Origin of the sequence: Solibacillus sp. NPDC093137 (assembly GCF_050280445.1) — a bacterium.
GTDB classification, from domain to species: domain Bacteria; phylum Bacillota; class Bacilli; order Bacillales_A; family Planococcaceae; genus Solibacillus; species Solibacillus isronensis_B.
Genome location: NZ_JBNNVH010000007.1, coordinates 1 through 57,671, shown reverse-complemented (window position 1 = coordinate 57,671; position 57,671 = coordinate 1). Strand labels below are relative to the sequence as shown.

Genomic DNA, 57,671 nt, shown 5'->3' with positions numbered 1-57,671 from the left:
AATATAATTAACATTGAAACTATAAATTGAGTATCCATAAATTACCCCCTTCCATTAGTGATTTATCATATTGTTTGCGCCAATTTCTTCATTTCGCGCTTCACTGATCCCATACTTTTTATCGATTTTGTCTCCAACGATCGCATTTACAAACAGTAAAACAATGAAAGTAAATAAAGCTCCAATTGCCCCCATAAAATAGTGGAACGGGAATCCCAAAAATTGAACATCAGTTAACGAGTCTGCAAGCGCTACCATAACAAAAGACACTAAAAACCAAATTGCAAAATAAATAGCCATGTACGTATTTTTCTCACGGAAATAGGCATCAGCAACTTTTTTGTCGATTTTTTTCATCTAGACCTTCTTTCTTCAAATTTTTATCGTAAATCAAAAATAAAAAGAATTGTTTCCTTTAAAGGAAGCGGTACTAAAATCACCTTAACAACCATTAAAATAATAAGTCCTATTATAGGAAAGGTGAGAGCGATGAAACGTTTTTTGATTAGTCCATAAGCAAGACAGCAAATGGAGATAAGAATAATGAATAGAAGCAACTAATTCCCCCTATGTCTCCAAGTTTTTTTTTTAATGTATGTTAAAAAGGTCCAGGATAAAACGACTATAGAATAAAAAATTATTTGAGTAGGGATAACTAAAACAGACAAGCATCAAAAATTAAACACAGAATACATAATTATTAAAGATTCCACGGTTTACTATGTTATATTGGAATAGTAGTAAACGACCAACATATTTTTGACATCGACAATGTTAATTTAAGATTGTTAAATAAGCATTATTGGGTGCCAAACCCATTAGAGTTCTTCAGGAACAAAGAATTCTACCGCAGCATCTCCAAGTGAGATGCTGCCTTTTTTTGTTGCAAAACAATTTACATTCGATCAACATACTAAAAAGCTTAGAGGATAGTAACTAATCCTCTAAGCTTTTTCATGTCATTTTTTTCACACCAATAAACAACGGCTTTTTATTAATCCCCGCTATTTTCCAAACATGAAACAGTACCGTTCGTTGGTGTCAGCCTTTTTTGTTCCCGCTGTTCTTCCAGGAGATTCATCATTAATGATTGAATCAATTTTGTTACAATATTTGCGTGGATAGGATTTGCAAGATTTTTTCTTTCAAGAGGATCCTTCGTAAGATTATACAGTTCATATTGTTCAGGAACAGAAACTGTTTTCGTTACGATTTTTGACATAGAAACAGTGATCTCTTCATTAACAGGAGTTTGACTTTGAATTTCTGTTACTTGATCTTCTACTCCTGGGTTACTCCAAAATTGCGGATTATCGAAGTATCTTGAAAACTTCCAAAGCTCCCTTTCCCTATTTTGACCTGTTGGAAGATACGCAATGACAGATTCAATATGGTTTGGCTGGACAACAGAATTATAAGGCTGGCCGGAAATACTAGTCTGAGATAATCCTCTCGTTACATCATCATCTGTCATAAAATAAATCGGCTCATTTGCCCGTAGGAAAGCTTCATCCCCATAGAGAAGCGGCATTAAATTTCTTCCTACAGGTGGATGTACTTCAGTATGATTTTTCCTTAACTCCTGTTGAATTTTGTTTACGTCAATTTTGGCTAATCCTAAAAGAGTTGGCAGAATATCTACATGACTAGTCAACATATCCGCAGTTTGCCTATTTGGAAACAATTTTGGATTATGAACGATAAATGGTACATGAGTCGCTTCTTCGTATGCGTTATACCACTTTTGAAATAATCCGCCGTGAGCACCTAATAAATCTCCATGATCAGAAGTAAAAATGATAATTGTATTATCATAAAATTTGCTGGATTTTAGTTTATTGTATACCTTCCCCATTTCTTGATCGACTTTTTTATGAAGGGAGAAATAAAGCTGACGATAAAAAAGACTATCTCTTGTTGGCTGGAAGGCTTTGTGGTAAGTCTCTTTGTAGCTTTGTTGTGCAGCTGGCTTTGTGTGCAATAATTCATCCGCTGTAGGAGCAGGTGGAATAATAGGAACAGAAGGGTCTACTTCAAAATTGAATAACGGATGGTATTCAGTTGTTTCTCCGAACAACGTAATATCATGTGGATTTAAAAATGAAGATACAATTAACCAAGGTTGACTTTGATTAACACTATCCGCTTCGAGTGAATGAAGTAACTCAACTACTTCCCTTGAGTACACTTCATCACGACCACTTGTTCCAATGCCAGCAGATGAAGCAGAGTTACGAGGATTGGATCCATGAGGTTCTGGACCAACCCAGCCTGAAAAGCCAAATTCATTTAGACGCTCAGATTCCAAGTAAAACTTTTCAAGATTTCGGTCAGGAATACCTGTATTTGAATCGTAACTAGGCAATGCATTTTGAGTTCCAGGAATCAAAATATCCTGAGGACTCACATGCCATTTCCCCTTCCAAAATGTACGGTAGCCTGCCGCACGAAAATAGTCCCCAAAAGTAGGAACTGTATTAGGATCTAGCCAGAATACGTCCGGTTCAAATGAAGACGCAGCAGCCCCAGTTGTTTTAGTTAGCCCATGTAATGATGGGTATTGTCCCGTATACAGTGTTGCTCTACTCGGTGAGCATGCAGTGCTTCCAACGTAATGGTTTAAAAATTCCATTCCATTTTCCCGTAATAATTCCTGTGTCTTTAAATTTTCTTTACGCCATTTCTTTAGTTCCTTATTTTCGTAAACTGTCGGAAATCGTTGTTCATCCACTATAAAGATAAGGAAATTAGGTTTTGTTCCTTCTATGTTCTCCTCTTTCTGCAATCCCAAATATTTTCCCCCTTGCGAACATGAATAATTAAAACATCTTATGTTTACAGGCTCGAAAATACCATACACTTTGAAGGGTATTATTTAGAAAGATCCGTACCGAATCAAAGTTACAAAAACTGCATCTATTTAAGATTGTGGCAACCGAATTGTAAAGGTTGTCCCTTTTCTTTCTATTAAGACATCTTTGATGCGAATTATATATATATGTATTTCTAGTTTCATGTTCATTTAGGAATATGTGACTATAAATATATAATAATAGAAATGCTATTGACTTTAATTTCAGTATGTCCGTTTGTAATAATAATGACCGTTTCGGAAAAACTAGTTCAAAAAGCGATGATAGGAGTGCCTGAAAGTGACAGAACGCCCAAACATAAATCTCAAGACCTTTTGCATGAGTGAGTACGATGTTTTAAAAAAAGTACTTCTTTGTCAACCTCAATATATGACGATTCGTGAGATAATTAATGAAACACAGGAGCATTTTAAGAAGGAAGGCATCCATATTGAACGCGCACTCGAGCAGCATGCTGAATTTGTTAGAATTCTACAGGAAAATAACGTCGATGTTATTTTATTACCTTATCATAAAAAATATCCTGAACAGGTCTTTACAAGGGATGTTGGTTTTACACTAGGACAAACAATTTTTGTTGCTAAAATGGCGACAGAAGTTCGCTCAGGAGAGGAAAACATTTTAAAGCAGTGGCTGGAGGACGAAGAAATCTCTTATTATAATTTAATCGAGGAACGAATTGAAGGCGGGGATGTTGTAATCGATCAGAATACCATCTACGTGGGACTCAGTAATCGGACGGACGAAAAAGCTGTTGAACAATTACAGCGTCTATTAAATAATTTTAAGGTCATTCCTATTCCATTTAAAGAAAAATACTTGCATTTAGATTGTATATTTAATATCGTTTCCCCTGAAGTAGCCCTTATTTATAAAAATGCTTTAACACAAAAAGAAATTAACTTTTTTGCAGCACGTTATGATTTAATTGAGGTTTCTGAAGAAGAGCAATTTCAATTAGGTACAAATGTATTGAGTATTGGCAACAAGCGGATATTAAGTCTGCCAGTTAATATTAATGTCAACAAACAGCTTCGAAATCGGGGCTTTCAGGTAATTGAAGTGGATATTACAGAAATTATTAAATCCGGCGGCTCGTTCCGCTGCTGCACCCTTCCTATCTTACGAGAAGCATAAATAAAAATTACATTGGATCTGCAGTTGCATCTTTAGTGAAACTGCCTCCAACTAAAGAAAACCTTCTTTCACAAAATTTATAAACCGCACTTACTTATGATGCGGAACTACGTAATATGGTTAAGTGCGGTTTAAATTTCAATCAGATCTTCTAAAACAAAAAGTAGATGCGCTGTAGTAAATAAAAATAAATCCCTTGCATGCACCTACAAGGGATTTGCTATTATTTATTTTATTACAACACCCATTTATCTTTCGCAAATAAAATACGTCCTACTGCTAGAATTACTAAAGCTAACACTATGTTAACTCCAAGTGTAATAAACACGTGCTCGATATCAATGATTCCAACAAATAATTCTTTAAAAATAGCAAACACATTTAAGATTGGTACTAAAAAATATCCAGTAGTTAATTCATTTAGCCCGACACTTGTGATGAATAATGCCGGTAAAATTCCAACCATAATTATGGGTGTTCCGTAGCTTTGTGCTTCTTTTACCGTCTTACCAAAAATACTTGTCAGCAATAATGCTGAAGCCATTAATGCAGCGAAACTGATGATAATTAAAAGAGCGACCGTACCAATTAACCAAATATCCCCTTCCATTGTTAAGCCGGCTTTTAACTGTTCTGTAAAGAAGTAGATTTCAATAAATACAATTCCTAACGTTAAAATACCTGTAACAGTAGCAAGAATTACAAGCGTTAACCATTTGCCTAATAAAAATGAACTGCGATTTACAGGAGTCATTAATAAAGCTTCCATCGTACGGCGTTCTTTTTCCCCTGCAATAAAATCTGCTGATGAAGATGTAATGCCTATACCTACTGCAATAACCAGCATCATTGGGATAAGAAAGCTCATCATTTTTACAGATTGATCACCTTCGATTACTTGTACTTTATTAACTGTAAAAGGTGTTAAAATTGACGTTTCTACATTTTGTTGTCCTAATCGTTCAGAAACAATTGCCTGACTGTATTGTGTTAATGCCATTTCGATTGCTGACATGGCAATATAGCTGTTTTCACTATATGCATCGCCTAAAATTTGAATTGTTGGCACAATTCCGGCAGAGATTTGCTGTTCAAAGTCTCCAGCAAGAACAAGCCCGGCTACTGCTTCACCTTCTTTAATAGTAACTTCCACATCATCAACAGCACGAAGCTCTAAATTTCCTTTTCCATCTAGTAAACCTTTTACAAACTCTAACTGATCTTTTTCTGTCACGACATGAAGCTGAATATCCTCGTCAGGCGCCATCATTTTTTCATAGAAGAATACTAATGCTGACATTAAAACTAATGGTAAAAATACAGTTAAAATTAATGTGCGTTGATCTCGAAATGTATCCTTTAACTCTTTTTTGAATATATTAAGCATCTTCATTTCCTCCACGTACTAATTTACTCATGAAAATATAGTTTAAATCGCTTGAGCCTTCTTCAGCATAAAGCTGTTCAAGAGTGCCATCATAGACAAGCTCACCTTTATGAATCATTGCTACTCGGTCACATAGCATCGTTACTTCCTCTACAATATGACTGGAGAAAATAATGGTTTTCCCTTCACGTTTCAGTTGGTGCACAAGCTGACGGAAAGTATTGGATGATGTAATATCTAGCCCTGTCGTTGGTTCATCAAAGAGTACAATATCCGGATCATGTAATAATGTTCTTGCAATGGCCACTTTTTGACGCATCCCTTTTGAAAACCCACCGATTTTTCGATCTAAATAGTCTCTCATGCCAAACATTTTGGCTAATTTTTCAATACGTACTTTTGTTTCATGCTTACCTAAGCCATAAAGTGAACCAAAATATTCTAAATTTTCGCGTGTTGTCAGTCGCTCATAAAGTCCTGTTTCACTCCCAAACAATACGCCGATTCGTTTTTTCACTTCATCAGATTGCTTTACGGTATGAAAACCTGCTACTTCAACGCTGCCTGAAGACGGTTCAATTAGAGTAGCGATTGTTCGTAGTAAGGTTGTTTTCCCGGCACCGTTTTCACCTAGGAGCCCAAGTACCTCACCCTCATGAACTTCTAGGGAAACTTGCTTTAAGGCAGTTATATATTGTTTCTTATTTTGAAATTGTTTTGTTACTCCTTTAATTTCAATCATTTCCGTCACCTCGTTTATTTGATGTTTTTATCGTACAAATAAATACAAGAGGTGTCTGCGATGTTGTCGCAAAAATGCCCTATTATGTCGTGAAAAGGGAGAATGAATTGTAGAACTGTCAAAATTTTACGTATAGTGTATATTTATTACGAGGTGTATAACATGAGAGTAGGATTAGTAGATGACCGAGCAATTGATTTAGATAAACTAAAGGCAATTATAGAGCCAATCGAAGAAATAAATATTGTATTTGCTACTACAAGTGCACAGCAAGCCTATGAGGAAATAAAAAAGCAATCGATTGATTTACTGATTGCGGATATTGAAATGCCAGAATTATCGGGTTACGAATTAGCTGATATTATTTATACACACGCCTTACAAATTATGGTTATCTTTGTAACAGGCAATAGCGGGTACGCTGTTCATGCTTTTGAATTGAACGTACATGATTACATAATGAAGCCCTATACAAAAGAAAGACTTGTATCTTCTGTTGAAAGATTGTTAGCAAAGCAACAAAAAGCCGAGTTATCGGGCCGGATTTTTATTAAGCAAAAATCTGATATTCATATCGTACAAAAAAAGGACATTATATTTATTGAACGTTCAGGTCGTGCTACAACGATCTATACAAAAAATGGTCCTGTAAAAACCTATCAAACCTTAAATGAATTAGAGGGAGAGTTAAGGGACCGTTTGTTTATAAGAGCTCACCGCTCATTTATTATTAATATTCGATACATATTAAATTTTTCGTTATACGCAAAGAATTCCTATTTAGTGTCCTTTGAAGGAATTGAAGAAAAAGCAGTTATTACAAAGGAAAACCTAGATATTATACAAAAAAACTACTTTTGAGGTGGCTATATGAAGCATAAACTATATTTTTTCATCATTTGTTGTACCCATTTTGCCCTCGCAACAGTAGGCTATCTTTCCTTATACATAAGCATTCCAATAAGCATCATTTTAACATTAGTAGCTATGAAAAGAATTACGTTAAAGATTGATTGGAGTGTAATAATTCATTTATGTATGTATGGTGTCTATGTATTAAATGGGAAGAGTGTACAAAATCTACTCTTACTTTTTGGCGCATTGCTTGTGGTTATTTATAGTTCACAAAAGCAGAAAGCGCTATTTAAGACTTCAACAGTACAGTTAGAAGTAAATGAAAAGCTAGTAGAATTTAATCGTACATTTCAAGAGGTACGTAAAGAACGTCACGATTACTTAAAGCATGTATCAGCAATTGCTTATTTACTGGAAAAAGATAAGGTTAATGAAGCTAAAATCTATATGCAAAGGTTAGTAAAGCGATATGAACAGACGAACTTGTCGTTAAAGGGAGAGCAGGGGGCAGTAGCAGCCGTATTATATACGAATTACGAAAAGGCACGAAGCCACAATATTGCAATTAATTATTTGTTTGAAACACCTGTATCAAATTTATCCCTTCCATCTGATGAAATCGTTCAGCTAATAGGGAATATATTAGAAAATGCGATTGATGCAAGCATTGAATGGCAAACGAAGTATAACAAACAAGCTTTTATTGAATTAAGCCTTCGTAAAAAAAGCGGTCTATATCTATTAACTTGTTCAAACAATACAATTCCCTTGCCGAAGGAAATTGCTGACCAACTGTTTGCCAAGACTGGTGTTACAACAAAACCAAATCATAATGGTTTAGGTACTTCAATTATTCGGCAAATTATAGAGCAGCATAACGGATATTTAGAATTTATAGCAGAGAAGCAAACATTTACAATTACGTGTAAAATTCCTAATGTCATCTCATAAAAAAAGCTTTAATAAGCTACACCTACTGATTGTCTTACGGGATGTAGATTATTGAAGCTTTGATTTATTTAATGCTTCATATACTCCTTCAAACTTCAGGTGATGGTTATTTTTTACGGTATTTCTTATATCAATTATAATAAATAGATAAAAATGCTCTAATGGAGCATAGATATCGGTTTTCGTTTTTGTTTCTTTTCTTCATACATCTTTTTATCTGCTTCAATGTAGAGACTTTCTGTTTTACCAGCCGATTGCTCACTAAAAGCCATACCAATCGACATTTGAAGGTTGATATCATTATTTAATACAGGATGATGATTGGTTTTTTCACGGAGCAGATTACAAAGCATTTCAATCTGATTCATCGTTGTATTTGGTATAATTACAGCAAATTCATCTCCTCCTACACGTGAAACAATTACGTTACCGGAAAATGTGCTTTTTAGTAATTTCGCTGCGGCTTCTATATATTGATCACCTTTTTTATGTCCATATGTATCATTTACATATTTTAATTGATCGAGATCGCATAAAATTATACCCAACGCTACATTCTTTTCTTTATTATAATAATTAATCATTTGTTCAAAATAACCACGATTATAAATATCCGTTAATGCATCATGGGTACTTCGATATTGTAATTCTTGCTCTAACTTTATTTTTTCATCAATATTTCGCATAATACCTTGAATCGCAACGATTTCTCTGTTCTCGTAAATCGGCGTTGTATATTCCTCAAACCATCTATAAATTCCATCCGTACCTTTTAAACGCTGGATAATACCCTCGTTATAATTAATTTGACCTGAAATCTTGTTCTCCATAATTGTTTTGTCCTCTGGGTGAATCATTTCAAAAGGGGTATTCGAATCTCTATAGAGAGCCTCTAACGTACCTTCCCCTAAAAATAAATCTACAGAAGGACTTGTATACCTATGTCTATAGACAGGTTTTACTTCATAGTAATAAATGATATCTTGCGACCTTTCCACTAACTTTAAGGGAATGTTTTCATTTTGAAATTTTGATTGATAATATTTTGTATAAATCCAATACATTATTAATCCCGTTACTAAACCGAATATAAATAAAACCATTTCATAAATCCCCTGATAACTTTATTAAGTAGATTGTAATTTTCATCATGTAGTCCTTCTTTTTATATAATTTCCTTATTATTCAATTATACTTTTTTACTATAATGCAATCTACTCTTACTAGCACATATAACTCAGGCTAAATTGTGATTTTTTCATCTACCAACTACACTCACTGAATATATGTTTCTATAAATTCATTTATCAATGTTAAATATCCTGAATTACATTTCGAGTTGAACAAAGAATAAAGTATAGGAAAAAATCCGTAAACAATTTGTAAAGGCCGATCTTCTATAAAAGAAAATCGGTCTTAGCTTTTGTATATTTTAAATCTACATAAAAAGAGTTTATATTAAGTCATGCTACTCCCTATTCATCTGCAAATTATTACTCTTAGACAAACAAAAACAAACCATCAACTACAGTAAAACTACTGTAATCGATGGTTTATTAAAAACCGCACTTACTTATGATACGGTTCACCCTTAATAATTCTAAAACTGCGGTAAATCTGCTCTACTAGCACTAGTTTCATCAACTGGTGAGGCAGCGTCATTTTTCCGAAGCACAGTTTTTCATCCGCGCGATTAAGTACATCCGCATGCAATCCTAATGATCCGCCTATAACAAACGCGACTTTGCTTTTCCCGTAAGTCATTAGCGCCTCTAAATCTGCGGCCATTTCTTCACTCGTTTTCATTTTACCGTCAAGTGCCAATGCGATGACATATGTACCTTCATTGATTTTCGCAAGGATACGGTCACCTTCTTTACGTTTGACGATTTCCATATCAGCTTCACTTAACTGCTCAGGTGCTTTCTCATCCGGTACTTCTACTAAATCGATTTTCGCATAGCCGCCTAATCGCTTTACATATTCCTCAATACCCATTTTTAAATACTTTTCTTTCAACTTACCAACCGAGATGATAGTAATATTCACAACTTATCCACCTTTACGTTCCATTTACAAACAAGTTATCCACAAAAGTTATGCACATATCCACAAATAAAAACTATATATTGTGTAAAGTTATTTACTTGATACAACATATGTTGCGGACTGTTCACAGTAAGAACAAGTTGTTGATAACTTTTCCTCTTCCGATAACAAATCCATCATCGGGAAATTTTCTGTTTCTGCCACGTGCATATCTAACGCATGATCTATATGGGTTTCACAGCTGTACGTCTTCATTTTTAAACCTTCTTTCTTTTCTGAAATTTCCACAAACTTATTCACAATTTTTGAAATGTTATCCACAACCCATTGTAACAGACAAAAAACGAGTAGAAAAGACAAGCCTTTTTCTTCTCTACCCGTTGTGTACAATTTCATTCTTTAATTAAGTTATCCACATTTACAATTGTGCATTTTCCACTAACTCTAAATTTGCCTCTACTATTTTACCGTTGCGATATACTTTAATTTTTAATGTATCGCCAATAGATTTTTGATTATATAAATGTTTACGAAGCTCAATTGCATTTTCGATTTTTTCGCCATCCATTTCTACAATGACATCGTACTGCTGTAAACCTGCTTTATCTGCAGCTGAACCTCTTACAACTTGAGAAATGACAACACCATTCGTTACTTCTTCAGGTAATTTTAATGTTTGCTGTTGATAATAAGCCGGTACTTCCGTTAAATCGACTAAGGAAATTCCCATAGTTGGGCGTTGTACTTCCCCATGCTTTTCGAGTTGTTCAATAATTGGAATTGCTGAATTGATCGGAATCGCAAATCCTAAGCCCTCAACTGAAGACTGGGCAATTTTCATGGAATTTATACCGATTAACTCACCTGCAATATTCACTAAAGCTCCGCCTGAGTTTCCTGAGTTGATTGCTGCATCAGTCTGTAATACTTCTGTTGACCAGTCTTCTGCACCATCTTCATTTAAGTCGACAGGTACAGAGCGGTCTTTCCCCGAAATTACACCTGTTGTTACCGAACCATAAAAATCTAATCCTAATGGATTTCCGATGGCAATTACCGTTTCACCTTGTTTTAATACATCCGAATTTCCAAAGTTAGCTACTGTATCGATTCCTTCACTTGGTATTGAAAGTATTGCCAAGTCTGTCCAAATATCAGAACCGATAAGCTCTGCTTTTACTTTCTCGCCATCATCTAAAGTTACTTCAATTTGTTCTGCACCATCCACAACATGGTGGTTCGTTACGATAAAGGCAAAGTTCCCTTCTTTTTTATATACAACGCCTGAACCGCTACCTACCGCTTGAGCTTCTCCCGTACTTTGATTCCAAAAGTTTGGTGCTACATTTTGGATATTTGTAATCCCAACAACGGCACTCGATACTTTTTCAACCGCATTTGTTACATCAGTTGTCACCTCTGTTGCAGTTTGGCTAATCGTTGAGTTTGGGGAATCATTTGTAACCGAGTTAACTTCATTACCACCTGGTAGCTGATTTGCCAACGAGGGGAGCAGGAGCCATAATAATAAAGCACCAACGACAACACCACTCAAGCCAGATAAAAAGTACCCGCCTTTACTGCCGCCTTTTTTTTCTTTTCTATTTTGCCGCTGTTTTTTTTCTTCTTCTTCTCTTTTTAAACGAGCCTCAAGCTCAGCAATACGATCATTTTGAGTTTCTTTTTTATCGTCTTCAGGATAGTATCCCATATCGCTCATCCTTTCTTTATTCCTCTTACTGTTAGCATACACACTTAACATTAAAATTAGATGAAAATCACATAAAACCTAATTAAAAAATTGTTCATAAAATAAAAAAGGTATGCTAAAAGTAGAAACTTTTAACACACCTATCTTTTACCCATATTTACTTCAATTATGCCTTGCTAAATTAAACTGTCACAAGCTTTGTCGGCTCATTGGCATCGGTATCATGCAGATGCAAATATTCCCCTGCAATAATACCGCATGACTGTAATGTCTGTTCTACGCTCATCCGCGCCAGATCTTTCATATTGTTGTCTTTACTTAAATGCGCCAAATAAATTTGCGTCGGTTTTTCTGCTACAACATCAGCCATTGCTACTGCAGCATCCTCATTTGAAACATGTCCTACATCCGATAATATACGGCGTTTAATACTCCAAGGATATTTGCCCATTTGAAGCATACTCACATCGTGGTTACTTTCAAATACGTAGGCATCTGCTGCTGAGATATATCCTTTCATCCGGTCACTGACATAGCCTGTATCTGTAATGACAACTAGCTTTCGCCCGTTCTCATAGAATGTATAGAACATCGGTTCAGCAGCATCGTGAGACACGGCAAATGATTGAATATCCAGCCCGCCGAATGTTTTTACTGTTTCCATATCAAAATCAAAACATAAATCGGTTGGGATTGTTCCTACTAGCCCGTCCATCGCTGTCCATGTTTTTGCATTTGCAAATACAGGAATATTATATTTACGTGCAATGACACCGAGCCCTTTTATATGGTCACTATGCTCATGTGTTACTAAAATACCTGATAAACTTTTCATATCACGATCTATATTAGCAAACAGTTGCTCCATTTTCTTTCCGCTTAAGCCTGCATCAATCAAAAATGAGTGTTCATCATTTTCTACGTAGACTGCGTTTCCTGTACTGCCACTTGCTAAAACGCTAAATCGCATTGTTAAAACTCCCTACTCTTCCAAATCCTCTGTCTGCTCAACAATTTCGGATAAGTCATTTTGGATCTCCACAATTCGTCCTTGTACCGCATTCACAAAATGTATTTCTTCTGTGTCATCAGCCAGTTTTACCCGCACTTCCCATGTCGGTGCAAATACTTGTGTTTGCGTTAATTGAACAATTGTAGAGTAGCCTAGATTCATTTCCGTAATCTGAGAATTTGGTTTTAATAAATTCTTTCCATATAGAATCTGCAATACTTGTCTTGCAGTTAATAGATTTTGCTGTTTATCTAACTTTTCATGCTTTTCCAGCATTGTTTGCTCATAGGAAACAATGCGGTTGTCATTATCCCAATAAAGTTTTACATAACCACGCACATTATAATACAGTGTTACATCATTCACCTTCTGGAAAAATGTCGCTTCTCTTTTCTCTTCATCGATATTCCAAAGCACATAGGAATTACCTTCATATACATTGTTGTGGACAAATTCAGTATATGAATCTCGAGTATCGCTTTTCTGTAGCTTTACAGGCTTGTCCATCGTCACAATCAGCTTATTGTTATTTTCGATCTTTGCACTTTGATTCGGAAAGTATGGCACTTCAGATGGAGAGAAATTTTTAATTTGTCCGGAATAATATGCCGCACTTTCCTTATTGTTCGGAAGGGCAATATACGTTATATTATCTTCCTTCAAACGGGCTTCGATTTCCACCGTTTCCCCTAAAACTTCTATTTTCTCTCCTTCTTTATAGCTCTCTAAATACTGCGTATATAAAAAGATATTCAATACTAGAAAAACCCATATAAAAATAGTTTTCGTTTTACTCCAATCCAAATTCATCACCCCCTGTTTCCTCGGGTGAAAGGCGTGTCCATTCATTGTTTGTTACGGCAAACCATTTTGGCTCCAATACGAGGACTAAATCCGTATCCTGATCCGATTCTTCAAGCGTTAATTCGTACCCAACAACGATTTCCTCTGTTTCATTAAATAATTTTTTATTATTTGTACGGAGTGACTCAGCTATTTGTTCCCCTGATTCCAGATCTCTCTGTACCCCATCAATATGAGTATCCATTAAATAATAAGGGCGGCGGTAACGGAAAATACGGTCTTCACCCCAAGTAGTTACGAGACGAGTCATCGTATCATTACTGTATACAGGAAGACCCTGTACAAATAGCTGATACTCTGTACTATGCCTTCCAATGTCCATATAGGACAAGCGGTAATCCATTGTAAATCCACCATGGTCATTTATAAAATTATAACTGTCCTTCAATAATCTTGTCGAAGGAAGCGGTGTATTACTTTCTGCAGTCGGGTATACATAATTTATTATCCGATTTTGGCTATCAACTGTCATTAACGATGTTCCATCAGTAAAGCGTTCGGATTGAGAACTTTCAATATTCCTTTGTACGATTTTTAAATCGGTGAACAGAATCTTTTTAAATAGATCAGGTTTAATATCTACAGCTAAATATCTGTCCCTCGCTAACTGTATAGGATCTTTGGCCACATATAAAGAGCGTAAAGCATCCCGTTCAACTTCAACGTATTGGCTATAATCATTGGCTGGTTCAATTACCTTCTCCATGAAATAATCCTTATCCGGTACGCTTGCATACGCTCTATAATATAAACGTTTTTCTGTGTTTAGGAAGAGCAACTGTATCTGATCACTATTTTCAACATTTGACCAGTCTATAATAAGACGTGTAAAGCTTGCATCCGGTATTTCATTTTCATTATATGACAATAGATTAGAGAAAACGCGCAAAGGAATTTCTTCATTATAAAACATTGTTATACGATTATTCGTACGCACCATTTCATTCATTTTACTGTCTGAAAGGTCACTTTTAATTAATTCCATCTCGTAAACTTGCCATAAACGTAAGTGTTTATATAAACCTTTTAAAGGTGTTGAAGAGACTGTACCGTAAAATTGGTCATTTTGGCGATACAACAATCTGTACGGTTTTATTACTTCCTGTAAATCCTTAGGTTTGCCGACAAGTACTTCCTCAATCTGGGTCTCCTTTATCGTTTCATATTCCGGTTTGTAATTCCAAATAAGAAGTGTGAACACAATGCTGAGTAAAACGAGGAATGCTAATAAAAGAGATTTTATCTGTTCAACATATTTCATTCCCAATCACCCGCTTCATCCAATTCATATGGCAATGTGAAGAATATCGTAGTACCCTGGCCTTCCTCACTTTCTGCCCAAATTTTCCCGCCGTGTGCTTCAATCATTTCACGAGCGATTGCAAGACCTAAACCTGTTCCACCCATCGACCTTGCTCTTGCTCGGTCTACACGATAGAAACGATCAAAAATTCGCGTCACATTTTCTTTCGGAATTCCCATGCCATCATCTGAAATCATAACGCGAATCATATTATCATGAACGGTAAAACCAAAACGAATATTGCCGCCATCCGGAGAATACTTCAATGCATTTGAAATAATATTATCGATTACCTGTGTCAGCTTATCGGTATCAATATCAACAAAATAACTTTTTTCCGGAAGCAATCGGATAAACTCTACATTTTGTGACTTCGACATTTCAAATCGGTCGATAATTTGCGTGAAAAACTTATTAAATTCAACAAACTCCAAGTTCAGTTCATACTCCTGGCTGTCCATTTTTGATAACTGCAGCAAATCATTAACAAGGCGGATCATACGCTCTGTTTCAGTTTGTGTGACGTTTAAAAATGTTGGCGCTATATTTTCATCTTTCCACGCACCTTCTGCAAGGGCTTCTAAATAGCTGCGCATCGTCGTTAACGGCGTACGCAATTCATGGGAAACATTCGCAACAAATTCACGACGTTCCATATCGATTTTTTCCTGTTCGGTAATATCATGCAATACTGTAATCAGACCATTAACAAAACCTGTTTCCTTTTGAATTACAGAAAAGTTTGCTCGTAACACATATGGCGCATCATTCATACTAAAATCAAGATTCACAGGATCTTTCATATGAATCAAGTCTTCAAAACTATATTCCTGGTCTAAACGCAATACCGATGCAATTGGGCGGTTTAAAGTTGTTTCACGTGAATCATGAAGCAATTCCAATGCCGGATCATTAATCAAAATAATTTTCCCTTTACGGTCTGTTGCAATTACACCATCTGTCATATTACTAAGTACGCTTGCCAGTTTCCGGCGTTCGGCCTCTGTCGTGGATTGTGCTTCCTGAAGGCGATTGGTCAAATGATTGAAGGCAATGGCTAACTGTCCAATTTCATCTGTTCCGTATACACGCACTTTCCTTGCATAATTCCCTTTTGACATTGCCTGCGCCTGTTTTCGCATATCGGAAATAGGGCGAGTGATGGTTCTCGCAACTAAAATTCCTAATATAATCGTAATAGCAAGCGAAACTGCAATACCTGCTGCAAAAATACGATTAATTTCATTTAATTGCTCATATACCTTTTCAATATTCGATTGAACGTAAATGACACCCTTCAATTCCCCCTTGGGCCCTACATTATCCATAATAGGGACAGCCAGTATCCACATGCGATCTCCTGTATCCCGATCCATTGAAACCTTATCCAACAGTGTTTCGGAAGACGCGGCCTGTTGGATAATTTCTTCATTTATCCGTTGACCAACAATTGCCTGGTCATTATCGGAAGTAGCCAATATACGGTATTGACGGTCCACTACATTGATTTTGTTAATATCTTCTGTAGAAAAACCCTGCAAAATGGACTTTAAACTATCCTCTATCGTAGGAGGCGTATTTTCATCGCGCACTTTTAACATTTCTTCACGAACACTATAATGCACAAGCTCTATTCTTTGGCGAATCGAATCCTGGAAATTCGTTTTTAAACTCGTCTCCAGCTGCTTTGAGAAATAAATGCCTATAATTTGAAGAGCAATAATAATTAATAGGACATAAATCAGTACAAGCTTTACATGGATGGACTTAAAAAAGTTCACTTTTTGCATGTATTTTACTCCTGTTCAGGGTTTCGTAAGTAATAGCCGACTCCTCGTCTCGTAACAATCCATAAAGGATGACTTGGATTATCTTCAATTTTTTCACGTAAACGGCGGATTGTTACGTCCACTGTTCGTACATCACCGAAATAATCATACCCCCATACTGTTTGCAGCAAATGCTCACGTGTCATAACTTGACCAATATGTTTTGCTAAATAATGCAGTAATTCAAATTCACGGTGTGTTAATTCAATTGACTCGTCACGCTTTAATACTAAATAGGCATCTGGCTGAATCGTTAAAGAGCCCACTACAATATCATTCGTTTCCGCTTGTGCTTCTTCTATTTGAGCAGGCACATTTAATCGGCGCATATTCGCTTTTACACGGGCAATTAATTCACGTGTACTGAACGGCTTTGTTACATAGTCGTCAGCACCCATTTCCAGCCCCAGCACTTTATCGATTTCCGAACCTTTTGCCGTAAGCATAATAATTGGGAAATCATATTTTTTACGCACTTCACGACATACTTCCATGCCGTCACGTTTAGGTAGCATAATATCCAGCAACATTAAATCAGGCTGTTCTTCTTCTACTCTTTGAAGCGCTTCGTCCCCATCATATGCACAAATGACGCGATAACCTTCTTTTATTAAATTAAACTGCAGAATGTCTGCAATTGGTTTCTCATCGTCTACAACTAATATCGTTTTATCCATCATCTAATTCCTCTTTTCTCATAAATTCTCTATATAATTATGAAAGGTTATCTTTATTTTTACTATAACTACTCTATCATGCTTTGCCGTTTGGTGCATTATACAGCTATACTGCTATGATTATTTTCCGGGAAATATTCCACCCATTTAAGAATAGTTTTTGAATTTTGTCCACTCTAATAACTTGAAGACCATATTATAGAAAAAGCAGTCCAATTCTGCCTTGGACTGCTAAAAGTTAATCTAAATATGATAACGGATTTACTTCTTTACCGTTTTTATGAACTTCGAAATGTAAGTGTGTGCCTGTTGAACGCCCCGTTGAACCCATTTGTCCTAAAGCGGAACCTTGTTCGACTACTTGTCCCACTTTTACATCAATGCGAGATAAATGGGCATACAATGTTTCAAAACCGTTTTTATGGTTAATCACTACATAATTTCCGTATGTTGAATGCTTGCCTGCCGTTTTGACAACACCATTATCTGAGGCTTTTATTGTATAGTTTGATGGGCGGGCAATATCAATACCGTAGTGATAACGTCCCCAACGCTCTCCCATATTACTTGAGATATATCCACCAACTGCCGGCCAAGCAAAAGTACCTGTTCCAACAGAAGGAATCACTTTCGTTCCGACAACGACAATACGGTCTTCAGGCTCTGCTACTACATTTGCCTCTGATTGTATTCTTTCTGTTCGGACACCATTCTCTTCAGTGATTAAGTAGGAAACTTCTTTTTTGCCCTTTTCGCCTTCCTGCTTAACTACTTTTTTACCTTTAAGCATCGTTGCATCTTCTTTGACGATTTTCGCAAAGTCGATTTCCTCTACTTTTTTCTTTTCATAAACTGCCTTTACTGTAACAAATGGCTTTTGTACAGTTACATTGACTTGTTCGCCAATTTGAAGGACAGTGTCTGCTTTAAGTGTAGGGTTGATTTTTAATAACTCAGCAGTTGTTAAATCATGTGCTTTTGCAATTGAACCTAACACATCTCCTGCTTTTACAGTATATACTTCTTGCTCCAATGCACCTGTTTGTAAAAGTTGTACCGCTTGTTTGGAAGAAACAATATTTGCCGGCTCTGCTAACACTTCATCACCTGTAATCGGAGTAGATAATGCAAGATCGACCAGGCGTGTTTCATCCTTTTGTAATTTGGGTATAGAATCTTTATTAGCATTGTTTTGCAATTCTTTTAAATCGTTTTGTGTCACAAATTGAAGCTTTAATCCGTCAATTACAGCTTCAAACTCTTCTTTATCCTTCACTGATGCAACGACTGTTTCCCCCACTTTTAGGGAATGGGCTTTTGCCTGAACAGTTATTGCCTCTTGAAGGTTTTTTAATGTCTGCTCTTCATTAGCTTCGACTGTAAATACTTGCTCTGGTATAAGTGAGATATCAGCGCCTGCGTCAATAGTTAAGTCTTCATATTGTTCGCTTGCCTCTTGCTCTTTTTGCTCGACAATCTCATTTACTGTTGCTTCATCTGCAACAGAACCTACGTATGTATCAGCTACATAAACGTGGAAAACTTTAGCGAATTTTTCTTTATCTGTTTCATTCGCGAAACCTATATTGAATGTCACTGTAGAAACAAGTAAGGCAAATAAGGTAGCCACTTTAAATTTTCTATTATGACGATTCATTAGACTTAGATTAGATTTTTTTAAGTCTAACTTGTTTCCTTTTGAACTCATGATAAAGCTCCTTTCGACTAGATCTGTACTATAAAAAGATGTATTTTCTTTAACTAGCGATTGTAAAAACACACTTTGCTAATGTATCATATTTCTCATTTCAAATGAACCGCTCCAGTCTTTTTGTAATGTAATTGTATTATTTTCTAAAAGGATGTTACATTTTTAGTAGGTAAAATAGTCCACTAACCCTCCTTATATCCATTTATAGTTTTTCTTAGTAACAAAAAAAGCGTATTAAAAGCCGGCTAGACTTTTAATACACTTCTATACTTTAATGAATTATTTCCAAATTTCATTTACGATATTTGTTTGCTCACGTGAAGGGCCAACTGAGAAAGTCATCAATGAAATACCTGTAAGCTCGACAATGCGCTGTACATAATTTTTCGCATTCTCAGGAAGCTCATCAAATGTCCGAACGTTCGTCACATCTTCTGACCAACCTGGTAGTTCTTCATAGACAGGTTTACACTGTTCAATGATTTCCAAGTTTGCTGGATATTCTGTAATCTGTTCCCCGTTATATTCATACGCTGTACAAATTTTAACTGTTTCAAGACCTGATAATACATCAATTGAATTTAATGCTAAGTCCGTTATTCCCGAAACTCGGCGTGAATGACGAACTACAACCGAGTCAAACCATCCAACACGACGCGGACGGCCTGTTGTTGTCCCATATTCACGGCCAACTTCCCGAATTTGCTGGCCAATTTCATCATGAAGTTCAGATGGAAATGGACCATCTCCAACACGGGACGTATATGCCTTACAAACACCAACAACGCGTTCTACTGCTGTTGGACCAACACCTGATCCAATTGCGATACCGCCTGCCACTGGATTTGAAGAAGTTACATATGGATAAGTCCCTTGATCGACATCAAGCATAATCCCCTGTGCCCCTTCAAACAGCACTTTACCGCCTTCATCAATAACATCGTTCAGCACTTTCGATGTATCTGTTACATATTGGGCAATTTCTTGACCGTAAGCGTAGTATTCCTCGAATATATCATCAAATTGTAAGCCTTCTACTTCATAAAACTTAGTAAATAAGCGGTTTTTTAATGTTAAATTTGCGCGTAATTTTTTTTCAAATGTTTCTTTATCTAATAGATCTGCTACACGAATCCCAATTCGTGCAACTTTATCTTGGTAGCATGGACCAATTCCCTTTGCTGTCGTTCCTATTTTTTCATCACCACGTGCCTGTTCCTCTACAATATCCTGATAAATGTGATATGGCAAAATAACATGTGCACGATTGGAAATTCTTAAATTCGATGTATCAATTCCTCTAGCTTGCAGTCCTTTTAATTCCGTTACAATTGACTTTGGATTAAGAACAACACCATTTCCAATAATAGAAAGTTTATCCGGATAAAAAATTCCTGAAGGGATTAAATGCAATTTATATGTTTCTCCACCAATTTTAATTGTGTGACCCGCGTTATCTCCACCAGCATAACGTGCGATTGCATCTGCTCTTTTTGAAAGGAAATCTGTAATTTTACCTTTTCCTTCGTCTCCCCATTGCGTACCTACTACAACTACAGCTGTCATCTATGTGCACCTCCGACGAATGATTCACCTAATGAAAATTATATATTAAGTATTTCATTCTTTTTCATAAGAATTTACCTTTTAATTCCTTAATGATGAAACATGAACATTTTAACAAGTTCAAATCCTAAATGTCAACAAAAAACACGAACGTACACATTCAACTAATGTGAAACGTTCGTGTTTAAGGGTTATTCTTCTCGTGGAGGAGGAGTAAATTCTAAATTCAAGAACTTATTATACTCTTTACGGAATGCCAAGCTTACCGTGCCTGTTGGACCGTTACGTTGTTTTGCAATAATGATTTCGATAATATCCTTACTTTCCGATTCTTTATCGTAGTAATCATCACGGTATAAGAAGGCTACGATATCGGCATCTTGCTCAATCGAACCAGATTCACGCAAGTCACTCATCATCGGTCGTTTATCTTGACGTTGCTCTACACCACGCGACAGCTGTGATAGGGCAATTATAGGTACCTTTAATTCACGCGCTAAACCTTTTAATGAACGGGAAATTTCCGATACTTCCTGCTGACGGTTCTCTCCTGGTTTACCGCTACCTAAAATAAGCTGCAAGTAATCGATCATAATCATTCCTAAACCGTTTTCCTTAGCTAATCGTCGGCATTTGGCACGTATATCTGTCATGCGCACACCCGGAGAGTCATCGATGTAAATACCGGAATTTGATAAACTTCCCATAGCCATTGTCAGCTTGCTCCAGTCCTCTGTTTCTAAAGCGCCTGTACGCAAGCGTTGTGCATCGATATTACCTTCTGCACATAACATACGCATGACAAGCTGGTCTGCTCCCATTTCAAGAGAGAAAATCGCTACATTTTCACGGGCCTTTACAGCAACACTTTGGGCTACGTTTAAGGCAAAGGCTGTTTTACCAACCGATGGACGGGCTGCCACAATAATTAAATCGTTGCGTTGGAAACCGGCCGTCATCTTGTCCAAATCACGGAAACCGGTAGGAATACCTGTCACATCCCCCTCACGTGACTGGAGCTGTTCAATATTATCAAATGTTTGAACGAGTACATCTTTTACGTGCTTAAAGTCGCCAGCATTTTTACGGTTCGAAACTTCAAGCATTTTCTTTTCAGCTTCTGCTAAAAGAACCTCTACTTCATCTTCACGCGTATATCCGTCATCCGCAATTTTAGATGCAACGCGAATAAGGCGACGTAAAATCGCCTTTTCTTCTACAATCTTTGCGTAATGTGCGATATTGGCAGCTGTCGGAACAGCACTCGATAATTCCGTAATATAGCTTAACCCGCCGATATCCTCTAGCTCTTTTTTTGCTGATAATTCTTCCGTTACAGTGACAAGATCAATTGCTTTTCCCTGATCGCTCAAGTTCAGCATCGTTTGGAAAATCTTTTGATGTGCAATATGATAAAAATCATCTGCTATAACAATTTCAGATGCTGTTATTAGAGCTTGTGGTTCAAGGAAAACGGCTCCAATGACCGATTGTTCCGCTTCACTATTATGTGGGGGAACACGGTCCATCATGGATTCGTTCATTGTTGTCGCTCCTTATTCTTCAATTACATGTACCTTTAAAGTAGCCTTTACATCTTGATGTAACTTCACTGGTACATTGGCATAACCTAATGAACGAAGTCCGTCATTACAATCCATTTTGCGTTTATCTACTTTAAAACCATGTTTCTTTTGTAATGCATCTGCAATTTGCTTTGTAGATACTGAACCAAATAGGCGACCACCTTCACCTGATTTCGCTTTTACTTCTACTGTAATTGCTTCTAATTGCTCTTTTAAATCTTTTGCTGCCTGCAACTCTGCCGCCGCATTTTTCTCTTCTAAACGCTTTTGACCTTGCAGTTCGCTAATTGCCTGGTTATTAGCTTCTTTTGCATAACCGTTTTTAAGTAAAAAGTTACGTGCATAACCTTCTGCTACTTCTTTAATTTCACCTTTTTTGCCTTTACCTTTTACGTCTTTTAAAAATACTACTTTCATGATTCTTTACTCCCTTCGACTACTTCATTAATTGCTTCATATAAATATTTTTTAACCTCATCAATGGATTGTGCTTCCATTTGGGTAGCGGCATTTGTTAAATGGCCTCCACCGCCAAGCTTTTCCATGACAAGCTGGACATTTACTTCTCCTAATGAACGTGCACTAATGCCGATCAGTCCATCATTGCGATGGGCAATGACAAACGAGGCACCGACATCTTTCATTGTTAGTAAAATGTCTGCAGTTTGTGCGATTAATACTGAATCGTATACTTTTGAATCTTCACCTTTTGCAACCGCAATTCCTGCAAACGGGAATTCTACAGTTTGAATAATTTTTGAACGTGCGACATATGTTTCTACATCTTCTTTTAACAGACGTTGTATCAGTACGGTATCAGCACCAAATGTACGTAAATATGAAGCGGCTTCAAATGTACGCGCACCTGTTCTTAATGTAAAGCTTTTTGTATCCACAATAATACCGGACAATAATGCTGTCGCTTCAAGCGGCAATAACTTTTCATTTTGAGGCTGGTATTCTAGCAGCTCCGTAACGAGTTCTGCTGTAGAGGATGCATATGGCTCCATATATACTAATGTCGGATTATTGATAAACTCTTCTCCACGACGGTGATGGTCGATAACAACAACCTTATCTGTTCTACTTAATATTCGACTATCAATTACCATACTTGGCTTATGAGTATCGACAATAACTACAAGTGATTTTGGCGTTATTTTTGATAAAGCTTCATCCGGAGTAATAAAGCGATCGTAAAAATCGGTTTTTTGCTCTAACTCGGTCATTAACCGGTCTACACTTCCGCGTACTTCATCAAAATTGACTACGACAAACCCTTCAATTCCATTCATCGCAACCATTTTACGTACACCGACAGATGCTCCTATTGAGTCCATGTCCGGATTTTTATGGCCCATTACGAAAACGCGGTCACTATCTTGAATTAAATCACTTAGTGCATGAGAGATTACACGGGCACGTACTCTTGTACGTTTTTCAACAGGGTTTGTTTTACCGCCATAAAAGCGAATTTTACCATTGGACTGCTTAATGGCAACTTGGTCACCACCACGCCCCAGAACTAGATCAAGTCCCGACTGCGCTAATTGCCCAAGCTCTACAAGAGATTGAGAGCCTGCTCCAATGCCAATACTTAATGTTAATGATAAATTTTTCTGCATCAACGTTCGTTCCCGGATGACATCTAAAATTGAAAAACGTTTCTGCTCAAGCTCCGATAAAATCGATTCATTTAACACAGCCATGTAACGATCCGATGCGATTCTTTTCACAAAGATATCATAATGTGCTGCCCATTCATTTATAATTGATGTCATCATCGTATTGGTGACGCTTCGTGCCTGGTCATCCATGCCAGATGTAAGCTCATCATAGTTATCGATAAATAGTATAGCGAGTACAGTACGATCCGCCATATATTGCTTTTCAATCTGTACTTGTTTTGTAATATCAAAGAAATAGAAAAGTTTCTCTTCTTCTTTATAATAAATATGATATTTCCGATCATTGATAGCAATGACCGTTTCATTTTTTTGGTCTTGATTAACTAGTAGAGGCAGCTCTTCTGAAATCATTTCAAGTTCATATCCGACCAGCGATTCTTGCTGCAGGACGCGAAGCATAAACGGGTTGGCCCATTCCACCGTCATTTCATCATTCATTAACAGAATTCCGAATGGCATTTCCAGAAATGCCTCTTTTCCGACATCCTCCATCCGGTAGGAAAGTGATTGAATATGCTTTTCGGTTTCTACATATGTTAATAATTCAACTTTTACCGTGTAGTAAGCTGCTACTGAATAAATAGCTATAAAGGCTATTCCCACCCATACATTCCACATCATAATAAGGATAGCTGCTACTGCACCAAGTAAAAACAATACTAATAGTGGATATCGAATTGGTCTTTTACGAAAAATCCCCATTCCATCAGCTCCTCATTTCTGACTCTTTTCTCGAATGTAACTACGTGCATTAAAGCCTAAATCAACAATACCTACTAAAATAACAAACGAATAGAGAGGTATTGCTAAAATTGTACTTAAAACTTTTATAAACTTCGGATAACCAAATGCATCAATGACAAAATGTATAAATGAGATACCTTGTATTGTTAATAATACCCATAATACCATTGAAATATTTAGCATAATAATAGCCAATGAAGAACCAGCTTCTGGACGAACGAATAAATTCACTGATAAAGCGATTAAGTAATACCATAACACTGATCGTGGTAAACGTAATTCACTAAACTTCGCAAACTTTGGTACGTCTACTTTTAAACGCTTTAAAATCGGTAAATTAACGGTAATAATAATGAATGTTAAAAATAACATGGCAAATGTAATGGAAGCCGGCATTGTCATTTCCAACGTATTTAACATTGTATTCGCCAAATCCATTGTTTCTTTGGGCACAGGTTGTCCAGTCAGACTCTCCGTCATTTTAATCGATTCCATATAGCTCGTCTTCATGAGCGCAAGAGAATCCCGAATAAAATCTACTTCAAACAAACGCAATGAAATTAAATACTGAATCGCAAATGTGATCAGCAGGACAATACTCGTTGAGATAAACATAAATACTTTACTCTTTTTATGATAAATAGCATCCCCTATTGCTACACCTGCTGCTGCAAAGATTAATGAAGCGGGTAGTAATAGCAGTCCACCAATAAAAAAAGTAATAAATACAGCAATCACTGCGACTAAAAGCGATGACTTCCGATTATAGTTTGCGCTATACCAAATCATCGGTAATGGAGCAATAATCGCCGCGATAATATTCGCCAGTGGAATATAAAATACGATTGCCATCAGCACAGTGAAAAGCGCAATCATCATTGCACCATGTGCTAGCTTTCTTGATTGATTATTTTGCATGGAGAACCTTCCTTATCTGTTGTTCGCTAGACTATAATGCAAGGACTATTCAAACTTTGCTCTTACATTTGGTCGGCTTTTCGACCAGTCTGCTTTCAACTTTTCTCACCTTCCTATTGTACCATTTTTGCATGGTCAAACAAAATAACCGTTACGACAAGAAGAATGAATTAAACCAATCCATTATTACATTCCCTTTAACTTCTCCTCTATATAAAAATCTGCTTACATCTAAAGCATATAAGTGCATGTAAATACTGGTATATGACCAATATATAGGGTGGAAATCCACTGCATAGAATGCACAAGCTATGAATAGTATGTCATTATGATTTTTTTAGTATAACTTAATATGGAGTAATTTTTGTTTGAATAATTATATTCTACGTATTAAAAGCCTTTTTTCTGTCTTTTATGTCCTTTATTTCGTTGACAATTTGTATTGTATAGCATATATTATGTAACCGGTAACACATTTTGTTTAGGGGGCGGATAGATGGTTAACATTAAAGATGTAGCAAAGGTTGCAAATCTTTCTGTGGCAACAGTATCACGCTACTTAAACCAAAATGGTTATGTCAGTAAAAAGTCATCAGAACGTATTGAACAGGCAATTCTTGAGCTGGATTATAAGCCAAGCAGTGTTGCACGTTCATTAAGTAAAAAACAATCCAATATTATTGGTCTCATTGTTCCGGATATAAAAAACCCATATTTCCCTGAACTGGCGCGTGCAGTGGAAGACATGGCATTGTCTTATGGTTATACAGTTGTTCTTTGTAATTCTGACGACCAGATGGAAAAAGAGTTGTTATATTTAGAGCGCCTGTCACAAACATATGTTGCCGGCTTAATAGTAGCAACAAGCTTACTGGATCCTTCTGTTTATATGTCCATCAATACACCAATCGTTGCACTTGACCGAATAATCGATGCAACTGTTCCAACTGTAGCAACCGATAACGAAAAAGGTGCCAGGATTGGGGCGGAGTACTTACTTACGAATGGAGCAGGAAATTTACTATGTATACGTGGTCCGCAAGGTTTAAAAACTGCGGATGATCGCCTTACAGGATTTCTCGAAGCAACGGACAAACGAGGACTAGAGCCAATTGTTATAACAACATCATTTGATTTTAAAGTTGCTGCTGAAGCGATTGAACAAACTTTAGCTGTAAATCCTCAGATTGACGGTATATTTGCAAGCAGTGATACATTAGCCATTGCTGCACTTCATATTGCGCATAAGCTTGGTAAGCGCGTACCCGAAGAACTGCAAATTGTAGGCTTTGATGGAATTGCACTCGGTGAAATGGTATCCCCTCCATTAACAACAGTCGGCCAGGATCTGTACAAAATGGGTGCTGCAGCCGCAACAATGTTAATTGAACAGATTGAAGGCAAAGAAATAATACAAACGTTATTAAATATAGATCCACAACTAATTGTTCGAGGGACGACAAGAAAGGAAGCTGCAAAATGATTACGGTAATAGGAAGCATCAATATGGACTTAGTCGTTCAAATGGATGTATTCCCCAAAAAAGGGGAAACTGTTTTAGGAAGCTTATTTACAACGGTTCCAGGCGGCAAAGGTGCGAATCAGGCAGTAGCTGCTGCACGCTTAGGCAGCCAAGTTAAAATGTTAGGTGCTGTCGGCACAGACAGCTTCGGTACGGAACTGCGTGCGAATCTGAATGAAGAAAATATAGATACAAGCTTAGTAATAAATACAAATGGTGCTACTGGCATTGCTAATATTTTACTCCACGAATCGGACAACCGTATTGTCGTTGTACCAGGTGCCAACTCTAAAGTAACACCAGAAGAGATTGCTTCAGCAAAAACTGTCATTGAAAATAGTCAGTTAGTGATCATGCAGCTTGAAATTCCAGTAGAAACGATTGAGTACAGCTTAAAGTTATGTAAAGAGCTTCAAGTACCGGTACTCTTCAACCCTGCTCCGGCAGCAAACTTCGACATTGAGTGGATGCCGTATATTAAATACTTAACACCAAACGAAACTGAATGTGCCTTACTTTTCGGGAACGATGTTGAAGCAGCATTAGAAAAATACCCAAATCAGTTAATAGTGACATTAGGTGAAGATGGTGCGCGTTACTTCGATGGAACAAAACATGTGCATATAAAAGGATATAAAACAACGGCTGTTGATACAACAGGTGCCGGTGATACATTTAACGGTGCATTCGCACATGCTATTACAAACGGTCAGTCTATTGAAGAAGCCGTATTTTTTGCGAATATAGCGGCGTCATTATCCGTTGAAAAATTTGGAGCCCAAGGTGGTATGCCAAAATTAGAGGAAGTAATTGCTCGAAAGGAAGGCACAAAATGAAAAAACAGGGCATTTTAAATCGCGAATTAGCCGGTATATTTGCACGTTTAGGTCATACAGACAAAATTGTTATTGCCGATTGCGGCTTACCGGTTCCGGGCGGCGTTACATGTATCGATTTAGCATACAAACTGGGGGAACCAGGATTTATGACGATTTTAGAAGTTGTTCTAGAAGATTTAAAAGTAGAACATAGTTACTTAGCTGAAGAAATAAAAACTGCTAACGAAACTATTCATTCTTCTATATTGCAAAAAGTGGAACCGGTTACATATATATCCCACGAACAATTCAAGAAGATGTCGAGCGAAGCAAAGGTCATTATTCGTACAGGTGAAATAACACCATACGCCAATATCATGCTACAAAGCGGCGTAATTTTCTAAGGTAGGTGACGGAACATGATTGAAATGAAGGGCATAAGAAAAGCATTCAATGGCAACGTCGTATTAAACAATGTTGAGTTCACTCTGTTAGACGGGGAAATCCACGCCTTAATGGGTGAAAATGGTGCTGGTAAATCAACGATGATGAAAATTTTGGCCGGTATCTACTCGCGTGATAACGGTGATGTGCTAGTTGATGGTCAGTCGTATACATTTACTTCAGCAAAAGACGCCGAAAACTTAGGCATTCACGTAATTCACCAAGAATTAAATATTCTGCCGCATTTATCTGTAGCGGAAAACCTGTTTTTAGGAAAGGAAAAAACAATTGGTCGTACGGGATTCCTGCGTACACGTGAAATGAATAAAGATGCAAAGACACTGTTGGCAAAACTCGGTTTGCATATTGATGTACGTCAGCCTGCCGGTTCGCTTTCAGTCGGAAAGCAACAGCTAATTGAAATAGCCAAAGCGATTAATTCAGAAGCAAAGTATATCGTAATGGATGAACCGACAGCTGCCCTTACAGATCGTGAGATTGAAACACTATTTGAAACGATTAGAGAACTGAAAGCAAAAGGGATTTCGTTTGTTTATATTTCCCATCGTATGGAAGAGATTTTTGCAATTTGTGATCGTATTACGATTTTACGTGATGGTGAGTATGTTGGTGTTCGGGAAATTCCAAAAACAACTTTTGATGAAATCGTTAAAATGATGGTCGGACGTGAGCTTGGTGAACGTTATCCAAGCCGCAATGCAGAAATAGGAGACGTTGCTCTAGAAGTAAAAGGGTTAACATGTCCTGCGGTATGCAAAGATATTAACTTTCAGATTCGTAAAGGCGAAATATTAGCATTTGCCGGTTTAATGGGGGCAGGCCGTACAGAAGTTGCACAGGCTATTTTCGGTAACCTTAAAAAGTCTAGAGGCGATATTTACATCCACGGGGAAAAAGTGACGATCAAAAACCCGATTCAAGCAATGAAATACGGGATTGGATTTGTGACGGAAGACCGTAAAACAGAAGGTCTTGTACTGGATTTTTCGATTAAGGAAAATATGTTTTTAACAAATTTGAAAACAATTGCAAAAAGCGGCTTTATTCAACCACAACAAGAGCAATCACATGCTGCTAAATATATTGAGCAGCTAAATATTCGCTGCAGTGATGCGACACAGGCTGTTGGCTCATTAAGCGGCGGTAATCAGCAAAAAGTAGTTATCGCAAAGTGGTTAAGTACAAAACCGGATATTTTAATATTGGACGAACCTACTCGCGGTGTTGATATTGGTGCAAAAAAAGAAATCTACTCGATTATGAATCAGTTAGCCGAGGAAGGTGTAGCCATTTTAATGATTTCCTCAGAGCTAACGGAAGTGTTAGGTATGGCGGACCGTGTAATGATCATGCACGAAGGACGTCAAACAGCTATTTTAGACAATGTTGACTTAACACAAGAAACTATTATGCATTACGCAACAGGAGGAGAAGAAGTTGTTAAAAACTAGCTCAAAAGAAATGTTAGGAAAGCTAGGTCCTCTTTTAGGATTATTTTTAATTGTAATTGTCATTACGATTTTAAATCCAAGCTTTATGACAACAGATAATGTTTTAAATATTTTACGTCAAGTATCGATTAGTGCACTTATCGCATTTGGTATGACTTTTGTTATTTTAACTGGCGGCATCGACTTATCGGTTGGCTCGACATTGGCCCTTACAGGTGCCGTAGCAGCCACAATGCTCGCTTCAGGAATAGATCCTGTATTAACCATTCTAGCGGCCTTATTATTAGGTGCTGTTCTTGGTGCTGTAAATGGTGTCATCATTGCAAAAGGAAAAGTAGCACCATTCATCGCAACATTGGCAACAATGACAATTTACCGTGGATTAACGTTAGTGTATACGGATGGTCGCCCTGTTTCTGACTTAGGAAATGAAATTACATTCCAGATGTTAGGTAAAGGATACTTCTTCGGTATTCCAGTTCCAGTATGTACAATGATTCTAGCTTTCATTGCGTTATATGTAATTATGCATAAAACAACATTCGGTCGCCGTGTTTATGCAGTAGGCGGCAATGAAGCGGCTTCTAAATTATCAGGTATCAATGTGGATCGTGTAAAAATTGCTGTATACTCATTAACTGGTATGTTAGCAGCTTTATCTGCGCTGATTTTAACATCTCGTTTAAACTCTGCACAGCCAACAGCAGGTACATCTTATGAGTTGGATGCAATTGCAGCAGTTGTCTTAGGTGGGACAAGTTTAACAGGCGGTAAAGGCTGGATTTTCGGTACATTAGTAGGTGCCTTAATTATCGGAGTGTTGAATAACGGATTGAACTTAATCGGCGTTTCTTCATTCTTCCAGCAAGTAGTAAAAGGGATTGTTATTTTAATCGCGGTGTTAATTGACCGTAAGAAAACAGCGTAGATGGAGGTCATTAGCGTGAAAAAACAATTAATATTATTAATGGCACTTTTGGCCACAGTGATACTGTCGGCTTGTTCGGTAAAACCAGGCTTCTCTTTGGAACCTTCTTTCGGAACATCCGCTACATCAACAGAAAGCAGTAATGATACATTAACAATCGGTTTATCTATTTCAACTTTAAACAATCCATTCTTCGTAACGTTAAGTGAAAATGCAGAAGCAAAGGCAAAAGAGCTCGGTGTGAAAACAACGATTGTAGATGCGCAGGATAATGCGTCGAAGCAAGCCTCCGATATTGAAGATTTAATCCAGCAAAACGTTGATTTGATTATTATTAACCCTGTAGATTCTGTTGCTGTTGCAACTGCTGTTGAATCTGCTAATGCTTTAAATATTCCCGTCATTACGGTAGACCGTTCTTCTGAAGGTGGCGAAGTCATATCACATATCGCCTCTGATAACGTAGCTGGCGGAAAGCTGGCAGGAGAATATATTACAGAGTTAGTTGGTGAAGGTGCCAAAGTTGTCGAATTGGAAGGTGTCGCAGGTTCATCTGCTGCACGTGATCGTGGACAAGGGTTCAATGAAGCTGTCACAGGTATCTTAGACGTCGTTGCAAAGCAAACAGCGAACTTTAACCGTTCAGAGGGCTTAACAGTAATGGAGAACATTCTGCAGTCCAATCCGGATGTTACAGCCGTATTTGCGCACAATGACGAAATGGCATTAGGTGCACAAGAAGCAATTTCGGCTTCGGGTAAGAAGATTGTAGTAGTTGGCTTTGATGCGACTGACGATGCGGTAGCTGCGGTAAAAGCAGGAAGTTTAGCTGCAACGGTTGCACAAAAACCTGATGAGATTGGAAAGATCGCAATGGAAACAGCGATTGCTTATTTAAACGGTGAAACGGTTGATGAAGTAATTCCAGTCAATCTTGAATTAATTACAAAATAATAATGCAACAGCCTGCAAATAGGCTATTGCACCTCTCAAGCTGTCACAAGTAATTTTGTGGCAGCTTTTGTTATGGAACTATAAAAAACCTTTAAACAATAAAAAAAGTACAACAGAGGCAGTTAAGCCTATGCTGTACTTTTAAGAAAAAATTATTTTTCTTCAGCTACGAATGGTAATAATGCCATAATACGTGAAACTTTGATTGCAGATGTAAGTTTACGTTGGTATTTAGCAGAAGTACCAGTTACGCGACGTGGTAAAATTTTACCGCGCTCAGAGATGAATTTCTTTAAAAGATCTACATCTTTGTAGTCGATGTGCGTAATGTTATTTGAAGTGAAGTAGCAAACTTTACGGCGTTTGCGGCCTCCGCGACGTGGTGCCATTATCGTGTTCCTCCTTTTAATTTTTAATTATAGATGTGAAGTTCTTAGAACGGTAAATCGTCTTCAGATACTTCAATCGGTCCTTTACTGTTTGCAAATGGATCTTCATCTACACGTGTATAGTTTTGCTGATTTTGAGCTGGCTGTTGATAAGAACCGTAAGAATCCTGAGATTGCGCGCCTCCAAATTGTTGGTTAGGCTGATTATAAGATGGCTGACCACCATAATTTTGCCCTCCACCGTATTGTTGGCTTGGTGCACCTTGTGATGCATTAGCTCCTCCACGTGGTTCTAAGAACTGCACTGAATCAGCAACGACATCTGTTGTATACACACGCTTTCCATCTTGTCCTTCAAAGCTACCTGTTTGAATACGACCTTCTACACCAATCAAACTCCCTTTTCTCATGAAGTTTGCTAAGTTTTCAGCTTGTTTTCTCCAGGCGATACAGCCTATGAAATCTGCTTCGCGTTCACCAGACTGGCTCGAAAATGTACGGTTTACGGCAATCGTAAAGCGTGCCATTGGAACTCCACTCGGTGTGTAACGAAGCTCTGGATCCTTTGTAAGTCTTCCGACTAATACGACACGGTTAATCATCAATGCACCCTCCTTTTTTCAGCATTTAAGTTTAAAAATTATTTGTCTTCTTCGCGTACTGCGATGTGACGGATGATGTCTTCGCTGATGTTAGCTAGACGAGTGTATTCGTTGATAGCTTCAGTACCAGCGTTAACTTTCACGATTTGGTAGAAACCTTCGCGGAAGTCATTGATTTCGTAAGCTAAACGACGCTTACCCCAATCTTTTGCTTCTGTGATCTCTGCACCATTTGAAGTTAAGATTTCTTGGAAACGCTCTACTAAAGCTTTCTTCGCTTCTTCTTCAATGTTTGGGCGGATGATGTACATTAATTCGTACTTTCTCATTTGTGTTTGCACCTCCTTATGGACTTGGGCTCTCCTACTAAATAGGGAGCAAGGAGTAAGTAACTTCTATTACTCACATCAATGAATTGTATCATAGTTGTTATTTCTATGCAACTGGCTACATCTTTTAATATTAATGAAATAGATTATTTCATATATAAATAAACGCTTTGCGAGGATAGATTTCTACTCACAAAGCGTCTACTAATTATACGTTAAATAAGAATTCCAATATGTCGCCGTCTTGTACTACGTATTCTTTACCTTCAGCGCGCACTCGGCCTGCTTCTTTTGCAGCCGGCTTTGAACCGTACTCTACTAAATCCGTAAATGCAACCGTTTCAGCACGGATAAAGCCGCGTTCAAAATCAGTATGAATAATACCGGCACATTGTGGTGCTTTCATACCTTTGCGGAATGTCCATGCACGAACTTCCTGTACACCAGCTGTAAAGTAAGTAGCTAAACCTAATAGGCTGTATGAAGCTTTAATCAATTGGTCTAAACCTGATTCAGCAATTCCTAATTCAGCTAAAAATTCTTTTTTCTCATCGTCTTCCAACTCAGAAATTTCTTCTTCAATTTTTGCACAAACAGTAATTACTTGAGCGCCTTCAGCTGCTGCGTATTCTTGTACCATTTTTACATACTTGTTTTCAGATGGATCCGCTACCTCATCCTCAGAAACATTGGCAACATAAAGCATTGGTTTAATCGTTAATAGATGTAAACCTTTGATTACTTTTTTCTCGTCATCTGAAAGGTCTGCCGCGCGAGCAGGTTTTTCAGCTTCTAATACTTCTTTAAGCTTTTGAAGAATTGGCTCTTCTACCATAGCTTCTTTATCTTTTTGTTTCGCCATTTTTGCTACACGTGCAATACGTTTATCCACTGATTCCATATCCGCTAAAATTAACTCTAAATTAATAACTTCAATGTCATCGATCGGGTTTACTGTACCCGAAACGTGTGTAATATTTTCATCTTCAAAACAACGAACAACTTGGCAAATTGCATCTACTTCACGAATGTGAGCAAGGAATTTGTTTCCTAAACCTTCACCAGTAGAAGCACCTTTTACGATACCTGCGATGTCTGTGAATTCAAAAGTTGTCGGAACTGTTTTCTTTGGTACTACTAATTCTGTTAATTTGTCTAAACGCTCATCCGGAACAGTTACGCTACCAACGTTCGGTTCGATTGTTGCGAACGGATAGTTAGCTGCAAGAGCGCCTGCTTTTGTAATTGCGTTGAATAAAGTCGATTTTCCTACGTTCGGTAAACCAACAATACCAGCTGTTAATGCCATATTGACACAACCTTTCTATGTTCAGTTCATTTAATTTTATTATTAATTCTTTTATGGATTTTTCTGTCCATTAAATTTTACAACCTTGTCTATTATATTGATTGCGGGCATAAAAGTCTATTTTGCTTTTAGACTTCTTCTGCCTGGCGTAAAATTTTCTTCATTTTTTTCTCAAACTCGCGGCGTGGAATCATAACGCTATGTCCGCACCCCTCACATTTTATGCGAATATCGGCACCTAATCGAATTACTTTCCATTCGTTTGTGCCACAAGGATGTTGTTTTTTCATTTCCACAACGTCATTAAGACCGTACTGCTTTGCTTCCATCTATTATTCTCCTCCCTGATTTCGCTCATAAAACATCATTTTCGGTACAGCAAGAGGAATACCGTTGCGTGTTAAGATGTCGATTACATCTTTCCGAATAATACGTGATATTGAATATTGCTGTAATGGTAATGTTTCTATTGTAATAGCAATTGTCGCTTCTGTGCTTGTCGTATTTGTGACACCTAAAAAGACAGGAGCAGAAACTAGTTCCTCATAATTTTGCGGTAACGTATCCAAATAGTTTTGTATGACCATCTGCACTTTTTCAATATTCGCATCGAGCGAAATTTGCATATTTATCGTAGCTTTTGAGTTATTGATGGAATAGTTGATGACATCTACAATACTGCCGTTTGGAATAATAAACTGCTCACCTGTTACTCCCTTTACTTTCGTTGTACGAAGACCAATTTCCATAACGGTACCTTCAGCCGTATTGATTTTCACAAAATCCCCTACACCGAACTGATCCTCTAAAATAATGAAAAATCCTGTAATGACATCCTTCACTAAGTTTTGCGCACCAAAGGCAATGGCTACAGAAGCAATCCCGGCCCCTGCAAGTAACCCGGCAACTTGTATATTCATAGCCGATAAAATTCCCATAATGGCAGAGAAGTACACTAAATAGCTCAGTACGCTTTGCAGCAGCTTTACAATTGTAAGCTGTCGACGCTCATTATTTCTTACACGCAGCATAAACACTCGGTGAATAATCTTCTTGCCGATAAAAACGACAAGATATGAAATAATGATAATCGCCAGAATCTTCGCGCCGGCTACAATAATTTTTTCCAAAAATTCCGCACTTGTGACGTATTCCCAAAGTTTTGTCGTATAGTGTGCGAGCCCTTTAATATCCGTTTCAGCAAATTCCTCTAAATCTAATTTCAAATCTTCTTCCAAATTTACCACCTCTTGTATAACAAACTTTAAAATTGAATATACTGCATAAATATATCGTATTTTAGCTTATTTCTCGAGTAATCTATTTAAATTTAAAAATTAAAGGAGTGATGATATGACACAAGCCTGTCCTCAAAATTATAGCGTCCATTACGAGCAGACGAGCGCTGTTTGGGAGCTGAGCGAAATCTTTTTAAAAACGATTCCGTTTGACCATGAAGAACTTATTTTTTGCTGTATCGGTACAGACCGATCTACAGGTGATGCATTAGGCCCGATTATCGGCAGCCAGCTGCACCAAACTTTCTCATTTCCATTTCCGGTTGTTGGTACATTGCAAGCACCGCTTCACGCGCTCAATATTGTAGAGCGTTACGAGCAGTTGATTAATGAAAAAGAGCAACCTTTTATTATTGCAATTGATGCTTGTTTAGGTGAATCAAATGCGATTGGTTCTATTCTAATCCAACAGGGTCCTCTTTATCCCGGAAAAGCCGTGAAAAAAGAGTTGCCTCCTATCGGTAACATTTCTGTTAAAGGAATTGTTAACGTAGGAGGCTTTATGGAAGCAAAAGTATTACAAAATACGAGACTGCATGTTACGTATTCTATGAGTGATAAAATTGTTCGGGCACTTGTTTTAGCATGGCAGCGCCATTTACTGAAACGGAAAAATAATCGCAACGAGTATCCCGACCATCAAAATCGCTGGCAGCAGATTGGCTATACGGATTTTCGTTAATCCGGCAATATTCAAACCGATTGCCATAATCATAATACCGCCCGTCGCTGTCATTTCTGTGATAAATAGATCCAATGCTTCACTAGGAATATATGTACTAATAACACCTGCAAATAATGCAATCGAGCCTTGATATAAAAGTACAGGAACCGCCGATAGTAAGACACCGATTCCTAAAGTTGAACTTAATATAATCGACATAAATCCATCGATAATCCCTTTAGTGATAAGAATATTGTGATCATTGCGCAAACCACTATCAAGAGCACCGAGAATCCCCATGGAGCCAATAACAAAAATGAGCGTTGCAGTAACAAACCCCTCTGCAATCGTTCCTTTTTGTGCACGTTTTCCAAAAATGGACTCAATCCATTGACCAAAGCGATTAAACTTTCCTTCAAGGTCGAGCCATTCACCGATGACCGCACCAATGATTAAACTGACTATAAGGAGAATGAAATTCGTACTCTCCAATCCCATTTGAATTCCTAAAAGCGCCACAACTAAACCGATAATTGATAACACTGTTTGCTGCATGGATTCCGGAATATTTTTAAAGATACGGCCGACCAACGCACCGATTATAATAAATAATGCATTTAACAGAGAACCTAGTAATACCATGAATTTCCCTCTTTCTATTTGCCGTCTAACAAATTCAACATTATGTAGTATTTTTTTATATTATAACTGTTCACAAAAAAAGTGCTGAAACTTTTCGCTCAGCACTTTTTATTCTTGTTCCATATTTAATATTTCCAAAATGCGGTGCAAATCATCATCTGAATAAAATTCAATTTCAATTTTACCTTTATTCTTAGCTTTTTTGATTTGTACTTGTGTTCCAAAATAATCACGTAATTGAGACTCCGTTGCCTGTGTATGAATATCCTTTTTTGTCGGCTTTGTTTCACGTGAAACGGCCTCATTTAAATCTTGAATATACTTTTCCAATTGGCGAACATTAAGGTGGTCCTTTATTACTTTTTGTGCCACTTCAGGTATACGCCGTTTATTTTTTAATCCAAGTAATGCACGGCCATGCCCCATTGTCAGTTTCCCTTCGTTGACAAGGTCTCGAATGTCTTCAGGTAACTGCAACAGACGGATTAAGTTCGCAATATGCGGACGGCTTTTTCCTAATCGTTTCGCTAAATCATCTTGTGTAAAATTCAGTTTCACAATTAAACTGTTGTATGCTTCTGCCTCTTCAATTGGCGTTAAATCTTCGCGTTGCAAGTTTTCCAAAATAGCAACTTCCATCATTTGCTGCTCATTAAAGTCTTTTACAATGACAGGTACTTCTGTTAAACCTGCACTGACAGCCGCACGATAACGGCGTTCACCTGCTACAATTTCATATTTTCTAGCATTTTTACGGACAACAATCGGTTGAATAATACCATGTTCAATAATAGAGCTTGCTAATTCTTCAATTGCAGTCTCATCAAAGATTTTACGTGGCTGAAATGGATTTGCTAAAATTTTCCCTACTGCAATTTGCTGTACCTGGTCTTCTTTATGTACGGCCTCTTCACGAAAAAGCGCATCAATTCCTTTACCTAAACCTTTAACCATTTTTAATCACTTCCCTTGCAAACTCTAAGTAAATTTCTGCCCCGCGTGATTTTGAATCATATAAAATTACCGGTTTACCATGGCTCGGTGCCTCACTTAACCGCACATTACGCGGAATGATCGAACGATATACTTTATCCTGGAAATAGCGTTTTACTTCATCAATCACTTGAAGTCCTAAATTCGTACGGGCATCCAGCATTGTTAGCAACACACCATCAATCATTAACTCCTTGTTCAAATGTTTTTGGACAAGGCGGACTGTTGAAAGCAACTGGCTCAACCCCTCTAATGCGTAATATTCACATTGGACCGGGATAATCAGCGCATCGGAGGCAGTCAGCGCATTAATTGTTAATAAGCCAAGTGATGGCGGACAATCAATAATAATGAAATCAAAATTATTTTTAATCTCCTGCAATGATTTTTTCAGTCGAACTTCACGGGAAATTGTGGACACAAGCTCAATTTCAGCACCTGCCAATGATATTGTAGCAGGGACAATATATAAATTTTCTACATCCGTTTGTTGGATGACACCTTTAATATCTTCATCATTGATCAGTACGTCGTATACACAGCTTTCTAAATCACCTTTTCGAACACCTAATCCGCTTGAAGCGTTACCTTGTGGGTCGATATCGATTATTAATACTTTCTTTCCTAAAAAAGCTAAACATGCACTTAAGTTAACAGAGGTTGTCGTTTTTCCAACGCCACCTTTTTGATTGGCTATCGCAATAATACGTCCCAATATCCGCACCTGCTTTCATCACTTCAATTTAGGTATATTTTTAAAGTCTAAAAATCCCGGATGACTAAATCTTCCTTTTATAATACTGTTTCTCTTATCTTAACAAAAAATGTTAGAAAACGATGCTATGAATATAAAAATATTTCAAAAAACTTGCCAAACCTACTAATCTACTAAAAAAACTGCCTAGAAAGTCGTTATCTTTCGGGCAGTTCAATAATTTATTTTTTCTTCGGAATTTTTACAGTGATTTGGTAGTAATCGTCTGTATCCTCTTCCTCCGTTTTTACATTAATTCCACTTTTCGTCACCATCGATAACGACTGCTTGATCGTATTAAGGGCAATACGCACATCTTTGCTAATCGCTTTTCTGCTTGGTTTACGTTTTTTTATCTCTGGCTCATCAGGATTTAGAATTTTTTGAATTTGCTCTTCAAGCTGTCTAACATTCCAATCAAACTCTTTCGTCGCTGCAATGAGCTGCATTTGTAATTGCTCATCCTTAATTACAATTAAAGCCCGGGCATGACGTTCCGAAATTTCACGATTTAAAATAGCATCCTGAACAAATTGAGGCAACTTTAATAAACGCAATTTATTAGCAACTGTTGATTGGCCTTTACCAAGACGTTGTGCAAGCGCTTCTTGTGTAAGCTGATGCAACCCTAATAATTGTTGATAAGCAAGCGCTTCTTCAATTGCTGTTAATTCCTCACGTTGAAGGTTTTCAATCAGGGCAATAGACGCCGTTTCTCGATCATTTAAATTGCGTACAATAGCAGGCACTTCTGTCCATTGTAGGGATTTCATCGCTCGATAACGTCGCTCACCGGCAATTATTTCATATTTATCTGCGTCATTATTAATTGGACGAATCACAATTGGTTGAATGACGCCATGTGTATGAATAGTTCTTGCTAATTCTTCAATCTTCTCATCATCAAAAACTGTACGTGGCTGATAACGGTTCGGAATGATTTTGTCTATTGGAATTTTAACTACTTCTTCTGAAGCCATCGAGATATTCTCTATTACTTCTACTTCACTTTCTACTTCAGGCTCTTTGCTCCCGCCTCCGAAAAAACGTGAAAAAGTACTTTTCATCCGTGTGGCACCACCTTTAGGAAACTGTCTACCTCATATACAATATTATTTCTGATTCATTCAAAAATGTACAGTGTTCAATGAATAGTAATTTACGAGAAAGACAGATTTCGCCTAAAATAGGACAAAATAATGTCTTTACCCATTTGTATTTCAAAATAAACTTATATTTTTCTATCCACTAAAAAAACATAAATATAAATATATATGCAGCAAAAGACGGATATATTCAAATTTGGTTAATTTTTTTATTTAATTGGTGTTTTATTAGGAACACCTGGTTTACGCGGGTATTTTTTTGGTGTTGATTTTACTTTATCAAATACATAAAGTGAACGTTCGCTTTCCTCTACCGGTAAATGGAATGCAAACTCCTCTATTAATTTCCCGCCTAATGTTGAGATGGCTTTCGTCGCATCCTTTAATTCTTCTGCACCTGCTGCAGCTTTTAATGCAACAAAATAACCGCCTTCTTTTGCTAATGGAATACATAGCTCTGATAATACAGAAAGACGTGCTACCGCGCGGGCTGTGACAACATCAAATTTTTCACGGTATGCTGTATTTTGACCAAACTCTTCAGCACGGGCATGGACAAATGTCATATGATCCAAGTTTAACTCATTTGTTAAATGATTTAAAAATGTAATTCGTTTATTAAGTGAATCGACAATCGTAATTTGTAAATGCGGGAAGCAAATTTTAATAGGGATACTTGGGAATCCTGCACCTGCACCAACATCGCATACTGTTGTCACTTTTGTAAAATCAAAATAAAATGACGCACTGATTGAATCATAGAAGTGCTTTAAATAAACGCCTTCCAAATCCGTAATTGCCGTTAAGTTCATTTTTTCATTCCACTCAACTAAAAGCTCAAAATATTTTTTAAACTGCGCAATCTGGTGTTCTGAAAGCTCAATACCCTTTTCCTTCAATGCTTCGATAAATTGCTTTTCGTTCATAAAATGACTCCTCCATATTAAAGAATGAGCGCCTTTTTTGGATAAAGACGCTCACATCATTCAATTCGTAGTTACTTTTGCAATTTTACCTTGCTCAATATAGACAAGTAAAATTGAAACATCTGCAGGGTTTACACCTGAAATACGTGATGCTTGAGCAATTGAAAGCGGCTGAACACTTTTAAGCTTCATGCGTGCTTCTGTCGCCAAGCTTGGAATAGCATCATAATCGATATTTTCAGGGATTTTCTTATCCTCAAGCTTCTTCATTTTTTCTACTTGCTGAAGTGCTTTTTGAATATACCCTTCATATTTTAATTGAATTTCAATCTGCTCTTTTACATCACCTGAAAGTTCCACTTCTGATGGAGTTAGGGAAGCAACTAAATCATACGTCATTTCAGTACGTTTTAAAAGGTCTGCTCCGCGGATACCATCTTTTAGCTCCGCGCCGCCAGCATTGCGGATGACTTCTTGTGTCGTCTCATTCGGCTTAATGATTATTTCACGCAGACGTGCAATTTCCTGTTCAATCTGTGCTTTTTTCACTTGGAACTTCGCGTAACGATCTTCTGTAATCATCCCTGCTTTATAACCAATTTCAGTTAAACGTAAATCTGCATTGTCATGACGTAATAGAAGACGGTACTCTGCACGTGAAGTTAATAGACGGTAAGGTTCATTCGTACCTTTTGTAACTAGGTCGTCAATTAATACACCGATATAGGCATCTGAACGGTCTAAAATAATTTCTTCACGGCCTAATACTTTTGCTGCGGCATTCATTCCGGCCATTAACCCTTGCCCTGCTGCTTCTTCATAGCCTGAAGTACCGTTAATTTGACCTGCTGTATAAAGACCTTGGATTTTTTTCGTTTCTAACGTTGGCCATAATTGTGTAGGAATAACTGAATCGTACTCAATCGCATAGCCTGCACGCATCATTTCGGCATTCTCTAAACCAGGAATCGATGCGATTAATTTCTTTTGAACATGCTCTGGTAAGCTTGTCGATAAACCTTGGACATATACTTCACGTGTATTGCGTCCTTCAGGCTCAAGGAAAATCTGGTGACGCGGCTTATCGTTAAAGCGCGTTACTTTATCTTCAATTGATGGGCAGTAACGTGGACCTGTCCCTTTAATCATCCCTGAAAACATTGGAGACAAGTGCAGGTTTTCCTCAATTGTACGATGTGTTTCTTCTGTTGTATAAGTTAACCAGCAAGGAAGCTGATCCATAATATATTCTGTTGTTTCAAAACTGAATGCACGGGGTACATCATCACCAGGTTGAATTTCCGTTTTTGAATAATCAATTGTACGGTTGTTTACACGTGGTGGTGTTCCTGTTTTAAAACGAATTAAGTCAAACCCTAATTCTTTTAAGTTATCCGCTAATTTAATCGATGGCTGCTGGTTGTTTGGACCTGAAGAATATTTCAGATTTCCTAAAATAATTTCCCCACGTAAAAACGTACCTGTAGTAATGATGACAGCCGGTGCACGGTAAATTGCTCCAACTTGTGTAATAACACCTTTTACTTCGCCATCCTCTACAATTAGTTCATCGACCATTGCCTGATGAATTTGAAGGTTTTCTTCTTCTTCCAAAACCCGTTTCATTTCATGCTGATACTGGAATTTATCCGCTTGTGCACGTAAAGCACGTACTGCTGGACCTTTCCCGGTATTTAACATGCGCATTTGAATATGTGTTTTATCGATAATGCGTCCCATTAAACCGCCAAGTGCATCAATTTCGCGAACAACGATTCCTTTTGCAGGTCCGCCGACTGATGGATTACAAGGCATAAACGCAATCATATCTAAGTTAATTGTAAGCATGAGTGTCTTAGCACCCATTTTCGCAGCTGCATAGGCAGATTCCACACCTGCATGTCCTGCACCAACAACGATTACGTCAAAATTACCTGCTTCGTATTGTATTGACATGTTGTTCTTCCTCTCTTTTATTCCGATTTATTTCCCTAAACAGAACTGCGAGAATAGCTGATTAATTAAGCTTTCCTGTACAGTATCTCCAATAATTTCACCAAGAATTTCCCATGTACGTGTCACATCGATTTGAATCATATCGACAGGTACACCTGACTCAGCTGCAGCAAGCGCATCCTCAATCACCTGTTGAGCTTGATGCAATAGCGCAATATGCCGCGCATTTGATACATATGTTAAATCATTCGCTTCTACTTGCCCTTCAAAGAACAATGCTGCAATCGCTTCTTCCAGCTCGATTACACCTTCTTCTTTCAATAACGAAGTCGTTACGACACGATGTTTTCCAGCCAATTCATGAACACGGTTTAAATCGATTTTGCGTTCGATATCTGTCTTGTTGACAACGACAATATAATCCATCGCCTGAATCGTTTCAAAAAGGCGTTCATCTTCTTCTGTAAGCTCTTCTCCGTAATTTAATACAAGCAATATTAAATCGGCATCTTTTAATGCCTCTCTCGAACGTTCAACTCCGATTCGTTCAACAATATCTTCTGTTTCCCGAATACCTGCTGTATCAACTAAACGTAAAGGAACTCCACGTACATTTACGTATTCTTCAATAATATCACGAGTTGTGCCTGCAATGTCGGTTACAATCGCTTTATTTTCTTGAACCAAACTATTTAAAAGAGATGATTTACCTACGTTTGGACGTCCTAAAATAACGGTAGATAAACCTTCACGTAAAATTTTACCTTGAGATGATGTTTGAAGTAATTTAATTATTTCCTCTCGTACCCAACCGCATTTTTCAAGAAGTACAGGAATCGTCATTTCTTCTACATCGTCATATTCCGGATAATCAATGTTTACTTCCACTTGTGCCAACGTCTCTAATAATGCCTGGCGTAAAGATGTAATAAGACGTGATAGCTTTCCATCCATCTGGCCAAGCGCAACGTTCATCGCGCGGTCAGTTTTTGCACGAATTAAATCCATTACCGCTTCTGCCTGTGATAAGTCGATACGGCCATTTAAAAATGCACGTTTCGTAAATTCCCCAGGCTCTGCTAAACGTGCACCGTAACGTAAGACAAGCTGTAATACTCGGTTAACAGACACAATACCGCCATGACAATTGATTTCGACAACATCTTCTCGCGTAAATGTCTTCGGTCCGCGCATTAAGCTCAACATAACTTCCTCTACCACTTCATCCGTTTTCGGGTCGATCAGATGTCCGTAATGGATCGTATGTGTCGCAACTTCCGTCAAACGCTTATGATTTGGTGATTTAAATATTTTATCTGCAATCGCTACCGCCTCATCGCCGCTCAGACGAACAATCGCAATAGCTCCTTCTCCCATTGGAGTGGAAATCGCAGCAATCGTATCGAATTCCATTTATATCCTCCTATTTCAGTGTTATCCACATGTGGATAAATCACATCCGTGCTATACTAACTAACAATTTAGACTAACATATTTTAATTAAAATCTAAAGTAATGTAGATTTGGTTCCATCTTTCATTAAAAAAACGACCTATCCAAAAGAATAGGTCGAAAACTGTCTGTATATTATTTTACTGGCTCTATGACTAAATATCGATTTGGTTCGACACCTTCTGAGTGCGTTTCAATATCTATACGATTTGCCAGGGCATTATGAATAATTTTTCGTTCATAAGATGCCATCGGTTCAAATGATACGGGTTTTCGTGTTCGAATAGCCTTGTCCGCCATACGTAATGCCAGCTGTTCAAGCGCTACTTGACGTCGCTCACGATAATCTTCCACATCCATTTGTAAAATCATAAACGATTTGGCTGTTTTATTAAGAATGAGCTGAGTTAAATGTTGAAGCGCATTTAATGTAAGGCCACGCTTTCCAATTAATAACGCTGCTTTCTCGCTCGATAACTTAAATGAAACATGTTTGCCATCTGTTTCATGGTCAATTGTTAAATCTGTAATTCCCATTCCTAAAGCAATATTCGTTAAATACCCTTTTGCCTCTTCAATAGGATCCACTTGTTGTTGTTCATGGTGAATTGATTGATCTTCATTAGATGAAACCGGCTCATTCTCGATTGTTTCCTCGACAATTGTCAGTTCTTCCACATCAGATGCAGAATCTGAAGTCGTCTCTTGATCCACTTGCTGCTGAACAATTTCCTTTACAGTGACACGAACTTCAGCATTTCGTGCCCCAAAACCTAAAAATCCTTTTTTACCCTCTTGTAAAACTTCCACATCAACTTGTTCACGAGTATGGCCAAGCTTTTGTAACGCTAATGAGATCGCTTCTTCTACTGTTGCGCCTATTTGCGTAGTTTGTTTCACTTATTTCGCTCCTTTAGCATCGGTAGCATCCGGTTTATTTTTATTCCAAGGTTTGTAAATAACAAGGTTTTGTAATACAGATACAAAGTTCCCGACTACCCAATATAATGATAACGCGGCAGGTAAAATAATACCGAAACCAACGATCATTAATGGCATGATGTACATCATAATTTTCATTTGTGGGTTATCTACTGCTGGTCCAGTCATTAATACAACGTACTGGATAAGACCTGCGATAACAGCAAATACAATACTAGGCTCTGCTAATGGAACCGCTAAAAATGTCCCTAATTCAAATGCATCCGGTGTTGCATTCATACGGCTAATCGCATGATAGAAACCGATTAAAATCGGCATTTGGATAAGAATCGGTAAACATCCAGCTAATGGGTTAACACCTGAAGTCTGCATTAACTGCATCATTTCCTGCTGGTATTTTTGCTGAGTTGCCGCGTCTTTTGAGCTGTATTTTGCTTGCAGCTCTTTTAATTTCGGTTGCATTTCCTGCATTTTCTTAGAACTTTTTACTTGTTTGATAGTTAAAGGCAGAATGATTAGACGAATAATAACAGTTACGATAATAATTGCAAATGCATAATTCGCCGCATTACCTTCAAACATATCAGCAAAAAGCTTGATAAATGATACTAATGGCCAAACAATATATTCATTCCAAAAGCCATCACTTTCAGATGAAATTGGTTGGTCAAATTCTGTACAGCCTGATAGCAGTAATACTACTGAAACAAGTGACAGCATTATCCATAGATTTTTCTTCAACCTTCTTCCTCCTAAAGCAAACCTATTCAATTTTTATGACAATATTTTACCATTATGGACGTTCGTACACTACTAATTGTTCTGTAAATTCAAAGAATAGAGCAATGAATGATAAACAATTAATTGTGGAACTATCCTTTATATACTCTTGCAACCTTTAAAACATGCTGCAAGCTTTTTTTGGTTTCGTGAAAATCCAGTGTGGCCGCCTGCGTTCTGGCGATAATAACATAGTCCATATCTTGTTTTACTTCATCTTTTAATTCCAGAAAAGCTTGGCGAATATAGCGTTTCACTTGAACCCGAGTGACCGCATTTCCTACTTTTTTGCTCACTGATAAGCCAATACGAAACGCCTGTTGTTCTTCCTTTTTCAAGCAATATACAACAAATTGGCGATTCGCAAACGACTTACCTTTTTTAAACACCTTTTGAAAATCTTCATTTTTCTTTATACGTTGGCGTTTATTCATGATCCATTCACCTGCTCCATCTAATCATTGGTACTTTTTTTGCTCATTCAACAACGATAAAAGAAAAAAAAGACCACTGATGTGGCTCAGTGGACTTATGCTGATAATACTTTTCTTCCTTTTTTACGACGGCGAGCTAATACGTTACGGCCGTTTTTAGTGCTCATACGAGCGCGGAAACCGTGAACTTTAGAGTGCTTACGTTTTTTAGGTTGGTACGTGCGTTTCATTTATATACACCTCCTGAATTCGAGCGTTACTATATCTATCTCTACATACAGACCATGATATTATATAAAGAATAAAACCTGTTTGTCAATGCCTCATTATAATTTTTCTCTTTTTCTCTATAAACCTCATATAAATCCCTTTCCTGATCCACACTCTCAGTTATCCACAATTTATAAAATTAATTTACGTTTATGCTGTGAATAGTATTTTTGCTCTTAAAAATTATCCACAGCGCTTATCTACAGGTTTTTCACATATAACAAACCTGTGGACAACTGTTATGTATATAACATATGATTATGTGGATAAGATCGTTTAAGTATTGAAATACCTAACTTTATTTGATACGATAACTGTGTTTTACTTTGTGGAATTCTTTTCTGGGAAATATATTATCCACAATTGTTGATAATCTGTGGACAAAGATTTCCCATACTCTAGAACAACCTTTATCCACAACTTGTGGTTATGTGTATGAACTCCTTTTTAATTATAAAATATATATTTTATAGCTCTGTTTACTATTAATCATTTAACAGAGCCTTTCTTTTTTCGTAAGCAAGAAAGTTTGCATTGTAAGGAAATTCACATAAAAAAGACTCTCATCTAATTTTGGTTAGTATGAGCCTTGTCATTTAAATATACGAATCGAATGTGAAATGAATTAATGAAAGGAAGAAAGAGCTTGGAACATTTAGAAAACCTATGGAATGCCGTCCTTGCCCAAGCTGAACAGAAAATCTCGAAACCGAGCTTTGATACTTGGCTGAAATCAACAAAACTTCTTGCGCATAGTGGCACAAAAGTGACGATTTCCGCGCCTAACTCTTTTGCCCGCGATTGGCTTGAACAATATTACATCCATATGATTACAGGAATATTAAACGAGTTAACTGGAGAGGATCTAGTCATTAATTTTGTTGTCCAGAAAGATCAGACGGCAGACGACTTTGAACTACCGCCCCCAATTACTCAAGCAAAATCAAGTGAACACCATGACATTACCCCGGGTATGCTCAATCCAAAGTACACATTTGATACATTCGTTATTGGTTCCGGTAACCGCTTTGCCCATGCAGCGAGCCTAGCTGTAGCAGAAGCACCCGCAAAAGCTTACAACCCGTTCTTTATTTATGGGGGGGTAGGTTTAGGAAAAACTCACTTAATGCATGCAATTGGCCATTATGTAAAAGAACATAATCCGACAGCAAATGTCGTCTATTTATCATCTGAAAAGTTCACAAATGAGTTCATAAACTCCATCCGTGATAATAAAACAATCGATTTTCGAAATAAATACCGCAATGTTGATGTACTGCTAATTGACGATATTCAATTTTTGGCTGGTAAGGAATCGACACAAGAGGAATTCTTCCATACATTCAACACACTGCATGAAGAATCAAAGCAGATTGTCATCTCAAGTGACCGCCCTCCAAAGGAAATCCCTACTTTAGAGGACCGTTTGCGTTCACGCTTTGAATGGGGACTAATTACAGATATTGCACCACCAGATTTGGAAACACGTATTGCTATTTTACGTAAGAAGGCCAAAGCTGATGGACTCGATATTCCAAATGAAGTCATGCTTTATATTGCCAATCAGGTTGATACAAATATTCGTGAACTTGAAGGGGCATTAATACGGGTTGTGGCCTATTCATCTTTAGTAAATATGGATGTTTCGCCTGAACTTGCTGCAGAAGCTTTAAAAGATATTATGCCAAATTCAAAACCGCGCATGATTTCGATTTTAGATATTCAAACTGCAACTGGTGAACATTACAGTATACGTCTGGAAGATTTTAAGGCTAAGCGCCGGACAAAATCGATTGCTTATCCTCGTCAAGTGGCGATGTATTTATCGCGTGAGCTAACAGATTACTCATTACCTAAAATTGGTGAGGAGTTTGGAGGCCGTGATCATACAACAGTAATCCATGCCCATGAAAAGATTTCTTCCTTACTTAAAACAGATCAGCAGCTTCAGCAGGATATTAAACAAATACGTAGTATGTTAGGTAAATAATCTCTGTGTATAACTTTATGTTTTTCACACATACCTATTCACAGCTTATCAACATGTGGATAGCGTGCTCTGCCTGTTTAAAATAGGGGTTATCCACAAATTCACAGGCCCTATTACTATATCTATTAATATCTTTAAATAAATAATTAATTATATAAGAGAGGTAAACTAATGAAATTTACTATTTTACGTGATCGTCTTTTAGCAGGATTAAACGATGTAATGAAAGCCGTAAGTTCCAAAACGACGATCCCTATTTTAACGGGGATTAAAATTGATGTTACAAACGAAGGTATGACGTTAACTGGTAGTGATGCAGACATTACAATCCAGACTTTCATTCCTGTAGAAGAAAATGGCGAACAGATTATGGATATTACACAAACAGGCTCTATTGTGCTACAAGCTCGTATGTACAATGAAATTATCCGTAAATTGCCTACTAATGAAGTGGAAATCGAAATTACAAACGGCTATGCAACTATTATCCGTTCAGGTAAATCAGAGTTCCACCTTATCGGCCTAGATGCAACGGAATATCCACAGTTACCTGAAATTGCTGCAGACCGCCAATTTACGATTCCAACAGATTTATTAAAATCAGTTATTAGAGAAACTGTATTTGCTGTAGCGACATCGGAAAGCCGTCCGGTGTTGACAGGTGTAAACTGGAAAGTTGAAGGCGATGCATTAATATGCGTTGCAACGGATAGTCACCGTTTAGCACGTCGTAAAGTAAATCTTGAAAATTTACCAAATGATATTACTTCAGTCGTAATTCCAGGTAAAAGCTTAAATGAATTAAACAAGATTTTAGAAGACACAAATAATCCTGTTCAAATCGTACTGACAAACCAGCATGTATTATTTAAAACGGATGATGTGCTGTTCTTCTCTCGTCTTTTAGAAGGCAACTATCCGGATACATCACGTTTAATTCCGGAAGAGTTTAAAACAATGATTACCATTAACGGAAAATCTTTATTGCAGGCAATTGATCGTGCTTCACTTTTAGCTCGTGAAGATCGTAATAATGTCGTTCGTTTTGAAACACTGGAAAATCAAACAGTCGAAATTTCATCAAATTCACCTGAGATTGGTAAAGTCGAAGAGCAGATCCAAGTGGAAAGTCTGGAAGGTGAAACATTGAAGATTTCATTTAGTGCAAAATATATGATGGAAGCCTTAAAAGCGATTGATGGACAAGATGTAGTAATTGAATTTACAGGAGCAATGCGCCCGTTCATCTTACGTTCTGTTGCAGATGATGCAATACTGCAATTGATTTTACCGGTACGTACTTACTAAAATTCAATAAAAATTCTAAAAGGAATGGTCTTAACTTGTTATTGAGACCGTTCCTTTTTTACTTATGGACGATTTTTAGGTATGATAGAATGATAAGACTTTATTTAAGTGGAGGATGAATTACGTTGAATGAATTAGTAATTGATACAGAATTTATTACGCTTGGTCAAGCGCTGAAAATGACAGATACAATTAGCTCCGGTGGTATGGCAAAGTGGTTTTTAAGTGAACATGAAGTATACGTAAATGGAGAAGTGGAAGATCGCCGCGGAAAAAAATTGCGTCATGGGGATGTAATTAATATCCCTGGTGTAGGACGTTACAAAATTGTCGATGCATTTATTGAAAACGGAGAAAATTAATTAATGAACATCGAGCGCTTGCAGCTAACAAATTATCGTAACTATGAATCGTTAACACTGGATTTTTCAGATAAGATTAATGTTTTTATTGGGGAAAATGCTCAAGGAAAAACAAATGTAATGGAATCAATCTATGTACTAGCGATGGCCAAATCTCATCGTACCGCGAACGATAAAGAATTAATACGTTGGGATGCGGATTATGGTAAAATAGAAGGTGTGGTAAATAAGCGTTACGGTGGCGTTCCTATCGAATTGACGATTTCAAAAAAAGGCAAAAAGGGCAAAATCAATCATCTTGAACAAACGAAACTAAGCAATTATATCGGACAGATGAATGTAGTAATGTTTGCACCGGAAGATTTGAATATCGTAAAGGGCAGCCCCCAAATTCGCCGAAGATTCATCGATATGGAAATCGGACAAATTTCCCCAGTTTACTTACATGATTTACTAACATTCCAAAAGATTTTGAAACAACGTAATCATTTACTAAAAAAGAATGCGGGAAAACAATCACTCGCATCTGATGTGATGTTTGAAATTTATACAGAACAATATGTGCAGGCGGCAATTCAAATTATCCGTAAAAGATTTCAGTTTATCGAGCTTTTACAAGATTGGGCTGAACCGATTCACTTTGGCATTTCGCGGGGATTAGAAAAGCTTGTCATAAAATACCGTCCTGTAACAGGGATGGAAGCAAGCTGGACTACTGAAGAAATGGCGGATTACTTAACAAAGAAACTAGAAGAAGTGAAGCAGCGTGAAATTGAAAGAGGCGTAACACTTATAGGTCCTCATCGGGATGATCTGCAGTTTTTTGTCAATGATTATGATGTTCAAGTATACGGCTCACAAGGGCAGCAACGCACAACGGCATTATCTTTAAAACTTGCCGAAATTGAACTTATCAAACAGGAAACGAAGGAGACTCCGATTCTTTTATTGGATGATGTTTTATCTGAATTGGATGATTACCGCCAATCACATTTATTAAATACAATTCAAGGTGAGGTCCAGACATTCGTTACAACAACGAGTGTAGAAGGTATTCACCATGACACAATACAGCACGCAAAATTGTTCCACGTCACACAAGGAACAATTGAACAACCATAAGTGCATTGAAATACGTAATAAAGAAGCATACTGATAGTTATGAAAGAGTAGGTGAACAATAGTGGCTTTAGAAGATAATAAAGTCCAGCAATCTTATGATGCGGATCAAATACAAGTATTAGAAGGATTAGAGGCTGTTCGAAAACGTCCGGGTATGTATATTGGTTCAACAAGTTCAAAAGGATTGCACCATTTAGTTTGGGAAATTGTTGATAATAGTATTGATGAAGCTTTAGCAGGTTATTGTACAGGAATCACAGTAACAATTGAACAAGACAATTGGATTCGCGTAGAAGATAACGGTCGTGGTATTCCCGTAGATATTCAAGAAAAAATGGGTATGCCTGCTGTTGAAGTAATTATGACAGTACTGCACGCCGGCGGTAAATTTGGCGGCGGAGGCTATAAAGTATCAGGTGGTCTTCACGGTGTTGGTGCTTCTGTAGTAAACGCATTATCAAGTCAGACAATTGTTCAAGTACACCGCGATGGTAAAATCCATGAAATTATTTTTGAGCGCGGTCAAACGGTTCAAAAGTTAACAGTGGTTGGTGAAACAGACCATACAGGTACAACAACTCGATTTAAAGCTGACAGCGAAATATTTAAAGAAACAACAGTTTATGAATACGATATTTTAGCGACACGTATCCGTGAATTAGCTTACTTAAATCGTGGCATCAGCCTTACGATTGCAGATGAGCGCATAGGACAGGAACGTTCTGAAACATTCCACTTTGAGGGTGGTATTCGTGAATATGTTGAGCATATAAACGAAAATAAAGACCCTATCCATGTACCGATTGATGTGTTAGGCGAAAAAGAAGGCATTACGGTTGAAATTGCCATGCAGTATAATGCAGGCTTCAGCTCTAATATTATGTCCTTTGCCAACAACATCAACACGTATGAAGGTGGTACGCACGAATCAGGCTTTAAAACGGCCTTAACACGTGTTATTAACGACTATGCCCGCAAATCAAACTTGATTAAAGAATCGGATGCCAACCTTACAGGCGAAGATGTTCGTGAAGGTTTAACCGCAATCGTATCAATAAAGCACCCGGAACCTCAATTTGAGGGCCAAACTAAAACAAAACTTGGAAACTCTGAAGTAAGTCAGATTACAAATGCTTTATTCTCAGACGGATTTGAACGTTTCCTACTTGAAAATCCAACGGTTGCGCGCCAAGTTATCGAAAAAGGTACAATGGCGGCACGTGCGCGTGTAGCAGCGAAAAAGGCTCGTGAATTTACACGTCGTAAATCTGCATTGGAAGTTTCAAGCTTACCAGGTAAATTAGCAGACTGTTCTTCGACAAACCCTGCTGAATCTGAGATTTATATTGTAGAGGGTGACTCTGCCGGTGGATCTGCTAAATCAGGCCGTGACCGTCATTTCCAGGCGATCTTACCACTGCGCGGGAAAATCCTTAACGTTGAGAAAGCACGCTTGGACCGTATTTTATCTAATGCTGAAATCCGTGCAATGATTACAGCATTCGGTACTGGTATTGGGGAAGAGTTTAATTTAGAGAAAGCACGTTATCACAAAATCGTCATTATGACGGATGCCGATGTCGATGGGGCACATATTCGTGTGCTATTGCTGACATTCTTCTTCCGTTTCATGCGTCCGTTAATCGAAGCAGGCTATGTATATGCCGCAAAACCACCGCTTTATCAGGTGAAACAAGGGAAGCATGTTGAATACTGCTACTCGGATCAGGAGTTAGAAGATATTTTAAACCGTCTTCCGAAGTTACCGAAGCCTAATGTACAGCGTTATAAAGGTTTAGGGGAAATGAATGCAACGCAATTATGGGATACAACAATGGATCCAGAGCACCGTACTTTAATTCGAGTAGAATTGGATGATGCAATTGAAGCAGATAAAATTTTCGATCACTTAATGGGTGATGAAGTTGCACCTCGTCGTGATTTTATCGAAGAAAATGCAGTATACGTGCAAGACTTGGATATTTAACATCCTTCAGCGGGTTTTCAAACACCCGCTGAAGGATGCAATTATGCTTGGACATAATTGATTAGTTAGTGCAATTGGAAGGAGGTCCTTATTTTGTCTGACATTCAGCATGGACATATTGAATCTAGAAATATTACAACAGAAATTAAATCATCTTTCTTAAGCTATGCGATGAGCGTTATCGTTTCGCGTGCCTTACCAGACGTACGTGATGGGCTTAAACCAGTACATCGTCGTATCCTCTATGGTATGCAGGAGCTAGGAAATACTTCAGATAAACCATATAAAAAGAGTGCCCGTATTGTAGGGGACGTAATGGGTAAATTCCACCCTCACGGTGACTCATCAATTTATGATGCAATGGTGCGTATGGCGCAAGACTTCAGCTACCGTTATATGCTAGTCGATGGCCATGGTAACTTTGGTTCTGTTGATGGTGACGGTGCAGCAGCAATGCGTTATACAGAATCACGTATGTCTAAAATCGCGATGGAAATGTTGCGCGATATTAACAAAGATACGATTGATTATGGACCGAACTATGATGGCAGTGAAAATGAACCTTTAGTATTGCCGGCACGCTATCCGAATCTATTGGTGAATGGTGCTTCTGGTATCGCAGTAGGTATGGCTACAAATATACCGCCGCATCATCTTGGAGAAGTGATTGACGGTGTATTGGCAGTAGCTGATAATCCAGGTATTTCGACAGAAGAGCTAATGGAAATCATTCCAGGTCCTGACTTCCCTACAGGGGGAATTATTCTAGGGCGCAGCGGTATTCGCCGTGCATATGAATCGGGCCGTGGTTCACTGACAATTCGGGCTAAAGTAGAAATTGAACAAGCTTCAAACGGCAAAGAGACAATTTTAGTACACGAATTGCCATATCAGGTTAACAAAGCAAAACTAATTGAAAAAATTGCTGAGTTAGTTCGCGACAAAAAAATCGATGGCATTACTAATTTACGTGATGAATCAGACCGTAATGGTATGCGTATAGTGATTGAAGTACGCCGTGATGCCAATGCAAATGTCGTATTGAACAATTTATTCAAGCAAACAGCGATGCAATCAAGCTTTGGTGTAAATATGCTTGCGCTAGTTGACGGGCAGCCAAAAGTATTAAGTCTAAAAGAAGTGCTTTATCATTACTTAGAACACCAGAAAGTAGTTATTAAACGTCGTACTGCATTCGAACTTCGAAAAGCAGAGGAACGTGCACATATTTTAGAAGGTTTACGTATTGCGCTTGATCATATTGATGAAATTATTTCTATTATCCGAGCTTCTCGCAGCGGTGAAGAAGCAAGACCTCAATTAATGGAGCGCTTTAATTTATCTGAACGCCAGGCACAAGCAATTTTAGACATGCGTCTTGTGCGTTTAAGCGGATTGGAACGCGAAAAAATTGAGGCTGAGTATCAGGAACTTTTAAAGTTAATCGATGAATTAAAAGCGATTTTAGCTGATGAAGCGAAAGTAGTCGAGATTATCCGCACAGAAATGACGGATATTAAAGAGCGTTACAGTGATGACCGCCGTACAGAAATTACAGCTGGCGGCTTAGAAATGATTGAAGACGAAGATTTAATTCCTCGTGAAAACTCGGTACTTACATTAACACATAACGGTTATATTAAACGTTTAGCTGCAAACACGTACCGCTCGCAAAAACGCGGTGGCCGTGGTGTACAAGGTATGGGAACGAATGAAGATGACTTCGTAGAACATTTATTATTCACGTCTACACACGATACAATTCTTTTCTTCACTTCAAAAGGGAAAGTATTCCGTGCAAAAGGATATGAAATTCCGGAGTTCGGTCGCCAAGCGAAAGGGCTGCCAATTGTAAACTTACTTAATATTGATAAAGGTGAGCATGTTACAGCAATGATTCGCGTAACAGAATTTAAAGAAGATGCTTACTTTATCTTTACTACAAAAACTGGGGTAACAAAGCGTACACCTGTTGATCAGTTTGCAAATATCCGTACGAATGGTTTAATCGCCATTACATTACGTGAAGATGATGATTTAATTTCTGTTCACTTAACGGATGGCACAAAGGAAATTATTATCGGTACAAGCGATGGTATGTTAGTACGATTTAAAGAGGACGATATTCGTTCGATGGGTCGTTCGGCTGCCGGGGTACGCGGTATTAAACTTCGTGAAGGTGACTTTGTAGTAGGAATGGAAATTCTTGAGCCAGGTCAGGAAATTTTAGTTGTCACTGAAAATGGTTACGGTAAGCGTACACCTGAATCCGAATACCGTTTACAAAGCCGTGGCGGGTTAGGTCTGAAAACGATGCAAATTACTGATAAGAACGGTAAAATGTGCGCGGTAAAGGCTGTAGATGGATCAGAAGACATTATGTTGATTACGATTAATGGGATGTTAATTCGAATGGACGTAAACGATATATCTGTTATCGGCCGTAGTACACAGGGTGTTCGCTTAATCAGACTTGCTGATGACGAATATGTAGCAACTGTGGCACGGGTGAAAAAAGAAGATGACGCTCCGGATGAAGAAGAAATCGATTCTGAAACTGAAGAAGAGTCAAATTCAGCTATAGAAGAGTAATTCGAAAAGTAATCTAGTTAGTTTAGACTATCTAGATTACTTTTTTTGGTTGTAATTTATTTTCCATTCGTTATAATTAACGTTAATATGAAAAAATTAGTAGTTATTTAGAAAGATTAAATCATTGGGTGAGAATTTATCCATACTTAATAACCGATAACAAGCTTAAGGGGTTGTGAAATTGGAAGCAATATTGATAAGAGTTGAGGAATTGCGATTAGGTAAGGTAATTGCTGAAGATATTTTTGCCAATACACAATATCCGATTATCTACAAAAATACAAAAGTAAAACCAGAGCATTTACGTGTGTTTGAATTATTTAATTTAAAAACAGTATTAGTACATAATGAAATCGAAGTTGAAGAACCAGAGATAATTGAAGAAAAGTTAGATAATACTTCAGTAGCATTACCGTTACAGCAACCCACAAGTTTCGAAAAGTCCTATCTTGATGGAATCGGACAATTAAAAAAGGAATTTTTAAATTGGGAAGCTGGCGGAAGAGTAGATCTGCCAAAAGTAAGAAACATAATGATTCCGTTAATGGATATGGTTTTAGAAAATCGCTCTTATATATTTGATCTGAACAGTTATTCAAATGCAAAGGACTATTTATACCATCATTGTATTGCTACAGGTTTAATTGCAGCAGTCATTGCAAAGAAAATGGGATATGAGCGAGGGGATACAATTCAGCTTGCCATCGCCGGAATGTTAGCAGATAGTGGAATGTCGAGAATTCCTTCACGTATACGGGATAAGAAAAGCGTTTTAACAGAATCCGAATTTGGAGAAGTAAGAAAACATCCTTACTATAGTTACTTACTAATTAAAAACGTAACGGCTATAAAGGATATTATGAAAGTAGCTGTTTATCAGCACCATGAACGTTTGGATGGCAGTGGCTATCCAAAAGGTGATCGTATTGGGTCTATTTCAATATTTGCCCAAATAATTGCGGTAGCGGATGTATTCCATGCGATGACTAGTGAACGTATGTATCGTTCAAAGCAATCTCCTTTCAAAGTAATCGAAATGATTAAGGAAGAGGAGTTTGGAAAATTTGATATTAAAGTTGTTCAAGCTTTAATGAATATTGTCGTTGATCTACCAATAGGAACAAAAATTGAATTATCTAATTTAGAGCTGGGCGAAGTAATGTTCATCAATAAATATTCACCTACACGTCCACTTGTAAAATTAACACGTACAGGAGAAATTGTGGATCTTTCTTCTAATAGAAGTTTCTATATTTCGCGTGTCATTACTCAAGGATATAAATTGAACTAATTAATTGTTAAAGGGTGTTTCTTTAAAAGAAGAAATACCCCCTTTTTATATTAGTTTTGCCTGGATAAACAAACTCAAAATAAAAACAGAAAAACAATGAATAAACTATTGACGATTAGGAAATCAAATGTTATTATATATAAAGTCCTTACAAGATAACATCTTTTGAAAGATAAATAATAAAAAGTGTTGACTTAAGCCTAAGGATGCTGTAATATAATAAAAGTTGTCGCATGAAAAAGAAATGCTTCAACAGCAAAAAAACTTTTCATTAAAAAGTGTTGACAAACAACATGAAATAATGTTAAGATATAAAAGTTGTCACAACGACAACGCGATGAACCTTGAAAACTGAACAAGCAACGTTAATGAAACAAGCTTCTTAAATGAAGCAAACAATAGATTTCAACTTCTAACGAAGTTGGATCGCTA

At 37.5% G+C, this 57,671-nt stretch carries 54 protein-coding genes (1 of these 54 running past the window's edge); 17 read left to right on the top strand and 37 right to left on the bottom strand.

The features are described from left to right. The 3 genes from ACQKN3_RS17500 to ACQKN3_RS17490 form a co-directional block, all read right to left on the bottom strand. Positions 1–38, bottom strand: the start of a protein-coding gene (locus ACQKN3_RS17500; protein ID WP_251690991.1) for a sodium:solute symporter family protein. Its footprint begins 1,630 nt before the window's first position; the window shows 38 of its 1,668 coding nt (coding positions 1–38); its start codon is at positions 36–38; the stop codon falls past the left edge of the window. 16 nt (positions 39–54) lie between these two features. Then, positions 55–357, bottom strand: a complete 303-nt coding sequence (locus tag ACQKN3_RS17495; RefSeq protein WP_251690993.1) for a DUF4212 domain-containing protein — start codon at positions 355–357, stop codon at positions 55–57. Positions 358–994: 637 nt separating this feature from the next. Continuing rightward, positions 995–2,791 (bottom strand): sulfatase-like hydrolase/transferase, encoded by a 1,797-nt coding sequence (locus tag ACQKN3_RS17490; RefSeq protein ID WP_427713639.1) that lies wholly within the window; start codon positions 2,789–2,791, stop codon positions 995–997. A gap of 400 nt (positions 2,792–3,191) precedes the next feature. On the opposite strand from ACQKN3_RS17490, the gene ACQKN3_RS17485 reads away from it, so the two are divergent. Continuing rightward, complete coding sequence (locus ACQKN3_RS17485; RefSeq protein WP_427713771.1) at positions 3,192–4,010, top strand: dimethylarginine dimethylaminohydrolase family protein; 819 nt, start codon at positions 3,192–3,194, stop codon at positions 4,008–4,010. Between the two features lie 235 nt (positions 4,011–4,245). Here the strand turns inward: ACQKN3_RS17485 and ACQKN3_RS17480 are convergent, their stop codons facing one another. After that, a complete protein-coding gene (locus tag ACQKN3_RS17480; protein ID WP_427713636.1) occupies positions 4,246–5,397 on the bottom strand; it encodes an ABC transporter permease in 1,152 nt (383 codons plus the stop codon). Continuing rightward, positions 5,390–6,139, bottom strand: coding sequence for an ATP-binding cassette domain-containing protein (locus ACQKN3_RS17475; protein ID WP_427713633.1), 750 nt, complete (start codon positions 6,137–6,139; stop codon positions 5,390–5,392). The genes ACQKN3_RS17480 and ACQKN3_RS17475 overlap by 8 nt, the downstream gene beginning before the upstream one ends. 162 nt (positions 6,140–6,301) lie before the next feature. On the opposite strand from ACQKN3_RS17475, the gene ACQKN3_RS17470 reads away from it, so the two are divergent. Beyond that, entirely contained in the window at positions 6,302–7,000 is a 699-nt protein-coding gene (locus tag ACQKN3_RS17470; RefSeq protein WP_427713631.1) for a LytR/AlgR family response regulator transcription factor, read from the top strand. Between the two features lie 9 nt (positions 7,001–7,009). Continuing rightward, entirely contained in the window at positions 7,010–7,945 is a 936-nt protein-coding gene (locus tag ACQKN3_RS17465; protein ID WP_427713628.1) for a sensor histidine kinase, read from the top strand. A gap of 158 nt (positions 7,946–8,103) precedes the next feature. Here the strand turns inward: ACQKN3_RS17465 and ACQKN3_RS17460 are convergent, their stop codons facing one another. The 15 genes from ACQKN3_RS17460 to ACQKN3_RS17390 all read right to left on the bottom strand — a co-directional run bounded on the left by ACQKN3_RS17460 (position 8,104) and on the right by ACQKN3_RS17390 (position 25,603). Further along, a complete protein-coding gene (locus ACQKN3_RS17460) occupies positions 8,104–9,048 on the bottom strand; it encodes a sensor domain-containing diguanylate cyclase (protein ID WP_427713625.1) in 945 nt (314 codons plus the stop codon). A gap of 466 nt (positions 9,049–9,514) precedes the next feature. Beyond that, a complete protein-coding gene (rlmH, locus tag ACQKN3_RS17455; protein WP_427713623.1) occupies positions 9,515–9,994 on the bottom strand; it encodes a 23S rRNA (pseudouridine(1915)-N(3))-methyltransferase RlmH in 480 nt (159 codons plus the stop codon). A 90-nt stretch (positions 9,995–10,084) separates the two neighbouring features. Further along, complete coding sequence (locus ACQKN3_RS17450; protein WP_079523607.1) at positions 10,085–10,249, bottom strand: CxxH/CxxC protein; 165 nt, start codon at positions 10,247–10,249, stop codon at positions 10,085–10,087. Between the two features lie 163 nt (positions 10,250–10,412). After that, positions 10,413–11,705, bottom strand: a complete 1,293-nt coding sequence (locus ACQKN3_RS17445; RefSeq protein WP_251691004.1) for a S1C family serine protease — start codon at positions 11,703–11,705, stop codon at positions 10,413–10,415. Positions 11,706–11,886: 181 nt separating this feature from the next. Then, entirely contained in the window at positions 11,887–12,675 is a 789-nt protein-coding gene (locus ACQKN3_RS17440; protein ID WP_251691005.1) for an MBL fold metallo-hydrolase, read from the bottom strand. A 12-nt stretch (positions 12,676–12,687) separates the two neighbouring features. Beyond that, positions 12,688–13,527 (bottom strand): two-component system regulatory protein YycI, encoded by an 840-nt coding sequence (locus tag ACQKN3_RS17435; RefSeq protein ID WP_427713618.1) that lies wholly within the window; start codon positions 13,525–13,527, stop codon positions 12,688–12,690. Further along, complete coding sequence (locus tag ACQKN3_RS17430; RefSeq protein WP_427713616.1) at positions 13,508–14,842, bottom strand: YycH family regulatory protein; 1,335 nt, start codon at positions 14,840–14,842, stop codon at positions 13,508–13,510. Before ACQKN3_RS17430 ends, ACQKN3_RS17435 begins: the two co-directional genes overlap by 20 nt. Then, positions 14,839–16,674, bottom strand: coding sequence for a cell wall metabolism sensor histidine kinase WalK (gene walK, locus ACQKN3_RS17425; RefSeq protein ID WP_251691010.1), 1,836 nt, complete (start codon positions 16,672–16,674; stop codon positions 14,839–14,841). Before walK ends, ACQKN3_RS17430 begins: the two co-directional genes overlap by 4 nt. 5 nt (positions 16,675–16,679) lie before the next feature. Next, the gene (gene yycF / locus ACQKN3_RS17420) at positions 16,680–17,390 is read right to left on the bottom strand and encodes a response regulator YycF (RefSeq protein WP_008408338.1); all 711 of its coding nucleotides are present in this window, start codon (positions 17,388–17,390) and stop codon (positions 16,680–16,682) included. A 238-nt stretch (positions 17,391–17,628) separates the two neighbouring features. Next, the gene (locus ACQKN3_RS17415) at positions 17,629–19,098 is read right to left on the bottom strand and encodes a peptidoglycan DD-metalloendopeptidase family protein (RefSeq protein ID WP_427713612.1); all 1,470 of its coding nucleotides are present in this window, start codon (positions 19,096–19,098) and stop codon (positions 17,629–17,631) included. A 282-nt stretch (positions 19,099–19,380) separates the two neighbouring features. Next, complete coding sequence (locus ACQKN3_RS17410) at positions 19,381–20,667, bottom strand: adenylosuccinate synthase (protein ID WP_427713610.1); 1,287 nt, start codon at positions 20,665–20,667, stop codon at positions 19,381–19,383. 191 nt (positions 20,668–20,858) lie between these two features. Continuing rightward, positions 20,859–22,211, bottom strand: a complete 1,353-nt coding sequence (dnaB, locus tag ACQKN3_RS17405) for a replicative DNA helicase (protein ID WP_251691016.1) — start codon at positions 22,209–22,211, stop codon at positions 20,859–20,861. A gap of 12 nt (positions 22,212–22,223) precedes the next feature. Beyond that, positions 22,224–22,670 carry a 50S ribosomal protein L9 gene (rplI, locus tag ACQKN3_RS17400; protein WP_251691018.1) on the bottom strand — a complete coding sequence of 149 codons (447 nt, stop codon included), beginning with the start codon at positions 22,668–22,670 and terminating at the stop codon, positions 22,224–22,226. Continuing rightward, positions 22,667–24,643, bottom strand: a complete 1,977-nt coding sequence (locus ACQKN3_RS17395; RefSeq protein WP_251691020.1) for a DHH family phosphoesterase — start codon at positions 24,641–24,643, stop codon at positions 22,667–22,669. The genes rplI and ACQKN3_RS17395 overlap by 4 nt, the downstream gene beginning before the upstream one ends. A gap of 12 nt (positions 24,644–24,655) precedes the next feature. Continuing rightward, positions 24,656–25,603 carry a YybS family protein gene (locus tag ACQKN3_RS17390; RefSeq protein WP_251691021.1) on the bottom strand — a complete coding sequence of 316 codons (948 nt, stop codon included), beginning with the start codon at positions 25,601–25,603 and terminating at the stop codon, positions 24,656–24,658. 496 nt (positions 25,604–26,099) lie between these two features. Between ACQKN3_RS17390 and ACQKN3_RS17385 the strand changes: the two genes are divergently transcribed. From ACQKN3_RS17385 to rbsB, 6 genes are read left to right on the top strand one after another with little or no spacing between them, the layout of a single operon-like run. Then, entirely contained in the window at positions 26,100–27,086 is a 987-nt protein-coding gene (locus ACQKN3_RS17385; RefSeq protein ID WP_251691024.1) for a LacI family DNA-binding transcriptional regulator, read from the top strand. Then, complete coding sequence (gene rbsK, locus ACQKN3_RS17380) at positions 27,083–27,961, top strand: ribokinase (protein ID WP_427713606.1); 879 nt, start codon at positions 27,083–27,085, stop codon at positions 27,959–27,961. The genes ACQKN3_RS17385 and rbsK overlap by 4 nt, the downstream gene beginning before the upstream one ends. Continuing rightward, complete coding sequence (gene rbsD, locus ACQKN3_RS17375) at positions 27,958–28,347, top strand: D-ribose pyranase (protein ID WP_251691028.1); 390 nt, start codon at positions 27,958–27,960, stop codon at positions 28,345–28,347. The genes rbsK and rbsD overlap by 4 nt, the downstream gene beginning before the upstream one ends. A 15-nt stretch (positions 28,348–28,362) precedes the next feature. After that, positions 28,363–29,859 carry a sugar ABC transporter ATP-binding protein gene (locus tag ACQKN3_RS17370; RefSeq protein WP_251691030.1) on the top strand — a complete coding sequence of 499 codons (1,497 nt, stop codon included), beginning with the start codon at positions 28,363–28,365 and terminating at the stop codon, positions 29,857–29,859. Further along, a complete protein-coding gene (gene rbsC, locus ACQKN3_RS17365; RefSeq protein ID WP_285848955.1) occupies positions 29,846–30,787 on the top strand; it encodes a ribose ABC transporter permease in 942 nt (313 codons plus the stop codon). The genes ACQKN3_RS17370 and rbsC overlap by 14 nt, the downstream gene beginning before the upstream one ends. 15 nt (positions 30,788–30,802) lie before the next feature. Then, positions 30,803–31,741, top strand: coding sequence for a ribose ABC transporter substrate-binding protein RbsB (gene rbsB / locus ACQKN3_RS17360; protein WP_251691032.1), 939 nt, complete (start codon positions 30,803–30,805; stop codon positions 31,739–31,741). Between the two features lie 152 nt (positions 31,742–31,893). Here rbsB and rpsR read toward each other — a convergent pair whose 3' ends face one another. From rpsR to ACQKN3_RS17330, 6 genes are all read right to left on the bottom strand, one after another. After that, on the bottom strand, positions 31,894–32,133 hold the full coding sequence (rpsR, locus tag ACQKN3_RS17355; protein ID WP_172954456.1) for a 30S ribosomal protein S18: 240 nt from the start codon (positions 32,131–32,133) through the stop codon (positions 31,894–31,896). Between the two features lie 41 nt (positions 32,134–32,174). After that, the gene (gene ssb, locus ACQKN3_RS17350) at positions 32,175–32,732 is read right to left on the bottom strand and encodes a single-stranded DNA-binding protein (protein WP_008408356.1); all 558 of its coding nucleotides are present in this window, start codon (positions 32,730–32,732) and stop codon (positions 32,175–32,177) included. 38 nt (positions 32,733–32,770) lie between these two features. Then, entirely contained in the window at positions 32,771–33,061 is a 291-nt protein-coding gene (gene rpsF / locus ACQKN3_RS17345) for a 30S ribosomal protein S6 (protein ID WP_008408357.1), read from the bottom strand. A 208-nt stretch (positions 33,062–33,269) separates the two neighbouring features. After that, positions 33,270–34,370 (bottom strand): redox-regulated ATPase YchF, encoded by a 1,101-nt coding sequence (gene ychF / locus ACQKN3_RS17340; protein WP_427713600.1) that lies wholly within the window; start codon positions 34,368–34,370, stop codon positions 33,270–33,272. 128 nt (positions 34,371–34,498) lie between these two features. Beyond that, entirely contained in the window at positions 34,499–34,699 is a 201-nt protein-coding gene (locus ACQKN3_RS17335; protein ID WP_079523585.1) for a DUF951 domain-containing protein, read from the bottom strand. Between the two features lie 3 nt (positions 34,700–34,702). Then, the gene (locus ACQKN3_RS17330) at positions 34,703–35,608 is read right to left on the bottom strand and encodes a mechanosensitive ion channel family protein (protein WP_427713598.1); all 906 of its coding nucleotides are present in this window, start codon (positions 35,606–35,608) and stop codon (positions 34,703–34,705) included. Positions 35,609–35,723: 115 nt separating this feature from the next. Between ACQKN3_RS17330 and yyaC the strand changes: the two genes are divergently transcribed. After that, a complete protein-coding gene (gene yyaC, locus ACQKN3_RS17325) occupies positions 35,724–36,350 on the top strand; it encodes a spore protease YyaC (protein WP_008408365.1) in 627 nt (208 codons plus the stop codon). On the opposite strand, the gene ACQKN3_RS17320 is transcribed toward yyaC, so the two are convergent. The 11 genes from ACQKN3_RS17320 to rpmH all read right to left on the bottom strand — a co-directional run bounded on the left by ACQKN3_RS17320 (position 36,267) and on the right by rpmH (position 46,547). After that, positions 36,267–36,974: a DUF554 domain-containing protein gene (locus ACQKN3_RS17320; RefSeq protein WP_251691041.1), complete on the bottom strand. Its 708-nt coding sequence runs from the start codon at positions 36,972–36,974 to the stop codon at positions 36,267–36,269. The two genes, yyaC and ACQKN3_RS17320, sit on opposite strands and share 84 nt — an antisense overlap. Before the next feature lie 108 nt (positions 36,975–37,082). Continuing rightward, complete coding sequence (locus ACQKN3_RS17315; protein WP_251691043.1) at positions 37,083–37,928, bottom strand: ParB/RepB/Spo0J family partition protein; 846 nt, start codon at positions 37,926–37,928, stop codon at positions 37,083–37,085. Then, on the bottom strand, positions 37,921–38,682 hold the full coding sequence (locus ACQKN3_RS17310) for a ParA family protein (RefSeq protein ID WP_079523590.1): 762 nt from the start codon (positions 38,680–38,682) through the stop codon (positions 37,921–37,923). The genes ACQKN3_RS17315 and ACQKN3_RS17310 overlap by 8 nt, the downstream gene beginning before the upstream one ends. Before the next feature lie 221 nt (positions 38,683–38,903). After that, on the bottom strand, positions 38,904–39,788 hold the full coding sequence (gene noc, locus ACQKN3_RS17305) for a nucleoid occlusion protein (protein WP_251691045.1): 885 nt from the start codon (positions 39,786–39,788) through the stop codon (positions 38,904–38,906). A gap of 248 nt (positions 39,789–40,036) precedes the next feature. Further along, positions 40,037–40,753 carry a 16S rRNA (guanine(527)-N(7))-methyltransferase RsmG gene (gene rsmG / locus ACQKN3_RS17300; protein ID WP_008408378.1) on the bottom strand — a complete coding sequence of 239 codons (717 nt, stop codon included), beginning with the start codon at positions 40,751–40,753 and terminating at the stop codon, positions 40,037–40,039. Positions 40,754–40,813: 60 nt separating this feature from the next. After that, positions 40,814–42,709, bottom strand: coding sequence for a tRNA uridine-5-carboxymethylaminomethyl(34) synthesis enzyme MnmG (gene mnmG, locus ACQKN3_RS17295; RefSeq protein ID WP_285848957.1), 1,896 nt, complete (start codon positions 42,707–42,709; stop codon positions 40,814–40,816). A 27-nt stretch (positions 42,710–42,736) separates the two neighbouring features. Further along, complete coding sequence (gene mnmE / locus ACQKN3_RS17290) at positions 42,737–44,122, bottom strand: tRNA uridine-5-carboxymethylaminomethyl(34) synthesis GTPase MnmE (RefSeq protein ID WP_008408382.1); 1,386 nt, start codon at positions 44,120–44,122, stop codon at positions 42,737–42,739. Positions 44,123–44,296: 174 nt separating this feature from the next. Continuing rightward, positions 44,297–45,061, bottom strand: coding sequence for an RNA-binding cell elongation regulator Jag/EloR (jag, locus tag ACQKN3_RS17285; RefSeq protein WP_251691049.1), 765 nt, complete (start codon positions 45,059–45,061; stop codon positions 44,297–44,299). Beyond that, positions 45,062–45,844 carry a membrane protein insertase YidC gene (gene yidC / locus ACQKN3_RS17280; protein WP_087617927.1) on the bottom strand — a complete coding sequence of 261 codons (783 nt, stop codon included), beginning with the start codon at positions 45,842–45,844 and terminating at the stop codon, positions 45,062–45,064. 131 nt (positions 45,845–45,975) lie between these two features. Beyond that, on the bottom strand, positions 45,976–46,317 hold the full coding sequence (gene rnpA / locus ACQKN3_RS17275; protein ID WP_008408387.1) for a ribonuclease P protein component: 342 nt from the start codon (positions 46,315–46,317) through the stop codon (positions 45,976–45,978). Between the two features lie 95 nt (positions 46,318–46,412). Next, positions 46,413–46,547 (bottom strand): 50S ribosomal protein L34, encoded by a 135-nt coding sequence (gene rpmH, locus ACQKN3_RS17270; RefSeq protein WP_008408389.1) that lies wholly within the window; start codon positions 46,545–46,547, stop codon positions 46,413–46,415. A 686-nt stretch (positions 46,548–47,233) separates the two neighbouring features. Here rpmH and dnaA point away from each other — a divergent pair. The 7 genes from dnaA (at position 47,234) to ACQKN3_RS17235 (ending at position 57,239) form a co-directional block, all read left to right on the top strand. Then, positions 47,234–48,577, top strand: a complete 1,344-nt coding sequence (gene dnaA, locus ACQKN3_RS17265) for a chromosomal replication initiator protein DnaA (protein WP_008408391.1) — start codon at positions 47,234–47,236, stop codon at positions 48,575–48,577. A gap of 171 nt (positions 48,578–48,748) precedes the next feature. Continuing rightward, positions 48,749–49,885 carry a DNA polymerase III subunit beta gene (dnaN, locus tag ACQKN3_RS17260; RefSeq protein ID WP_251691051.1) on the top strand — a complete coding sequence of 379 codons (1,137 nt, stop codon included), beginning with the start codon at positions 48,749–48,751 and terminating at the stop codon, positions 49,883–49,885. Between the two features lie 125 nt (positions 49,886–50,010). Then, positions 50,011–50,247, top strand: coding sequence for a S4 domain-containing protein YaaA (yaaA, locus tag ACQKN3_RS17255; RefSeq protein WP_285848958.1), 237 nt, complete (start codon positions 50,011–50,013; stop codon positions 50,245–50,247). 3 nt (positions 50,248–50,250) lie between these two features. Continuing rightward, on the top strand, positions 50,251–51,369 hold the full coding sequence (gene recF / locus ACQKN3_RS17250) for a DNA replication/repair protein RecF (protein ID WP_427713585.1): 1,119 nt from the start codon (positions 50,251–50,253) through the stop codon (positions 51,367–51,369). 61 nt (positions 51,370–51,430) lie between these two features. Continuing rightward, positions 51,431–53,356 carry a DNA topoisomerase (ATP-hydrolyzing) subunit B gene (gyrB, locus tag ACQKN3_RS17245; protein WP_251691055.1) on the top strand — a complete coding sequence of 642 codons (1,926 nt, stop codon included), beginning with the start codon at positions 51,431–51,433 and terminating at the stop codon, positions 53,354–53,356. Positions 53,357–53,449: 93 nt separating this feature from the next. Next, the gene (gene gyrA / locus ACQKN3_RS17240; RefSeq protein WP_427713582.1) at positions 53,450–55,948 is read left to right on the top strand and encodes a DNA gyrase subunit A; all 2,499 of its coding nucleotides are present in this window, start codon (positions 53,450–53,452) and stop codon (positions 55,946–55,948) included. 181 nt (positions 55,949–56,129) lie between these two features. Continuing rightward, a complete protein-coding gene (locus ACQKN3_RS17235; protein ID WP_285848959.1) occupies positions 56,130–57,239 on the top strand; it encodes an HD-GYP domain-containing protein in 1,110 nt (369 codons plus the stop codon). The last annotated feature ends 432 nt before the right edge of the window (positions 57,240–57,671 follow it).

Bases quoted from the DNA above. Each gene is read 5' to 3' on its own strand.
- ACQKN3_RS17495 (WP_251690993.1), bottom strand. From the start codon at position 357: ATGAAAAAAATCGACAAAAAAGTTGCTGATGCCTATTTCCGTGAGAAA.
- ACQKN3_RS17485 (WP_427713771.1), top strand. From the start codon at position 3,192: ATGAGTGAGTACGATGTTTTAAAAAAAGTACTTCTTTGTCAACCTCAA.
- ACQKN3_RS17480 (WP_427713636.1), bottom strand. From the start codon at position 5,397: ATGCTTAATATATTCAAAAAAGAGTTAAAGGATACATTTCGAGATCAA.
- ACQKN3_RS17475 (WP_427713633.1), bottom strand. From the start codon at position 6,139: ATGATTGAAATTAAAGGAGTAACAAAACAATTTCAAAATAAGAAACAA.
- ACQKN3_RS17470 (WP_427713631.1), top strand. From the start codon at position 6,302: ATGAGAGTAGGATTAGTAGATGACCGAGCAATTGATTTAGATAAACTA.
- ACQKN3_RS17465 (WP_427713628.1), top strand. From the start codon at position 7,010: ATGAAGCATAAACTATATTTTTTCATCATTTGTTGTACCCATTTTGCC.
- ACQKN3_RS17460 (WP_427713625.1), bottom strand. From the start codon at position 9,048: ATGGTTTTATTTATATTCGGTTTAGTAACGGGATTAATAATGTATTGG.
- ACQKN3_RS17450 (WP_079523607.1), bottom strand. From the start codon at position 10,249: ATGAAGACGTACAGCTGTGAAACCCATATAGATCATGCGTTAGATATG.
- ACQKN3_RS17445 (WP_251691004.1), bottom strand. From the start codon at position 11,705: ATGGGATACTATCCTGAAGACGATAAAAAAGAAACTCAAAATGATCGT.
- ACQKN3_RS17440 (WP_251691005.1), bottom strand. From the start codon at position 12,675: ATGCGATTTAGCGTTTTAGCAAGTGGCAGTACAGGAAACGCAGTCTAC.
- ACQKN3_RS17435 (WP_427713618.1), bottom strand. From the start codon at position 13,527: ATGAATTTGGATTGGAGTAAAACGAAAACTATTTTTATATGGGTTTTT.
- ACQKN3_RS17430 (WP_427713616.1), bottom strand. From the start codon at position 14,842: ATGAAATATGTTGAACAGATAAAATCTCTTTTATTAGCATTCCTCGTT.
- walK (WP_251691010.1), bottom strand. From the start codon at position 16,674: ATGCAAAAAGTGAACTTTTTTAAGTCCATCCATGTAAAGCTTGTACTG.
- yycF (WP_008408338.1), bottom strand. From the start codon at position 17,390: ATGGATAAAACGATATTAGTTGTAGACGATGAGAAACCAATTGCAGAC.
- ACQKN3_RS17415 (WP_427713612.1), bottom strand. From the start codon at position 19,098: ATGAGTTCAAAAGGAAACAAGTTAGACTTAAAAAAATCTAATCTAAGT.
- ACQKN3_RS17410 (WP_427713610.1), bottom strand. From the start codon at position 20,667: ATGACAGCTGTAGTTGTAGTAGGTACGCAATGGGGAGACGAAGGAAAA.
- dnaB (WP_251691016.1), bottom strand. From the start codon at position 22,211: ATGAACGAATCCATGATGGACCGTGTTCCCCCACATAATAGTGAAGCG.
- rplI (WP_251691018.1), bottom strand. From the start codon at position 22,670: ATGAAAGTAGTATTTTTAAAAGACGTAAAAGGTAAAGGCAAAAAAGGT.
- ACQKN3_RS17395 (WP_251691020.1), bottom strand. From the start codon at position 24,643: ATGGGGATTTTTCGTAAAAGACCAATTCGATATCCACTATTAGTATTG.
- ACQKN3_RS17390 (WP_251691021.1), bottom strand. From the start codon at position 25,603: ATGCAAAATAATCAATCAAGAAAGCTAGCACATGGTGCAATGATGATT.
- ACQKN3_RS17385 (WP_251691024.1), top strand. From the start codon at position 26,100: ATGGTTAACATTAAAGATGTAGCAAAGGTTGCAAATCTTTCTGTGGCA.
- rbsK (WP_427713606.1), top strand. From the start codon at position 27,083: ATGATTACGGTAATAGGAAGCATCAATATGGACTTAGTCGTTCAAATG.
- rbsD (WP_251691028.1), top strand. From the start codon at position 27,958: ATGAAAAAACAGGGCATTTTAAATCGCGAATTAGCCGGTATATTTGCA.
- ACQKN3_RS17370 (WP_251691030.1), top strand. From the start codon at position 28,363: ATGATTGAAATGAAGGGCATAAGAAAAGCATTCAATGGCAACGTCGTA.
- ssb (WP_008408356.1), bottom strand. From the start codon at position 32,732: ATGATTAACCGTGTCGTATTAGTCGGAAGACTTACAAAGGATCCAGAG.
- rpsF (WP_008408357.1), bottom strand. From the start codon at position 33,061: ATGAGAAAGTACGAATTAATGTACATCATCCGCCCAAACATTGAAGAA.
- ychF (WP_427713600.1), bottom strand. From the start codon at position 34,370: ATGGCATTAACAGCTGGTATTGTTGGTTTACCGAACGTAGGAAAATCG.
- ACQKN3_RS17335 (WP_079523585.1), bottom strand. From the start codon at position 34,699: ATGGAAGCAAAGCAGTACGGTCTTAATGACGTTGTGGAAATGAAAAAA.
- yyaC (WP_008408365.1), top strand. From the start codon at position 35,724: ATGACACAAGCCTGTCCTCAAAATTATAGCGTCCATTACGAGCAGACG.
- ACQKN3_RS17320 (WP_251691041.1), bottom strand. From the start codon at position 36,974: ATGGTATTACTAGGTTCTCTGTTAAATGCATTATTTATTATAATCGGT.
- ACQKN3_RS17315 (WP_251691043.1), bottom strand. From the start codon at position 37,928: ATGGTTAAAGGTTTAGGTAAAGGAATTGATGCGCTTTTTCGTGAAGAG.
- noc (WP_251691045.1), bottom strand. From the start codon at position 39,788: ATGAAAAGTACTTTTTCACGTTTTTTCGGAGGCGGGAGCAAAGAGCCT.
- rsmG (WP_008408378.1), bottom strand. From the start codon at position 40,753: ATGAACGAAAAGCAATTTATCGAAGCATTGAAGGAAAAGGGTATTGAG.
- mnmG (WP_285848957.1), bottom strand. From the start codon at position 42,709: ATGTCAATACAATACGAAGCAGGTAATTTTGACGTAATCGTTGTTGGT.
- mnmE (WP_008408382.1), bottom strand. From the start codon at position 44,122: ATGGAATTCGATACGATTGCTGCGATTTCCACTCCAATGGGAGAAGGA.
- rnpA (WP_008408387.1), bottom strand. From the start codon at position 46,317: ATGAATAAACGCCAACGTATAAAGAAAAATGAAGATTTTCAAAAGGTG.
- rpmH (WP_008408389.1), bottom strand. From the start codon at position 46,547: ATGAAACGCACGTACCAACCTAAAAAACGTAAGCACTCTAAAGTTCAC.
- dnaN (WP_251691051.1), top strand. From the start codon at position 48,749: ATGAAATTTACTATTTTACGTGATCGTCTTTTAGCAGGATTAAACGAT.
- recF (WP_427713585.1), top strand. From the start codon at position 50,251: ATGAACATCGAGCGCTTGCAGCTAACAAATTATCGTAACTATGAATCG.